This window comes from Streptomyces sp. NPDC002817, from assembly GCF_053592055.1.
On sequence record NZ_JBSFUY010000007.1, the window covers coordinates 228,019 to 284,746 of the forward strand.

Consider the following 56,728-nt stretch of genomic DNA (forward strand, 5'->3'; position numbering starts at 1 on the left):
AAGTTACGCGGCAGTAACGATTGTTGTCATGTGAATGAATTCAGGAGGCGCGGTGGGAGTTGCGGGGAGCCGCGGGTGCCGGCAGTGGTGCCTGTGCGGCCCGGGTCACGTCCGCGATCAGCTCGGCGACGTCCGGACCGTACGCCTGTGAGTTGACCACCTTCAGCAGCAGGACGAACGTGTTGTTGCCGTACTTGCGGGACAGCCGCTCGTGGTTGCGGGCGAGGTAGCGGGTCGCGGCCTGGTTGGTGATCGCGGTCTGGCCGCTGAACAGGAAGACGGGCCGGGTCAGGCCGGGTTGCCCCGCCGTGAGCCGGGCCAGCAGCACGTATTCGGACAGGCCCTTCTCCATGCGGTAGCGCTCGCTGCCGATCTGGAAGGCGAGCCGGTCCGGGCCCGGTTCCGGGTCGGTGTTCACCCGCACCCCGGGCAGCATGGCGTGCATATGGGCCGCCATGCGGCGGTTGGATCCCGGGCCGCCGACACAGAACTCCGTGCGCTCCCCGAAGCCCTGCCGGGCCGTGTCCTGCGTGATCACCTCGGCGTGCGCACCGCAGTCCTTGATGAGCGCGGAGAGCTCCAGGAGCGCGAAGACGTCGTAGCGGTGCACGGCGAGGTCCGGGCTGCCGGCGTCGCGGTTGACGACGAGGAGGGACTCGGAATTGTCCGGCAGCCCGAAGAACGCCTGCTTCCTGCGGAGCTTGCGCTTCCACAGATAGGTGCGGGCCACCCAGCCGAGGGCGGCACTGATGCCGGCCGCGACCACGCCCAGGACGATGTTGCGCACGTCGTCATTCATGGGCGCGCATGCTAGCGGGCCGACATGGCTGGTACGTACCCGTGTTCGAAGTGTGGCGTTCTCATGGCGGGTGCCCTGAATGGGGCTGTCGGGCCCCTGGTGTTGTGGTTACGCTGCGCGGACGGTCCCGGCCTGGAGGTACGCATGCGTCGCCCTGTCGCGCGGAAACTTCTCGTCCTGGCGGTTTCGGCCGCCGTGGTGTCGGTCGGGGCGACAGCTCCGCCAGGGAGCGCCCCGACCTCTTCGACGCCGCGGAAGGTGCCCGTCGCCGTCGGCTACGGCGGTGCCGTCGCGAGCGTCGACCTCGACGCCTCCTCGGCCGGCATCGAGGTCCTGAGGAAGGGCGGCAACGCGGTCGACGCCGCCGTCGCCACGGCCGCCGCGCTCGGCGTCACCGAGCCCTACTCCTCCGGCATCGGAGGCGGCGGCTACTTCGTCTACTACGACGCCAAGTCCCGCAAGGTGCACACCATCGACGGACGGGAGACGGCTCCGCTCACCGCCGGCTCCGACCTGTTCGTCGAGAACGGCAAGGCGCTCGCCTTCGCGGACGCCGTCAGCAGCGGACTGGGCGTCGGTACGCCGGGCACCCCCGCCACCTGGGCGACGGCGCTCGGCAAGTGGGGCAGCAAGAGACTCGGGACGGTCCTGAAGCCCGCCGAGCGGATCGCCCGCGACGGGTTCACCGTCGACGACACCTTCCGCACGCAGACCGCCGCCAACGAGACCCGGTTCCGCTACTTCCCGGACACCACGAAGCTGTTCCTGCCCGGCGGACAGCTCCCGGTCGTCGGCTCCACCTTCAAGAACCCCGATCTCGCCCGCACCTACGAGGAGTTGGGCAGGAAGGGCGTCGACACCCTCTACCGCGGCGGTCTCGGGGACGAGATCGTCGACACCGTGAACCACCCGCCCGTGGACCCGGCCTCCGGCTGGAACGCCCGCCCGGGCGACCTGTCGGAGAAGGACCTCGCGGCCTACCGCGCGAAGCTCCAGGCGCCCACGAAGACCTCGTACCGCGGACTCGGCGTCTATTCCATCGCGCCCTCCTCCTCCGGCGGCACGACCGTCGGTGAAGCCCTCAACATCCTGGAGAACACCGACCTCTCGAAGGCGAGCGAGGTCCAGTACCTGCACCGGTACATCGAGGCCAGCCGCATCGCGTTCGCGGACCGGGGGCGCTGGGTGGGCGACCCGGCCTTCGAGGACGTGCCGACGAAGGAACTGCTGTCGCAGAAGTACGCGGACTCCCGCGCGTGCCTCATCAAGGACGACGCGGTGCTGACGAGCCCGGTCGCGCCGGGCGATCCGCGCCATCCGGCGGCCTGCACCAGTGGGGGGACGGCGGCGCCTACGACGTACGAGGGTGAGAACACCACGCATCTGACGGTGGCCGACAAGTGGGGGAACGTCGTCTCCTACACGCTCACCATCGAGCAGACCGGTGGCAGCGGGATCACGGTGCCGGGGCGTGGGTTCATTCTGAACAACGAGCTGACGGACTTCTCCTTCGTCCCGGCCAACCCGGCCGTGCACGACCCGAATCTGCCGGGCCCGGGCAAGCGGCCGCGGTCCTCGATCTCGCCGACGATCGTGCTCGACCGGCACGACAAGCCTGTCGTGGCGCTCGGTTCGCCCGGCGGGGCGACCATCATCACCACCGTGCTGCAGACGCTGACGCAGTTCGTGGACCGCGGGGTGCCGCTCGTCGACGCGATCGCCGCGCCGCGGGCGAGCCAGCGGAACGCCGCGCAGACGGAGGTGGAGCCCGCGCTCTTCAACGACACCGGTCCCGGCAGCCTCAGGTCCCGGCTCGAGGCCATCGGGCACTCGTTCAGGCTGAACCCCGAGATCGGGGCGGCGACCGGTGTCCAGAGGCTGCCCGACGGGAAGTGGCTCGCGGCGGCCGAGACGGTACGACGGGGCGGCGGCTCGGCGCAGGTGGTGCGCCCGGCGCCGTAGTCACCGCTCAGGGGCGGGCGTCTCGTCCTGCGTACGGAACGCGAGATGCCCGCCCTCCAGGTCCACCGTCACCCGGCCGCCTTCCTTCACACGGCTGTCCAGGAGCAGTCGGGACAGCTCGTTGTCCACCTCCCGCTGGATCGTGCGACGCAGGGGACGGGCGCCGTACTCCGGCTGGTAGCCGCGCTGGGCGAGCCAGTCGACGGCCGTGTCCGTGAAGTCGACCGTGATGCCCTGGGCGTGGAGCATCCGGCGGGTCCGGTCCAGGAGCAGGTTCGTGATCCGGCGCAGCTGCTCCTGCGTCAACTGGCGGAAGACCACGATCTCGTCGATGCGGTTGAGGAACTCCGGGCGGAAGTGCTCGCGCAGCGGCCGCAGGATCTGTTCGCGCCGGGCCTCCTCGTCGGCCTCGGCGCCGCCCGGGCCGAAGCCGATGCCGGCGCCGCGGCGGGTGATGGCCTCGGAACCCAGGTTGCTGGTCATCACCACGACCGTGTTGGTGAAGTCGACCGTGCGGCCCTGGGAGTCGGTGAGGCGGCCGTCGTCGAGGACCTGGAGGAGGATGTTGAAGACGTCCGGGTGCGCCTTCTCGACCTCGTCCAGCAGCAGGAGCGAGTACGGGTGCCGGCGGACGGCCTCGGTGAGTTGCCCGGCCTCCTCGTGGCCGACGTATCCGGGCGGGGCGCCGACCAGACGGCTGACGGTATGGCGTTCCTGGTACTCGCTCATGTCCAGGCGGACCATGCGCTCCTCGCTGCCGAACAGGGCCTCGGCGAGGGCGCGGGCCAGCTCGGTCTTGCCGACACCGGTCGGGCCGAGGAAGAGGAAGCTGCCGATGGGGCGGTCGGGGCTGGCGAGACCGGCGCGGGAGCGCATGACCGCCTCGGCGACCACGCTCACCGCCTCCTCCTGGCCGACCACGCGCTGGTGGAGGTGCTCCTCCAGCCCGAGCAGCCGTTCCTTCTCCTCCTGGGTGAGGCTGGCGACCGGGATGCCCGTCTGCCGCGACACCACCTCGGCGATCGCCTCCGCGGTGACCTCCAGGTTCTGCCCCTCGTCGGCCTCGTCGTGCCCGGTGGCCTCACCGATGCGCTGCTTCAACTGCGTGATGCGGTCGCGCAGTTGCATGGCCTGCTCGTAACTCTCGTCGGCGACCGCCTGGTCCTTGTCCCGGGCCAGCTGCTCGACCTCGCGCTCCAGGGCCCGTACGTCCGTGCCCTTGGTGCGGGCGCGCAGCCGTACCCGGGCGCCGGCCTGGTCGATGAGGTCGATGGCCTTGTCGGGCAGCCGGCGGTCGGCGAGATAGCGGTCGGAGAGCTCCACGGCGGCCACCAGCGCCTCGTCGGCGTAGCGGACCTGGTGGTGGGCCTCGTAGCGGTCGCTCAGTCCGCGCAGGATCTCCAGGGCGTCCGCGACGGACGGCTCCGGTACCAGGATCGGCTGGAAGCGGCGGGCCAGTGCCGCGTCCTTCTCGATCCGCCGGAACTCCTCCAGGGTGGTCGCGCCGACGATGTGCAGCTCGCCGCGGGCCAGGGCGGGCTTGAGGATGTTGCCGGCGTCCATCGAGGCGGCCTCACCGCTACCGCCCGCGCCGACGACGGTGTGCAGTTCGTCGATGAAGACGATCAACTCGTCCGAGTGGGCACGGATCTCGCCCACGATGTTGGTGAGCCGCTCCTCGAAGTCGCCCCGGTAGCGGGTGCCCGCGACCACCCCGGTCAGGTCCAGGGCGACCACACGCCGCCCGACCAGCACGTCCGGCACATCGCTCTCGGAGATCCGCTGGGCGAGCCCCTCCACGATGGCGGTCTTGCCGACGCCCGCGTCGCCGATCAGCACGGGGTTGTTCTTGCCGCGCCGGGAGAGCACCTCGATGGTCTGCTCGATCTCCTCGTCGCGGCCGATCACCGGGTCGATACGGCCCTGCTGGGCCAGCTCGGTGAGGTCACGGCTGTACTTGTCGAGGGTCGGGGTGCCGGTGGTGCGGGGCGCTTCGCTGCGCGGCTGCCCGGGGTCCGGTGCGTTCTCGGGCGGCAGGGGCGAGGGCGCGAAATGGGCGGAGTTGAGGATGTGCCCGGCCGCGGAGTCGGGGTTGGCGGCCAACGCGCTGAGGACGTGCTCGGGTCCGATGTAACCGGTGCCGCGGGCCCGGGCCAGGTCGTGCGCGTCCAGCAGGGCGCGCTTGGCGGCCGGGGTCAGGGAGAGCGAGGTCGGCGGCGGGACCTCGCCCGGCGGGTGCTGCACCGGGCCGGACCGTTCGTCGATCTCCTCGGCGAGCTCGTCGGGATCCGCGCCGGCCCGGCTGAGCAGGCTCCGGGTCGGCTCGGCGGACAGTGCCGCGCGCAGCAGATGCTGGGTGTCCAGGTCCCGGCTGCCGTGCTCGGCGGCGTACTGGGCGGCACCCCGGACCAGTTCACGGGCGGGCTGGCTCAGCAGCCGGCCGATGTTGATCTGCCGGGGTCCGGGTCGGGGTCCGCCGAAGAACCGGGCGAGGAACTCGCCGAAGGGGTCGTAGCCTTCCGATCCATTGAAGCCGCTGGTCATGGCCGTTCCCATCCGGCCTCCCCGCAGGGCCCGGGGACGCCTCGCCGATCGACGTGCCGGGGTCGGGTAACCCGCGTGGGAGCCGGTTACACCTCTGGCCCGTCCTCGCCCGGACGACCCACCTGTGCTGCGGGCCAGGTGTACTCCACCTCGTCCACCACGAGGTCCGGGGCCAGCCGCAGCGGGCGCTCGGCCGTGCGCAGGCCGCCTTGGCGCTCGTAGAACACGATCGCACGATCGTTGCCCCGCAGCACCTCCAGGAAGACGTCCCGCCCCGGGTGCGCGGCGGCCGCCCAGGAGAGGCCGCGGCGCAGCAGGCTCCGGCCGAGACCGGTGCCGACGCGATCCGGGCGGACATGCAGGTTGTCGACGTGGACACGACCGTCCGCCGCGGTGCACAGGTAGATGAAACCGTGCAGCTCACCGTCCTCGTGCGCGACGAGAAGCAGACGGTCGGGGGCGAGCGCGGCCGTCCTGGCCCGCCACTTCTCCCGGTGTTCCTCGGCCACCGGGCCGTGCAGATAGGCGGCGGGCAGGAGCGCGGCGTACGCACTGTGCCAGCTGGCCGTGTGCAGGGCGGCGATACGGTCGGCGTCGGCGGCGGTCCCCGGTGCGATCGGCATGGGGCAGGGTAACTCCCGGTCGTCGCAGGGCTGTACGGGCGGTGAGGCCGTCGACGCGCACGCCGTGGACATGCGGGGCGCGGCAGTCCGGGATGGGTTGACATATCCCATGCCGGGCCTCGGTCGCCTGCGGTTTCACTGTCCGGCGGTGCGACAGCTCTGTCAGTCCTGGTCCCCGGGGCCCAGGCCCGGGAGATCCGGCCCGCGAGGCTCTGGCGCCCGAGGCCCCGGCCCGGGAGGCTCTGGCGCCCGAGGCCCCGGCCCGGGAGACCTGGCCCGGGAGACCTGGCCCGGGAGACCTGGCCCGGGAGACCTGGCCCGGGAGACCTGGCCCCCGAGACCCAGCCCCCGAGACCCAGCCCCCGAGACCTGGACCCCGGAGATCCGGTGCCCCTCAGTCCGCGCGCGCCGTCAGGACCCGCGGGCCCGTCTCCGTGATCGCCACCGTGTGTTCGGCGTGGGCCGCGCGTGAGCCGTCGTTGGTGCGCAGGGTCCAGCCGTCCGCGTCCGCGTGGTAGCCGTCCGTGCCGCCGCCGATCAGCATCGGCTCGATCGCCAGGACCATGCCGTGGCGCAGCTTCATGCCGCGGCCGGGGCGCCCTTCGTTGGGCACCCCCGGGTCCTCGTGCATCCGGCGGCCGATGCCGTGTCCGCCGAAGCCGTCCGGGATGCCGTACCCGCCCTGGCGGCACACCGTGCCGATCGCGTGCGCGATGTCTCCGATGCGGTTGCCGACGACGGCGGCCGCGATACCGGCGGCGAGGGCCCGCTCGGCCGTCTCGATCAGGCGTACGTCGGCCGGGCGCGGTGTGCCGACCGTGAAACTGAGCGCCGAGTCGCCGACCCAGCCGCCCAGTTCGGCACCGAAGTCCATCGAGACGAGGTCGCCGTCGCGCAGCTTGTAGCGGGTAGGGATGCCGTGCACGATCGCGTCGTTCACGGAGGCGCAGAGGACGGCCGGGAAGGCGGTCGGCGCGAAGGAGGGCCGGTAGCCGAGGAAGGGCGAGGACGCGCCCGCCTCCCGCAGCACGTCGTGCGCCACCTCGTCCAGTTCCAGCAGGGAGACGCCCACGTCGGAGGCCTTGCGCACGGCCGTGAGGGCACGCCCCACGACCTGGCCGGCCTCGTACATGGCGTCGATCGATGTGTCCGTCTTCAGCTCCACCATGCCAATTACTATACCGGTATTAGAATGGTGTCATGGTGCGCACCCCACTGACCCAAGAAGAGCGTGAACGCGGCGAGCGGCTCGGCCGGTTTCTGCGCGAGGCCCGCGGTGGCCGCAGCATGGCCGACGTCGCGGCGCGTGCGGGTATCTCCGCGGAGACCCTTCGGAAGATCGAGACCGGCCGGGCGCCGACGCCCGCGTTCTTCACCGTCGCCGCGCTGGCGGGAGTGCTGGGGCTGTCCATGGACGACCTCGTGGTGAGGTGTGTGCTGGTGCCTTTCTGACGGCGGGGCGCACAGTGTCGGACCGCCCGGTCGGGGATCTTTGCGCCCGGTTCGCAAAGCCGCTGTAGCCGCGCCGTAACACAACTGGTGTTTTCTACGGACCGGAGTACTCCGGTCTGGCGGGAGTTGTGCGATGGCAGTGGAACAACTCCCGGGTCGGGTGCGGGAGTTCGCGAACTACCTGAACGGTCTGCTGGCGCGCCTGGATCAGGGCGGCGGCTGGTGCGCGGTGTTCTGGCAGCGCGACCCCGACGGTGTGCGGGCCTGTCTCGAGGGGCGTGAAGTGCCGCCCTGGGACGTGGTGGAGGCACTGCTGCAGGACCTGGCCACCGAGTACGGCCCGGGTGCCGCCACTGCCGAGGCCGAACAGGTCAGGGCCCTGCATGCCGCGGCGCTGTCCGCGTTCGACGCCCGGCCCGGTGGCCGGGACGCCCTCGGCGACCGACTCGACGTCATGCTCCGCGAACAGCGGTACGCCGCCGAACGGCAGACGCAGTTGGGTCGTTCGCTGGCCGCCGCCACCTCCCGGGAACAGGCCGACGCCCTCCGCCTCGACCTCGCCTGGGCCCGCGACGACCACGAACGGGCGACCGTCCGGTGCGCGGAACTCCGTTCCCGGATCCAGCGATTGGACCACCGCTCGGCGGAGGGCCAGGCCCGGGCGATCCGCCGCGGACGCATCGGCGGTGTGTTCCGTATCGAGAGCGAGTACGGCCCGGGCGACGCGGACGAGCAGGGCGGCCGGGTCCCGGACATGCCGCAACAGCGCGACGCGGGTACGGCCGCGGAGGCGGCGGGCCGGCGTGAGGACACGGGGTGGGGTGACGGGTGGGGCGGGCAGGGGTCCGGTTCCGCGGCCGCCACCCACGACGCTCCGGCAGTCGCCGGTGGGCCGGAGTGGGCCGAGACACGGGACACGGGCACGGCCCCCGTCGCCGAACCCACCCCCAAGCAGCGCAAACGCCGTCGTGGCGGCGCCCGCTTCGCCGGGGTCGCCGAGGAGGAGACCGGCCCCGTCGTCGTACCGCCCGCCGCCGAACCCGCTCTGCCCGCGCCCGCCGCCCGCGGCCGCCGTACTCCGCGAGGTGCCCGGTTCGCCGGGGCCGCGGGCGAGCCCGAGGTGCGCCCGGAGCCGCAGGCCGAGCCGGTGGACGCGGGGGCCGGGCAGGAGGTCGTGGAGACGGTCCGGACGCTGGTGCGGTTGCGTGCGGAGGGGCGCAGCGGTGAGGCGCACGCGCTGCTCGTCGAGGCCGCCCATTGGCCCGCCGCCCGCTTCCCGCGGCTCGCCGGTGAACTCCAGCGGGCCGGGCTCGGGCACGACTGGGCGAGCCTGCTGTGGGAGGCCGCCTCGCTGCCCGCGGACCGGCTGGTCGCCGCGGCGGACGCGCTGGTCGGGGCCGGGCGCGGCGGTGACGGGGAGCAGATCCTGCGCCAGGGCGTGGCCCGGCCCGCCGAGGAGATCGGCGCCGCCGTGCTGGGGCTGACCGCCGAGGGCCGCCGCCGCGAGGTGCGCGCGCTGCTCGACGCCTATGTCCGCGTCCGTACCCCTGAGGAAGCGGCCCGCAGCGCCGCCCCCGGCCCGGGCACGCTCGTACCGCTGCTGCTGGAGGCCGCGCGGGGTGTCTCGGAGGAGCGCCACTGGGACCTCGTCCACGCACTGCGGGTCGCCGGCTTCACCGCCTGACCGGCGGGGTCGATCACCCACGAGAGTGTGAAACGTGATCGACTCAGCGGGTTAACGACGATGGTCTTGGCAAGGCTCCCGGGGAGGCTTACTTTCGACCCTCTACGGCCCGCATCTACGGGCGTAGAGGCTCTGAGGTCCCGTCGAAGGAGCAGCTCATGGCCAACGTCGTACGTGCCGCCCTGGTCCAGGCCACCTGGACCGGCGACACCGAGTCCATGGTGGCGAAACACGAGGAGCACGCCCGGGAGGCGGCCCGGCAGGGTGCGAAGATCATCGGGTTCCAGGAGGTCTTCAACGCCCCCTACTTCTGTCAGGTCCAGGAACCCGAGCACTACCGCTGGGCCGAGCCCGTGCCCGACGGACCGACCGTCGTTCGTATGCAGGAGCTCGCCCGCGAGACCGGCATGGTGATCGTCGTACCGGTCTTCGAGGTCGAGCAGTCCGGCTTCTACTACAACACCGCGGCCGTGATCGACGCCGACGGCACCTTCCTGGGCAAGTACCGCAAGCACCACATCCCCCAGGTCAAGGGCTTCTGGGAGAAGTACTACTTCAAGCCGGGCAACGTCGGCTGGCCCGTCTTCGACACCGCCGTGGGCAAGGTCGGCGTCTACATCTGCTACGACCGGCACTTCCCGGAGGGCTGGCGGCAACTCGGCCTCAACGGCGCCCAGTTGGTCTACAACCCGTCGGCCACCCACCGCGGGCTCTCCTCCTACCTCTGGCGCCTGGAACAGCCCGCCGCGGCCGTCGCCAACGAGTACTACATCGCCGCGATTAACCGGGTCGGCGTCGAGGAGTACGGCGACAACGACTTCTACGGCACGTCGTACTTCGTGGACCCGCGCGGTCAGTTCGTGGGCGACACCGCCAGTGACAAGGTGGAGGAGCTTCTCGTCCGGGACCTCGACTTCGACCTCATCGAAGAGGTACGGCAGCAGTGGGCCTTCTACCGGGACCGACGGCCCGACGCCTACGAAGGGCTGGTGCAGCCGTGACCGACAAGGACCTGCTGGGCCGCCACCGGTCCGTCCTGCCCGACTGGCTCGCCCTCTACTACCAGGACCCGCTGGAGATCACCCACGGCGAGGGCCGCCACGTCTGGGACGCCGCGGGCAACAAGTACCTCGACTTCTTCGGCGGCATCCTGACCACGATGACCGCCCACGCGCTGCCCGAAGTCACCAAGGCGGTGAGCGAACAGGCCGGGAGGATCATCCACTCGTCCACGCTCTACCTCAACCGGCCCATGGTGGAACTGGCCGAGAGGATCAGCCGGCTGTCCGGCATCCCGGACGCCCGGGTCTTCTTCACCACCTCCGGCACCGAGGCCAACGACACCGCCCTGATGCTCGCCACCACCTACCGGCGCAGCAACACGATCCTGGCGATGCGCAACAGCTACCACGGCCGCTCCTTCAGCGCGGTCGGCATCACCGGCAACCGCGGCTGGTCCCCGACCTCGCTCTCCCCGCTCCAGACGCTGTACGTCCACGGCGGCGTGCGGACGCGCGGCCCGTACGCCTCCCTCGGCGACGACGAGTTCATCGCGGCCTGCGTCGACGACCTGACCGACCTGCTCGGCCACACCCGCCCGCCCGCCGCCCTGATCGCCGAGCCCATCCAGGGTGTCGGCGGCTTCACCTCACCGCCGGACGGCCTGTACGCCGCCTTCCGCGAGGTGCTCGCCGAGCGCGGCATCCTGTGGATCGCCGACGAGGTGCAGACCGGCTGGGGCCGCACCGGCGACCACTTCTGGGGCTGGCAGGCGCACGCGTCCTCGGGGCCGCCCGACATCCTCACCTTCGCCAAGGGCATCGGCAACGGCATGTCCATCGGCGGGGTCGTGGCCCGCGCCGAGATCATGAACTGCCTGGACGCGAACAGCATCTCCACCTTCGGCGGCACCCAGGTCACCATGGCGGCCGGCCTCGCCAACCTGTCGTACCTCCTGGAACACGACCTCCAGGGCAACGCCCGGCGCGTCGGCGGGCTGCTCATCGAGCGGCTGCGGGCCGTCACCGCGCAGATTCCCGGCGTACGGGAAGTGCGCGGGCGCGGGCTGATGATCGGCATCGAGCTGGTCGAACCCGGCACCGACCGGGCCGCCCCCGATGCGGCGAGCGCCGTCCTGGAGGCGGCCCGCGAGGGCGGGCTGCTGCTCGGCAAGGGCGGCGGCCACAACACCAGCGCGCTGCGGGTCGCACCGCCGCTGTCCCTCACCGTCGCGGAGGCCGAGGAGGGCGCCGCGATCCTCGAGAACGCTCTGAGGAGCATCCAGTAGCAGTACGGGCAGCAGGACAGAGCAAGGGAACGACCGCCATGACCACCGCCTTGGACCACCTGGAACCGGCCCTGTCCGTACGCCAGGTCCTCACCCTGGAACGGGTGCTCGCCGGGGAGCCCGAGGTGGTGGCCGGCGCGGCCCAGCTCGACCGGGCCGTGCGCTGGGTGCATGTCGCCGAGGCACCCGACGTCGGCGTCATGCTCACCGGCGGGGAGATGGTCCTCACCACCGGGGTGCTGCTCGCCGGTGACGAGGGCGCACAGGCCGAGTACATCCAGTCCCTGCACCGCGCGGAGGCCGCCGCGGTCGTCCTGGGCCTGGGGCGGGCGTTCCCGGCCCCGCCGGACGTGATGCGGCGGGCCGCCGAGCGGTGCGGGCTGCCCATGGTCGTCCTCCACCGGCCCTTCCCCTTCGCCGAGTTGACCGAGGAGGTGCAGTCCCGGCTGGTACGGCGGAAGTTCGCCGCCGTCAGCCTCTCCGAGGCCGTACGCACCAGCCTCACCGGACTCATCACCGCCGGCGCCCCGCTGCAACGGCTCCTCGACGACGTCGCCCAGCACAGCGCCTGTCCGGTCGTCGTCACCAACCTCGCCCACCGCGTCCTCGCCACGGCGGGGGAGCGGTCGGCCGTGGACGACGTGCTGCGGGACTGGGAGCGCATCGCCCGCCAGGCCGGCGGCAGCGAGGGCGACGGCTGGATCCGGGCCGAGCTGGGCGGGCGCGGGGAGCGGTGGGGACAGATCCTGTTGTGCGGATACCGCGGGGACACCGCCACCGGGCGGCTGCTCGCCGACCGGGCCGCCGAGGCCCTCGTCCTGCACCGCATGCTCGCCGGGAACTCCGCCCACACCTGGGAGGAGCAGTCCGCGCAGAGCCTGCTGACCGACCTGGTCAGCGGGGTCGTACCGGCCAGACAGCTGCTGCCGCGGGCGCGGGCGGCCGGACTGCCCGTCAACCGGCGGACCTTCGTGCCGCTGGTCGTCAGGGACGGTGATCCGGCCGAACTCGACCGGGTGTTGCGGCTGTTGGGGCTGCCCGGCATCGTCGCCGAGCTCGCCGACGGGGCGACCGCGGTGCTGCTGAGCCTGGCCCGGGACCAGGACGCGTCGGTGCTGACGGCGAACTTCGCGGCCCGGCTGCCGGAGACGGTGGTGGCGGCCGCCGACCCTCGTACGGCCTGGGACGACGTCCCCGCCGGGATGCGCGAGGCCCGGCATGTCGCGGACGCCGTCGCTTCCGGAATCCTCGACCTCCCGGCCGTCGTACGCCTCAAGGACGTTCATCTGCGCGGTCTGATACGGCTGTTGCGCGACGACCCGCAGGTGCAGTCCTTCGCGGAGCGGGAGCTGGACGGGCTGCTCCACGGGGCGGGTGAGGATCTGCTCGCCGTCCTGCGGACGTATCTGGCCACCGGCCGGAACAAGTCCCGCACCGCCCAGCTCCACCACGTCTCGCGCCCCGCGCTGTACCGGCGCCTCGAAGCGATACAGACCCGGCTCGGTGTGGACCTCGACGACTTCGAACAGGCCGCCTCGGTGCACATCGCACTCCTCGCGCACGACGCGCAACAGGGCTGAAACATGCCACGACCTGGGAAAACGGCGGTGAAACATGGGCTCACGACAGGGTGACACCGTGGCACGCCGAACGTCCTCAGACGTGACACCGTGCAACTCAAAGCCTGCTTTCGGACTTTCTAGCCTTCTCGCACACCTAGCGACCGGAGGTCCCGATGAGCAGAGTGATTCGTGCCGCCCTTTTCCAGACCGCGTGGACGGGCGACAAGGAGTCGATGATCCAGGTACACGAGCAGGCGGCTCGCGACGCGGCCGCGCAGGGTGCTCAGGTCCTGTGCTTCCAGGAGCTGTTCTACGGGCCGTACTTCTGCCAGGTCCAGGACAAGGCGTTCTACGAGTACGCCGAGCAGATCCCGGACGGGCCGATCGTCAAGCGATTCCAGGCGCTGGCCAAGGAGTTGGGGATCGTCCTCGTCCTGCCGATGTACGAGGAGGAGCAGCCCGGCGTCCTCTACAACACCGCCGCGGTGATCGACGCGGACGGCTCGTACCTCGGCAAGTACCGCAAGCACCACATCCCCCAGGTGCCCGGATTCTGGGAGAAGTTCTACTTCCGTCCCGGCAACCTGGGCTGGCCGATCTTCGACACCAAGGTCGGGAAGATCGGCGTCTACATCTGCTACGACCGCCACTTCCCGGAGGGCTGGCGGGCGTTGGGCCTCGCGGGCGCCGAGATCGTCTTCAACCCCTCGGCCACCTCACGCGGCCTGTCCGCCTACCTGTGGCAGCTGGAGCAGCCGGCCGCGGCCGTCGCCAACGAGTACTTCGTCGGCGCGATCAACCGGGTCGGTGTCGAGGAGCTCGGCGACAACGACTTCTACGGGACGACCTACTTCGTCGACCCGGAGGCGCAGTTCGTGGGCGAGGTGGCCTCCGACAAGGAGACCGAGCTCGTGGTCCGCGACCTCGACCTCAACAAGCTCCGCGAAGTGCGCGACCGCTGGCAGTTCTTCCGCGACCGCCGTCCCGACGCGTACGCCCCGCTGACCGCCCCGTAACCGTCCTGGACCGCCGTCGGTCCGGAGCACGGGGGCCGGACCGGCGGCATCGATCGACTCGTACGACACCAGGAGAGGGAACATGAGCAGCCGTACCGTCATCCGTGGTGGCCTCGTCGTCACCGCGTCCGACGAGATCCACGCCGACGTCCTGATCGAGGACGGCCGTATCGCCGCCCTCGCCGCCTCCGGCACCCCGGCCGCCGAGGCCTGGAGTGCCGAGCGGACCATCGACGCCACCGGCAAGTACGTCATCCCGGGCGGCGTCGACGCCCACACCCACATGGAGCTGCCGTTCGGCGGCACCTTCGCCTCCGACACCTTCGAGACCGGCACCCGGGCCGCCGCCTGGGGCGGTACGACGACGATCGTCGACTTCGCCGTGCAGAGCGTCGGCCGTTCCCTGCGCGAGGGCCTCGACGCCTGGCACGCCAAGGCGGAGGGCAACTGCGCGATCGACTACGCCTTCCACATGATCGTCTCCGATGTGAACCAGGAGACGCTCAAGGAGATGGATCTGCTGGTGGAGGAGGGCGTCACCTCCTTCAAGCAGTTCATGGCCTACCCCGGCGTCTTCTACAGCGACGACGGTCAGATCCTGCGCGCCATGCAGCGCTCCGCCGAGAACGGCGGACTGATCATGATGCACGCCGAGAACGGCATCGCGATCGACGTGCTGGTGGAGCAGGCGCTGGCCCGCGGTGAGACCGACCCGCGCTACCACGGGGAGGTGCGCAAGGCGCTTCTCGAGGCCGAGGCCACCCACCGCGCCATCAAGCTCGCACAGGTCGCCGGAGCTCCCCTGTACGTCGTGCACGTCTCGGCCATGGAGGCAGTGGCCGAGCTGGCCAGGGCGCGCGACGAGGGGCTGAACGTCTTCGGCGAGACCTGCCCGCAGTACCTGTTCCTGTCGACGGACAACCTCGCCGAGCCCGACTTCGAGGGCTCGAAGTACGTGTGCTCGACGCCGCTCCGTCCCAAGGAGCACCAGGCCAAGCTGTGGCAGGGACTCAGGACCAACGACCTCCAGGTCGTCTCCACCGACCACTGCCCCTTCTGCTTCGTGGGCCAGAAGGAGCTCGGCCGCGGCGACTTCTCGAAGATCCCCAACGGTCTGCCGGGTGTCGAGAACCGTATGGACCTGCTCCACCAGGCCGTCGTCGACGGGCACATCTCGCGCCGCCGCTGGATCGAGATCGCCTGCGCCACCCCGGCCCGCATGTTCGGCATGTACCCGAAGAAGGGCACCATCGCCCCGGGCGCCGACGCCGACGTCGTCATCTACGACCCGCACGCCGAGCAGATCATCTCCGCCGAGACCCACCACATGAACGTCGACTACTCGGCGTACGAGGGCAAGCGCCTCACCGGCCGCGTCGAGACGGTCCTCTCGCGCGGCGAACTCGTCATCACCGAGCGGGAGTACACCGGGCACGCCGGGCACGGTACGTACACCCCGCGCTCCACCTGTCAGTACCTCAACTAGGAGTGGCGCACATGGACTTCGGACTCGTCCTGCAGACCGACCCGCCGGCCTCGAAGGTCGTCAGCCTGATGAAGCGGGCCGAGCGCAACGGCTTCACGTACGGCTGGACCTTCGACTCCGCCGTGCTCTGGCAGGAACCGTTCGTGATCTACAGTCAGATCCTCGCCAACACCTCCAAGCTGACGGTCGGCCCCATGGTCACCAACCCGGGCACCCGCACCTGGGAGGTCACCGCCTCCACGTTCGCCACCCTCAACGACATGTTCGGCAACCGCACGGTCTGCGGCATCGGCCGCGGCGACTCCGCGATGCGCGTCGCGGGCCGTGCCCCGAACACCCTCGCCCGCATCAGCGAGGCCATGAAGGTCATCAAGGCGCTCGGCTCCGGCCAGGAGGCCGATCTCGGGGGCACGGTCATCAAGTTCCCCTGGATCAAGGAGGACGCCCAACTCCCCGTATGGATGGCCGCGTACGGCCCCAAGGCGCTGAAGATGACCGGCGAGGAGGCCGACGGCTTCATCCTCCAGCTCGCCGACCTCTACCTCACCGAGTACATGGTCAAGGCCGTCAAGGACGCGGCCGTCGCCGCCGGGCGCGACCCCTCCGAGGTGAAGATCTGCGTCGCCGCCCCGGCCTACGTCACCGAGGACGACTCGCCCGAGGCCCTCGCGCACGCGCGGGAGCAGTGCCGCTGGTTCGGCGGGATGGTCGGCAACCACGTGGCCGACCTGGTCTCCAAGTACGGCGAGCACTCCGCCGCCGTACCCGACGAACTCACCGACTACATCAAGGCCCGCGAGGGATACGACTACTCCCACCACGGCCGCTCCGACAACCCCGACACCGCCTTCGTGCCCGACGAGATCGTCGACCGGTTCTGCATCATCGGGCCCGTCGAGAAGCACATCGAGAAGCTCAACGCCCTGCGTGAGCTGGGCGTCGACCAGTTCGCCGTCTACGACATGCACGACGCGCAGGAGACCGTCATCGACGCCTACGGCTCGAAGGTGATCCCCGCCGTCAACGCCTGACCCCCGCAGTCCCGTTCCACCCGACCCCCCCACACCTTGTCCCCCCTTTCCGCCGTCCCGGAAAGGGGTGGCGGGACCGGGGCATCTCCTGCCCGCCCCGGTCCCGCCCAAGGCCCCCGCACGGCCTATCCCGTCCCGCTCTTATCGATTGGCCTGCCCATGACCGACACAGTCCCCACGGGGTCGCCGATATCCCAGTCCGCCGGCCCCGACGGCCGGATCGAACTCAGCCCCGGGGCCTACCCCGCCGACAGTCCCTTCGCCAACGAGGACCTGCGTCCCGTACCGGTCTCCGAGCGCAAGTGGACGACGTACAACTTCGCGGCCCTGTGGATCTCCATGGCCCACTGCATCCCCAGCTGGACCCTGGCCTCCGGCCTGGTCGCGCTCGGCATGGACTGGAAGCAGGCCGTCTTCACCATCGCCCTGGCCAACATCATCGTGCTGCTGCCGATGCTGGCCACCGGGCACGCCGGACCCAAGTACGGCATCCCCTTCCCGGTCCTGGCCCGCGCCTCCTTCGGTCTGCGCGGCGCCAACATCCCGGCGTTGATCCGGGCGGCCGTGGCCTGCGGCTGGTTCGGCATCCAGACCTGGATCGGCGGCAGCGGCATCTTCGCGCTGGGCTCCAAGCTCACCGGCGGGCACTGGGAGAACGCGGGGCAGATCGCCGGTAACCCGTGGCCGCTGTGGCTGTGCTTCCTGCTCTTCTGGGCGCTGCAGATCGCCATCATCTACCGCGGCATGGACTTCCTGCGGCACTTCGAGAACTGGGCCGCGCCCTTCGTCATCGTCGGCGCGCTCGTGCTGCTGATCTGGATCGCGGTCAAGGCGGACGGCTTCGGCGCGCTGCTCGACCAGCCGTCCAAGCTGGGCTGGGGCCCGGACTTCTGGCCGGTCTTCTTCCCGTCGCTCATGGGCATGATCGGCTTCTGGGCGACGCTGTCGCTCAACATCCCCGACTTCACGCGCTTCGGCGCCAGCCAGAAGGCACAGACCTGGGGGCAGTCCCTCGGTCTGCCCACGACCATGACGCTCTTCGCGGTCCTCGCGGTGCTGGTCACCTCCGGCTCCGAGGTCGTCTACGGCACGGCGATCTGGGACCCGGTGGAGCTGGCCGCCAAGGCGGACAACGCCTTCGGTCTCCTCTTCGCGCTGATCATCGTCCTCGTCGCGACCATCTCCGTGAACATCGCGGCGAACGTCGTCTCACCGGCGTACGACCTGGCGAACCTGGCACCGAAGCTCATCAACTTCCGTACGGGCGCGCTGATCACGGGTGTCGTCGGCATCCTGATCTTCCCGTGGAAGCTGATCTCGACGCCCGAGTTCTACATCTTCACCTGGCTCGGTGTGGTCGGCGGTCTGCTCGGCACGGTCGCGGGCATCCTCATCGCCGACTACTGGATCGTGCGCAGGACGGTTCTGCACCTGGCGGACCTGTACACGCCCGGCGGGCGCTACTGGTACTCCAACGGCTGGAACTGGCGGGCGATCGCCGCCTTCCTGGTCGGCGGCATCCTCGCGGTCGGCGGGTCGCACTCGGCCGTCGGCGCGGACGGGGTCAAGACGGGGCCGTTCCCGACCGACGGTCTGATCCCGTTCCTCAAGCCGCTGTCCGACTACGGCTGGGCCGTGGGCCTGGGCACCTCGCTGGTGCTGTACGTCGCGCTGATGCTGCCGAAGGGCAGGGAGCAGGAGGGCATCGAGGCCTGATGTCCACGGCTGAGAGGGCGGTCGGTGCTACTGACCGCCCTCCAGTGCTGCCACGGCGTCCTTGGCCGCCTTGATGGCGCCCTTGTTGATCACATCCGTGTCGGGCGCCTTCTTCGACTCGAAGTCGCTGCCGTTGTAGGTGATGATCACCAGCGTGTTGGAGGCCTGGACGATGACCGTGCCCTCGCGGGTCTGCTGCTTGTCCTCGGTGGTGAGGTTCACGACCGAGTAGCCCTGGTCGCCCAGGCCCGGAACGTCCCCTCCGCCGCTCTTCTCCTTGATGCGCTCCTTGTACGAGGTCTGCGCGGCTTCGTCCGAGTCCGTGATCTCGAAGGACACGTCGAGCCAGCGGTAGTCGTACCCCTTGAGCGCGTTCCAGGAGCAGGTGCGGCGGAGCTTCGTGTCCGTCGACGGGATCTCCTTGCCGGCCGTCTTGGCGCCCGGGACCAGGGACTTGATGTTCTTCGTGGAGACGCTGCCGCAGGGCGAGGGGGCCGCGGAGTACGTCTTCGAGGCCGCCGCCGTCGCCGGGGCCGAGGCGGATCGCGTACCGCCGCCCTTCGACGCGGAGTCGCTGTCGGCGGTCGTGGCCGGTCCTGAGGAGAGCGACCAGCCCGCGGCGGCGAGCACGACGACCGGGGACAGACGCGCGGTCAGGGCGAGCGGCAGAGGAAGGGAACGCACAGGCGCACTTTTCCGTGGGGGACGGTGCGGAAGGTGTCCGAACTGCGGACGGGACGCCAGTGTCACACGACTCCCTGTGGGGCGGAAGTGCCAACTCGCTCCGTACATGTGCGGTGACAGCGGCCCGTTGTTGACGCGTCGTGTGTCCTGCTATGTCCGCACGGAGTTGCGGGTGAACGCCGATTCGATCCGGTCCACCGCCAGGAACGCCCCGTACGCGACGAGGTGCACCAGACAGTGGTCGGTGTGTTCGGGGCGCCGCCAGGCGGCCACGTCCTCGTCGGTGATGCGGTACGGCGCGAGGGCGGCCAGCAGCGCGAGGCGGGCCCCGGGCCGCTCGCGCCGGTCGGGGAAGGGGTCGGGGGCGAGGGACGGGTGCGCTCCGTCCCAGTCCAGCAGGACCTCTTCCACGAGGTCCTGGTCGTCGGCGTCGAGCAGGGCGCCCCCCGACATGGCCGCCCGGAGCAGCGCCGCGTAGGCGGGGCCGACGGCCGTGCCGCCCGCCCACGCGGGGGACTCGCCGGGGTCGGGGAGGTCCAGCAGCGCGAGTGCGGCGCCGGGCCGGGCCGGGCGGCGTACGGTCCGGGCCAGCGTGCGGCCCACGAGACTGCGGACCGCGCGGAAGCGCTGGGCGTTGCCCGGCAGCAGGTTCTCGGTCACCAGCGCGGAGACGATCCGGTTGATGAAGTGGAAGGCGAGCGCGGTACCGAGGTAGCCGGGGGCGTCCTCGCCCGGGAACGGATACGGCTCGGGGCCGAGGCCACCCGGTACGCGGGTCAGCTTCCCCCACTCCAGCACGCGCGTGTGCTCCTCGTTCTCGGGTCGCTCCCCGCGCGCGAGGCGTTCGGCCAGGGCGTGGTCGCCGGTGGCGTGCAGCAGCACGGTGTGCGCGTCCACGCAGAACGGGCACCGGTTGGCGAGCGACACCCCGAGCGCCGCCAGCTCCTTGCCGGTGCGGCTGCCGGGTCCCGCGATCAACGACTCGCGCATCAGCGCCCAGGCGGGGGCGAGGAGGTCGGGGGCGGAGGAGAGGACCACGAACGTGACCGGTTCGTCGATGCCGAACTCGCGGGCGAGCTGTTCGTAGACCTCGGCGACGCGACCGGTGGCCGCCTTGGGCGGCTCTGGCTCGGTGTAGCGGAAGGGTGTGGACATGGGAAGCAGCGTGCGCCGGGCGGACGCCCTCGGTCGTCGTACGTCCGAAGGGAGTTGACGCTGCGCCGCAGGGGCGGGACGGGCCCGCGACGTACTACGGCGGGAGTAGTCGCAGAGTTGTCCACAGGGCTGACGCGGGTGTCGGCAGGGCCCTCTAGTGTGCGGACATGGGCGGGCACATGGTCACACACAAGGGGCTGGCCGACGCGGCGATGGCGGTCGTGGTCGGCGCGTTGGCGATGACCACGGTCGCCTTCGACGGCGACATGGGATGGCTGGACTACGCCCTGGTGGCGGTGAGTTCGGCCGCGCTCGGCTTCTACCGGGCGGCCCCACGGGCGGTGCTTGCCGTCTCGACCGCCTTCGGCGCGGCGTACGTCCTGCACGCACAGCCCGGACTGCCGGCCGCCCTGCCCGTCCTGGCCGCCGTGCACACGGCGGCACGGGTGGGGCACCGTGGCTGGGCCCTTCTGGCGAGCGGGCTGTACCTGGCGGCGTACGTGGCGACGGGCCCGGCCACCCGGGACATCGTGGAGAACGCGGCGCTGCTCGCGGGCTGGTTCCTGTTCGCGGCGGTGACCGGCCTGGCCGACCGCAACTGGCAGGCGTATCTGCGCCAGACCGAACAGCGCGCCCTGGAGGCGGAACGCACCCGTGAGGAGGCGGCGCTGCGCCGGGCCGGCGAGGAACGCCTGCGGATCGCCCGTGAGTTGCACGACTCCCTCACCCACAGCATCTCGATCGTCAAGCTCCAGGCGGGCGTCGCGGTGCACCTCGCCCGCAAACGGGGCGAGGAGATACCGCCCGCCCTGCTGGCCATCCAGGAGGCGAGCGGCGAGGCCATGCGGGAACTGCGGTCCACGCTGGAGATCCTGCGCACCGACGAGGTCGTCGGCACGCCCGCACTGCTGGTGGAGCGGGCGCGGGCCGCCGGCCTCGCGGTGGACCTGACGGTGACGGGCGAGGAGTGCGAGCTGGGCGCGACGGTCGAGAAGGCGGTGTACCGCACCGTCCAGGAGGCGCTGACGAACGCGGCCCGCCATGCCGGGCCGGCGAAGGTGCGGGTGCGGCTCGCCTACGGGGAGGGCCAGGTGACGGTGGCCGTGGAGGACGACGGGAACGCCGCCCCGGACCGGCCCTTCGCGCCCGGCATCGGCCTGATCGGCATGCGGGAGCGGGTGACCGCGCTAGGCGGGACCCTGCACGCCGCACCGCGCACGGAGGGCGGCTTCGCGGTGCGGGCCGAGCTGCCGGTGGGGGAGGCCGGATGATCCGGGTGGCGCTCGTCGACGACCAGGCGCTGATGCGGGCCGGTTTCCGGGCCCTGCTGGAGGCCGAGGACGGCATCGAGGTGGTCGGTGAGGCGGCCGACGGGGAACAGGGCCTGGCGCTGGTGCGGGCCGAGGTGCCCGACATCGCGCTGGTCGACGTGCAGATGCCGGTGATGACGGGCATCGAGGCGACACGCCACATCGCCGCGGACCCCGCACTGGCCGGTGTGCGGGTGGTGATCCTCACCAACTACGGCCTCGACAGCTATGTGTTCGAGGCGCTGCGCGCCGGCGCCAGCGGCTTCCTGCTGAAGGACACGGACCCGGCGGACCTGTTGCAGGCGATCGACGTGGTGGCGGGCGGCGAGGCGTTGCTGTCGCCGTCGGTCACCCGCACCCTGATCGGCGAGTTCGTCTCCAGGCCCCCGGACCGTGCCACGGCCCCCGGCCTGGAGTGCCTCACCCCTCGCGAACGCGAGGTGACGGCCCTGGCCGCGCGGGGCCTGACCAACGAGGAGATCGCCGCGCACATGGTCATCAGCCCGTTCACGGCCAAGACGCACGTCAGCCGCGCGATGACGAAACTGGGGGCGCGGGACCGGGCCCAACTGGTCGTGTTCGCCTACGAGTCGGGGCTGGTGCGGGCACGGGAGTGAATTCCCGTCGCGTGGTACGGGCAGCGATCAGCAACCTGGTGCCATGACGGAGACGACACAGCCCCGGCGGCCCGCCGTCCGTGACGAGATCCTCGCCTACTACGCACGCGGCGACGAGGACGCCCGCCTGCGGGACGGAGGGGCTCCCGCCGGACGGCTGGAGTTCTGGCGTACGCAGGACGTGCTGCGCCGGCTGCTGCCCCCGGCACCGGCCCGGGTGCTGGACGTCGGCGGCGGCAGCGGGGTGCACGCGGAGTGGCTGGTCCGGGACGGGTACGAGGTCGACCTCGTCGATCCCGTACCGCTCCACGTGGAGCAGGCGGCACGGATCCCCGGCGTCACCGCGCGCGCCGGTGACGCCCGCGCGCTGCCCGCCGCCGACGCCGCCCACGACGTGGTACTGCTGCTCGGCCCGCTGTACCACCTGCCCGAACGCGCCGACCGGGTCAGGGCGTTGACGGAGGCCTGCCGGGCGGTGCGGCCCGGCGGACCGGTCGTCGCGGCGACCATCAACCGGTTCGCGGGACTGCACGACCTGCTGCGCGAGGAGCGCTACTTCGACCCGGCGCAACGCGCCCGCACCGACGCGGTCGGCGACCACGGGCGGCACGGCACCGAGGGCGGCCTGTTCACCACCGCCTACTTCGCCCGACCCGACGAGGCCCCCGCCGAGTTCACCGACGCCGGGCTCACCGTCGACGGCCAGTACGGCCTGGAGGGCGCCGCCTGGCTGATGGGCGGCGTCGAGGACTGGCTGGACGACCCGGAACGCCGCGCGGTCGTCCTCGCGGCGAGCCGGCGCATCGAGTCGGAACCGACGCTCCTGGGGATCAGCGGACATCTCCTCACGGCGGGCACACGGCCCGCATAGCTTCCTTCGTACGATCATGCGCAGCGCCGCCCCCGCAGTGAGGAGTCCGCCCGTGTTCACCACCCGACCCACCCTCCAGGGCACCTTCGGCATGGTGTCCTCCACCCACTGGCTCGCCTCGCAGTCGGCGATGGCCGTGCTGGAGGACGGCGGCAACGCCTACGACGCTGCCGTGGCCGGGGCGTTCGTGCTGCACGTGGTCGAGCCGCACCTCAACGGGCCCGCCGGTGAGGTGCCGATCCTGCTCGCCCCGGCCGGCGGCGGGGTACGGGTGCTGTGCGGACAGGGCGTCGCCCCGGCCGGAGCGTCCGTCGCGCACTACAAGGAACTCGGGCTGGATCTCGTCCCCGGAACGGGCCCCCTCGCGGCCGCCGTCCCCGGCGCCTTCGACGCCTGGATGCTCCTGCTCCGCGATCACGGGACCAAGCCCCTCGCCGAGGTGCTCCGGTACGCCATCGGGTACGCCGAGGACGGGCACGCGCCCGTGGACAACGTCGGGGCGACCGTCGAGACCGTCCGGGAGCTGTTCGAGACCGAGTGGACCTCGTCGGCGGAGATCTACCTGCCCGGCGGACAGCCTCCCCGGCCGGGCGAGCTGTTCCGCAACCCCGCGCTGGCCGCCACCTGGAAGCGGCTGCTCGCAGAGGTCGACGCGGCGGGCGACCGGGTCGCACAGATCGAGGCGGCGCGGGAGATCTGGCGGACCGGGTTCATCGGCGAGGCGCTCGTACGGCAGGCGCGGCGGCCCACCATGGACACCAGCGGAAGGCGGCACACCGGCACGCTGACGGCCGACGACCTCGCCGGGTGGTCCGCGACGTACGAGACCCCGGCGACGTACGACTGGCAGGGGTGGACACTCTGCAAGGCAGGCCCCTGGAGCCAGGGCCCGGTGCTCCTCCAGCAACTCGCGCTGCTCCCGGCCGAGCTGCCGGCATACGGGTCCGCCGACTACGTCCACCTGCTGATCGAGGGCTGCAAGCTCGCCATGGCCGATCGCGAGGCCTGGTACGGCGACGCGGCCGAGGTGCCGCTCGACGAGCTGCTCACGGACGCGTACAACGCGGGACGGCGGGCCCTGGTCGGCGACAAGGCCTCGTACGAACTGCGGCCCGGCAGCCCCGGCGGGCGCGCGCCCAGGCTGTGCGCGCACGCGCACGTGGTCGCGACGGACGACCCCGGCTTCAGCCCCATGGGGGCGGGGGAGCCCACCGTCGCCAAGGGCCCGGCCTCCCCGGTGCCCGGCGAACCCGACGTGGCCGCCGACGGCACCACCCGCGGCGACACCTGCCACCTCGACGTCGTCGACCGCTGGGGCAACATGGTCGCCGCCACCCCCAGCGGCGGCTGGCTCCAGTCCAACCCCGTCGTGCCCGAACTGGGCTTCCCGCTCGGTACCCGGCTCCAGATGACCTGGCTGGAGGAGGGCCTGCCGAACTCGCTGACGCCGGGCCGCCGCCCCCGGACCACCCTCACGCCCTCGATCGCGCTGCGCGACGGTGTGCCCGTCATGGCCTTCGGCACGCCCGGCGGGGACCAGCAGGACCAGTGGCAGCTGCACTTCTTCCTCGCGGTCGCGCTGCGCCCGGCGGTGCGCGGAGGCCTCGACCTGCAGGGCGCGATCGACGCGCCCAACTGGCACAACGACAGCTTCCCGGGGTCCTTCTACCCGCGCGGCATGCGGCCCGGCAGCGTGACGGTCGAGGCCCGGATGGGCACCGAGACCGTGGAGGAGCTGCGGCGGCGCGGGCATGACGTCACCGTGAGCGATCCCTGGTCGGAAGGGCGGCTGTGCGCGGTCGCCCGGGACCCGGAGACGGGAATCCTGTCGGCGGCGGCGAATCCGCGGGGGATGCAGGGGTACGCGGTGGGCCGCTGAGCCCACGCCACGCCCACTCCCGGCCGTTGATCCCATATCCCGGTATTCAGCGTGATTCCACCCACAGTCCACCCATCGGGTGGGGATTGTCAGTGGGGCGTGCTCTTATGGAGTCATGATCGAAGACACGGAAACCATCGACGAGTTTCTCGCCCGCCACTCGGCCGACGTGGAGGAGGCCCTCCGCAAGGCCGCCGCGGCCGAGATCATGCCCCGCTTCCGTCAGCTCGCCGCGCACGAGGTCGACCAGAAGAGCGGGCCGCACGACCTGGTGACGGACGCCGACCGGCTGGCCGAGCAGCACCTCACCGAGGCGCTCGGCGCCCTCCTGCCCGGCTCCGTCGTGGTCGGGGAGGAGGCGGTGCACGCCAACCCGGCCTCGTACGAGGCGATACGGGGCGACGCCCCGGTCTGGATCGTCGACCCGGTCGACGGGACACGGCAGTTCGTGCGCGGGGAGGACGGCTTCAGCACCCTGGTCGCGCTCGCCCAGGGCGGCGTGCTGCGCGCCTCGTGGATCTACGCACCGGCTCGTGACCAACTCGCCACCGCCGTACGGGGCCAGGGCGCGTTCCTCGACGGCGAGCGGCTGTTCGCTGGACCGCCGGAGCCCGGCCGGGACCTCGAAGTGGCCACCTCCCACCCGGACTACACGACGGACGAGCAGAAGCGCGCCCTGCTGGGGCTGTGGACGGACGGCATCGCTCCCCGCGCCTGCGGTTCCGCAGGGCTGGAGTATCTCGCCATCGCCCGTGGCCGGTTGGACGCCACCGCCTTCTCCTGGGAGGCGGCCTGGGACCACGCGGCGGGCCTGCTCCTCGTCGAGGAGGCGGGCGGCGCCCATCTGACCGTCACCGGTGAGCCGTTCCGCATCACCGGCGGCAACACCCTGCCGTTCACCACGGCACGGGACGCGGCGACGGCACGGCGGATCGTGGGGCTGCTGGCGGGCGGGGTCTGAGGCACGGCTCGGCGGACGGGTGCGCGCGGGTCGCGAGGTGCGCCACCGAAGGTGACCGTCCGGACACCGCCCGCGCTCGAGTCCCCCGCGACCCGGGGCCGACGGTGCCCCGTCCTATCCTGATCCAGTGGCCATCGGCTGACGAAGGGGTCCGAAGGTGCCGTCGATGCTTGATGCATGCGTGGTGGGTGCGGGACCGAACGGGCTGACCGCTGCCGTGGAGCTGGCCCGCCGCGGCTTCTCCGTGGCCCTCTTCGAGGCGCGCGACACCGTCGGCGGGGGAGCCCGCACCGAGGAACTCACGCTGCCGGGCTTCCGGCACGACCCGTGCGCCGCGGCACACCCCCTGGGCATCAACTCGCCCGCGTTCCGCGCCCTTCCGCTGGAGCGGTACGGCCTGGAGTGGCTGCACCCCGACCTCCCCATGGCCCACCCCTTCACCGACGGCACCGCCGCCGTGCTGTCCCGTTCGGTCGCCGAGACGGCCGCCTCGTTCGGGCCGCGCGACGCGGGGGCTTACCGCAGGCTGGTCGAGCCGTTCCTGCCCCGATGGGACACCCTGGTCCGGGACTTCATGTCGCTGCCGCTGACCGCGCTGCCCCGCGACCCGGTGACCCTCGCCCGCTTCGGCCTCGTCGGACTGCCCCCGTCGACCTGGCTGCTGCGCCGCTTCCGCGACGAGCGCGCCAAGGCGTTGTTCGCCGGTCTCGTCGCGCACGTCATGGCGCCCCTCTCCGGCTTCGCCACCGGCGCCATCGGCCTGGTCTTCGCGCTCGCCGCGCACGCGCGCGGCTGGCCCGTCGCCCGCGGCGGCTCCCAGTCCATCTCCGACGCGCTCGCGGCCTACCTGAAGGACCTCGGCGGCGCCATCCACACCGACTACGAGGTCAAACGCCTCGACGACCTGCCGCCCGCCCGCGCCTACATCTTCGACACCTCGCCCACCGCGCTGGCCCGTATCGCCGGCTTCGGCCGCTACTACGACAACTACCGGTACGGCCCGGGCGTCTTCAAGGTCGACTACGCCCTCGACGGCCCGGTGCCCTGGACCGCGCCGGAGCCCCGCACCGCCGGCACCGTGCAGATCGGCGCGAGCACCGCCGAGATCAGCACCGCCCTGCGCGCGGCGTCCCGGGAGGACAGGGCCCCCGACAAACCGTTCCTGATCACCGTGCAGCCGAGCGTGGTGGACCCCACCCGGGCCCCCGAGGGCAAGCAGGTCTTCTGGGCCTACGGCCATGTCCCCAGCGGCTGGACCGGGGACCTCACCGACGCCATCGAGCGCCAACTGGAGCGTTTCGCCCCGGGGTTCCGCGACCTGGTCCTGGCCCGCGCCACCGCCGGCCCGCCCGAACTGGCCGCCCGCAACGCCAACTACGTCGGCGGCGACATCGGCTCCGGCGCGGTCACCGGACTGCAGATCCTGCTGCGCCCCAAGCTGTCCCTGTCCCCGTACGCCACCCCGCACCCGGCCGTGTTCATCTGCTCGTCCGCCACCCCGCCGGGCCCGGGCGTGCACGGCATGTCCGGGCACAACGCGGCGAAGGCGGTATGGAGGAGGCTGCGGCAGACATGACCACCATCACGCTCGTCCAGGGCGACATCACCGGCGAGAGCGCCGACGCCATCGTCAACGCGGCGAACTCCTCGCTGCTCGGCGGCGGAGGGGTCGACGGCGCCATCCACCGCCGCGGCGGCCCGGCGATCCTGGAGGACTGCCGCAAGCTCCGTGCCTCCCGGTACGGCAAGGGCCTGGCGACAGGCCGCGCCGTGGCGACCACGGCGGGCGATCTGCCCGCCCGCTGGGTGATCCACACCGTGGGGCCCGTGTTCAGCCGCTCCGAGGACCGCTCCGACCTGCTGGCCTCCTGCTACCGCGAATCCCTGCGCGTCGCCGACGAACTCGGCGCCCGCACCGTCGCGTTCCCCGCCGTCTCCACCGGCGTCTACCGCTGGCCGATGCAGGACGCGGCCCGCATCGCCGTCGAGACGGTACGGGCCGCGAAGACCGAGGTCGAGGAGATCAGGTTCGTCCTGTTCGACGAGGGCGCGTACGGGGTGTTCGCCGCCGCGGTCGGCTGACGCGGGCGACCGTACGCGGCCGGGCCGCCCGGGGATTCCGGGCGGCCCGGCAGGCGAAGCCGTCACTACGCCACGGGCAGCGCCGGCACCTCCGGCAGGCCGCCGCCGAGGAGCCCGGTGACCAGGCCCAGCACCGGGGACAGCAGGCCGGTGACCGCGCTCAGCACTCCACCGAGGTCGAGCGAGGTCAACGCGCTGATCAGACCCTGGACCGCGGACGTGAGCGAGGACAGCAGGTCACCCACCGGATCGGCCGCCACGGACCGGTCGGCGGGGCGGTCCAGGCTCTTCAGGCGCTCCTGGACGGTCAGGTTCCAGGCCCGCAGCTCCTCCGCGTACGCGGCCGCCGCCTCCGGGGCGAGCCGGGTGCCGTTCACCTCTCCGACGTCCGCGACCGTGTCGAGGAGGGGCGCCAGTGCGCCGTCGTGGTCTAGGAGCGTGTCCGTCTCGGCGCCGGAGTGCGGGGCGGCCTCGCTGATGCTCAGGCCCGGCACTTCTCGGCCCGCGTCGCCGACGGCGGCGGCGGTGCCGGCCGGTCCGAAGATCAGCGCGGCACAGATCAGGGGCGGCACGAGGAGACCGCGGGAGACTAGGGCGCGCATGGAGTTCCTTTCGACGCGCTGAAAGCAGCTGCTCTTGCGCCCACGGTGGGAACCGTCCCGACACCCCGCAACCGATCACAGGGCCCGCACCGGCTGGAGCATGGCACCGCGGTGGCGCTGACCAGGGTCTTTACCGCGGAACGCGGCTCCTTACGGGTGTCAGCCCCACGTTCCGCCGTCAGAGGGTGCGGCTCGGCCGTACACCGGCACGAACACCGCGAGCGGCAGCGGCGACAACACCCGGCCCGGCGACCGGGGCGTGTCCGGGTGCACCTCGGCCGCGGCCGCCCGATCATGGAACCCACTGCCCTGGCGAACGGGAGGTTCCTGTGGGGTCGGACTTCCCCCTCCCACGGACCCTGCTGTCCGAGGACGTCGAGACGCTGCTGGCGGGCGCGACCGCGGAGCTGGGGCGTGAATACCGCGTGCTGCGGGAGATCGTGGAGGGCGGGGCGGCGGCCGTGGCGGTCCTCGACACCCTGCTGCGCTATGTGTACGTCAACCCCCACATGGCCCGGATCGTCGGCGTACCGGCCGAGGAACAGCTGGGACGGACCCTCGCCGAGGTCATACCGGGGGTGGAGAGACCGGAGGAGGTGCCGCGGGCGGTGCTGCGGGACGGGCGGCCGCGAGACGTTCTCATCGCCGGGGACATGGGTGCCGGGACCTCCCGTGAGCCGCGGGAATGGCACAGCACGTACCACCGGCTCCAGAACGAGCGCGGCGAGATCGTCGGACTCGTGGCCATCGGCGTGGAGGTCACCGAGCCGCGCCGCTACCTCAACGAGCTGGAACGGGCCCACGGCCGGATGGCCATGCTGCACGCGGCCACCCTGCGGATCGGCACCACGCTGGACCTGGAGACCACCTGCCAGGAACTCGTCGACTTCGTCGTCCGCGACCTCGCGGACGGCGCCTCGGTCGAGCTGGTCGTGGAGAACGAACCGGTGAGCTCCCCGCGGGCCGCCTCGGCCGGGGTGATGCGGATGCGGCGGGCCGCCGTGAGCGCCCGGCCGGAGCTCGCGGTGCGGCTCGGTGGACTGGCGGGCCCGGACGACGTGAACGATCACGGGCCGACGTCCCCCATGCGCCGCTGTCTGGAACGCGGGCGGCCGTTCGTGACGACCATGCCGACCCGGGTCCGGCCCAGAGGGCCCTACGCGGAGCGGCTGGAGCGCTACCGCGCCGCCGGGATCCACTCCACGCTGGTCGTGCCCCTGCGGACCGACTCCCGCAGCGTGGGCGTCCTCGCCATGGTCCGGGCGGGCTCCTCACCCGCCTTCACCGTCGAGGACGCCGTGGTGGCACAGGAACTCGCGGGGCGCGCCTCCCACGCCATGGAACGCGCCCAGCGCTACAGCCGCGAGCACACCATGGCCCTGGAGCTCCAGCGGGCCCTGCTCAGCGAGCCGACCCTGCCGCACCCGGACCTGGAGACCGCCTCCCGCTATCTCCCGGCCGACGACAGCGCGGTCGTGGGCGGCGACTGGTACGACTCGCTGGCGCTTCCGCACGGCCGCAACCTGCTGGTCATCGGCGATGTCATGGGCCACGGCGTCGAGGCCGCCGTCGCGATGAGCCACTACCGCTCCATGCTGCGCGCCCTCGCCTCCTCCGGAATGCCCCTGCACGAGATGCTCGCCGCCGCCGACCGCATGGTCGCCGGGTCCGGCTTCGACCGCGTCGCCACCTGCCTGCTGGCGTTGGGCGACCCGGCCACGGACACGGTCAGCTACGCCAACGCCGGCCACCTGCCACCGCTGCGGATCCTGCCCGACGGCCGCGTGGAACTGGTCCCGCTGCCCGCCGGCCCACCCCTGGGCACCGGCATGGGCGTCTACGAGACGGTCACCCGCCCGAGCGTCCCGGGCGGGGTGCTGCTCCTCTACACCGACGGCCTCGTGGAACGCCGGGGCGAGGACATCGACGTCTCCCTGCACCGGCTGACGGAACTGCGCCTGCAGCCCGGCGGAGGCCTGGACGAGATCCTCGACGGGATCCTGGCGCACGCCGCGACGGGATCGGCGCGCGACGACATCGCCTTGCTGGCGGCTCGGACGCGAGGGGCGTGAGCGGGCCGCTCACAGGGTGCCCGTGCCGGCTCGGGGCCGTCAGCAGCGTCCGGCGACCGCCCGTCGCCGTACCCCCACCGCCACGGTCACCGCCGGCCCACACGCCGGCAGCAGCGCCGGCGTCCCGTACCTGTGGGCCGGCGTCGCCGCCGCGACCAGCAACGGCCCGCCCGCGTCACCCAGTTCACACCCCAGCTCGGCCCCGCTCATGGTCTGCCCCAGCCGTCCCGCGGGGCCGCGAAGCCCAGCGGGGTGATCAGGCCCGTGCCCGCGGTCGTACGGGCTGTCCCGGGCCGCCCGTCGGCTCGTGGTGCAGAATCCCCCTGCCGCTCGGCTTCGCAGGTCACGAGGGCTCGACCGTGCTGGTCGGGCTGAACGGGCTGCGGCTGCTGCACGAATCCGCTCGGCGATCCGGGACACCGCAGGAAGCGTGAGGTTGATGTCGGATTCCCGCCAGCCCATGCCCGGTGACTGCCCCATGCTGGACGTATGCAGAAGGGGATGCACACCGACACCGAGGGCTGCGTGCGCGCGGTCCAGTCCAAGGACGCCCGGTTCGACGGGTGGTTCTTCACGGCGGTCCTGACGACCCGGATCTACTGCCGGCCCAGTTGTCCGGTGGTGCCGCCCAAGCCGGAGAACATGACGTTCTATCCGAGCGCGGCCGCCTGTCAGCAGGCCGGCTTCCGGGCCTGCAAGCGCTGCCGCCCGGACACCAGCCCCGGCTCCCCCGAGTGGAACCAGCGCGCGGACCTGGTGGCCCGGGCGATGCGGCTGATCGCCGACGGCATCGTCGACCGCGAGGGCGTGCCCGGACTCGCCTCCCGGCTCGGCTACAGCACCCGGCAGATCGAGCGCCAGCTCCTCGCCGAGCTCGGCGCGGGCCCGCTCGCCCTAGCCAGGGCCCAACGCGCCCAGACGGCAAGGCTGTTGATCGAGACGACCCCGCTGCCGATGGCGGAGATCGCCTTCGCCGCCGGGTTCTCCTCCATCCGCACCTTCAACGACACCGTGCGCGAGGTCTTCGCCCTCTCCCCGAGCGAACTGCGCACCCGGGCGCCGAAGAAGGGCAACCCCGCGAGCACCCCGGGCGCCCTCACCCTGCGTCTGCCGTTCCGCGCCCCCCTCAACCCCGACAACCTCTTCGGCCACCTCGCGGCGACCGCCGTACCGGGGGTGGAGGAGTGGCGGGACGGCGCGTACCGGCGCACGCTCCGGCTGCCGTACGGCCACGGCATCGTGACGCTCACCCCGAACCCCGACCACATCGCCTGCCGCCTCACCCTCAGCGATCTGCGCGACCTGACCGTCGCCATCAGCCGCTGCCGGCGCATGCTCGACCTGGACGCCGATCCGGTCGCGATCGACGACCAGTTGCGCACGGACCCGGTGCTGGCGCCGCTGGTCGACAAGGCTCCGGGGCGGCGGGTGCCGCGGACGGTGGACGAGGCGGAGTTCGCCGTACGGGCGGTCCTCGGGCAGCAGGTGTCCACGGCGGCGGCCCGCACCCACGCGGCCCGTCTGGTGACCGCGCACGGCGAGCCGCTGGAGGACCCCGGCGGCGGCCTGACCCACCTCTTCCCGTCCCCGGAGGCGCTCGCCGCCCTCGACCCGGAGTCACTGGCGATGCCCCGCACCCGCCGGGCGACCTTCACCACCCTGGTCGCCCAACTGGCGGACGGCTCACTCAACTTGGGTGTGGAGGGCGACTGGACGGAGACCCGCGCCCGCCTCCTCGCCCTGCCCGGCTTCGGCCCCTGGACGGTCGACGTCATCGCGATGCGCGCCCTCGGCGACCCCGACGCCTTCCTCCCCACCGACCTCGGCATCCGCAAGGCCGCCCAGGAGCTGGGCCTCCCGTCGACCCCGGCCGCGCTGACCGCGCGGGCGGCGGCCTGGCGGCCCTGGCGGGCGTACGCGGTCCAGTACCTGTGGGCGACCGACGGTCACCCGATCAACTTCCTCCCGGTATAAGGACGTTCCGTGAGTTCCGTGAGTTCAGTGAAACAGCACACCACGATCGACAGCCCGTACGGCCCGCTGACCCTCGTCGCGACGGACGGCACCCTCAGCGGCCTCTACATGACCGACCAGCGCCACCGCCCGCCCCAGGAGAACTTCGGCGAACGCGACGACCGCCCCTTCGGCGAGCCGGCCGACCAGCTGGCGGCCTATTTCGCCGGGGAGTTGAAGGAGTTCACCCTCGAACTCCACCTGGACGGCACCCCGTTCCAGCGCGGCGTCTGGCAGCAGCTGCTCCGCATCCCCCACGGCGAGACCCGCACCTACGGCGACCTCGCCGACGCCCTCGGCAACCCCGGCGCCTCCCGCGCGGTCGGCCTCGCCAACGGCAAGAACCCGATCGGCATCATCGTCCCCTGCCACCGCGTCGTCGGCGCCGACGGCAGCCTGACCGGCTACGGCGGCGGACTGGAACGCAAGCAGCGACTGCTGGACTTCGAGCGGGGAGCGGCACTGTTCTGAGGCCGGCGGCCCGTCACGCGCTCAGGAGGGCACCGCGTCACATCGGCCGAGGAGCGCCCTCCTCCCGAAGCCGCCGCAGCAGCTTCGGCAGTGCCGTCCCGATCGGCTCCCGCACCACCTCGTCGGCGCGTTCGTCGTACGGCGTCGGCTCGGCGTTGACGATGATCAGCCGCGCCCCGTGGTCGGCGGCGACACCGGCGAGCCCGGCGGCGGGCTGGACCTGGAGGGTGCTGCCGACGGCGATGAACACCTGGCACGCCTTGGTGATCGAGGCCGCCTCGCCGAGCACCACCGGGTCGAGCCGTTCACCGAACATCACGGTCGCCGACTTGAGGATCCCGCCGCATTCCCGGCACGCCGGATCCTCCTCGCCGGCCTCGACCCGGGCGAGGGCGTCCTCCATGGGCCCCCGCGCATGACACTTCGTACACACGAAACTCCGTGCGGAGCCGTGCAGTTCGAGCACCTTGCGGGCCGGCATCCCGGCGAGCTGGTGCAGCCCGTCCACGTTCTGCGTGATGACCCGCACCGGCACCCCGGAGCGCTCCAGCTCGGCCACGGCGATGTGCGCGGCGTTCGGCTCGGCCTTGAGCGTCCGGTTCTCGCGCCGCATCAGCCACGAGCGGCGCCGGATCTCCGGATCGTCCATGTAGTACCCGTACGTCACGAGCTTCTCGGCCTCGGGGTCCTTCCGCCACAGCCCGTTGGGACCGCGGTAGTCGGGGATCCCGGAGTCGGTGGAGATGCCTGCGCCACTGAGAAGGGCGACGAGGGGCCTGTTCATACGGCGAGGATAGGACCGTCGCCCGTCGACGGCGAAGGGATATCGGCCGGGGGAGGGGCTGAACCGGGCGTCAGCGTCGCGGCTGGTCGGCGGTTGTCCTACCGCGCTTCTTCGGTGTCTCCACCTCCTCTCTCCACCGGGCCATCGCCTCGCATGTCCTGATGTGGTCTTTGATACGGCGGTCCGCCTTGATGTCCTTGGGGAGTTTCGTGTCGTCGTATATCTGGGCGTGCAGAAGCTGCTGGACCGTCAGCCCTTCGGCCGCTCTGAGGTCCGCTCCTCTGAGATCGACATGGACGAGGTGCGCCGCATGAAGGCGCGCGCCTCTGAGATCGGCCGTTGTGAACACCGCGTCCGAGAGGTCCACCGACGTGAGGTCCGCCTGCATGAGCTGAGCACGCGTGAAGTCGGCCCCTCTGAGGTAGACGCTGCGGAGGTCGGCCCTGCGGAAGTCCGCTCCGGTGAGCTGGGCGCCCGAGAGGTCCACTCGTGTCGGGCGCATGTCCCTGCCGTCCACTCCGGCGAGATCCACCCCTCTGAGGTCGGCCCATCTCAGTTCCATCGATCTGAGATCCACTCCATGGAGCCGGGCGTCCTTGAAATCCGCCTTCTTGAGCTGGGCACCCGTCAGATCCGCCCCCGTGAGGTCGGCCCCTCTGAGCTGTGCCCCTCTGAGATCCGCCCCCGTGAGATCCACGCGCTGGAGGTTCGCGTGCTCCAGGTCGGTGTTGTGCCAGTCGATGCGCCGCAGGTCGGCCATCGGCGTTCCGTCGAGGTCCGGGCGGCGGCCGAGAACCGTCAGGGCGGCCTGGACGTCGACGGACAGCGGGATGGCGGGATTGTCCCGGCTGGGGGGATCCGGCGGATCGTCGAACTGCGCGTTGCCGTCCGCCCTCGACCGGGATTCCGTCGGCGCACCGTGCTCCCGCTGGCCCGGTGCGGGCGTACGGATGAACGCCGCGAGTACCTCGATGATGGTGGCCTGGTCCTTCTCGCTGTCCTTCATGATGCGTTCGAGGCTGTAGATGCCGCCCAGCCGTTCGTGAAGGTTCTCGGAACCGAGGAGTTTGATGGCCTCCACATAGCGGTCGGTGACCTGTTCCTCCCGGCTCAGTTCGTGGTTCTTGTGGGTGTACCAGAGACCGAGCCCCGCGATCGCGCCGGCGGCGATGGCGATGAGGGCGGTACGGAGACCGGTGATGATGATGCCGGCGGAGGAGACCAGGTCGCCGTCGTCGTCACGGACGTGACGGCCCTCGAGCAGCCACGGGCCCCAGAGAAGAGCCCATACGAAGAAGGTGACCGCGGCCAGGCCTCCCCACACCCACTTCCGTTTGGTCCCAGGCGTCATGGGTGCATGATGTCCGCTCCCGGGGCCCGGGAAGCGTGTGGGTCGGCCGTCGTCCTCGTCGTACGGCCGCACCCGTCTCCAAAAGAATCTTGGACGGTGATGTAGAGAACCCGTGACCCGCTCCGTCCCAGGGATGAACGCGGCCACAATGGGCCGCACCAGTACCGAGGAGAACCACCATGGCCAAGTACCTGCTGCTGAAGCACTACCGGGGAGCCCCGGCCGCGGTGAACGACGTCCCCATGGACCAGTGGACGCCGGAGGAGATCTCGGCGCACGTGCAGTACATGCGGGACTTCGCGGACCGGCTGGAGAAGAGCGGCGAGTTCGTCGACGGGCAGGCGCTCGCCCCCGAGGGCGCGTGGGTCCGCTACGACGGTGAGGGCCGCCCGCCGGTCACCGACGGTCCCTTCGCCGAGACCAAGGACGTCATCGCCGGCTGGATGGTGATCGACGTCGACACCTACGAGCGCGCCGTCGAGCTGGCCGGGGAACTGTCCGCCGCTCCCGGGGCGGGCGGGAAGCCGATCCACGAGTGGCTCGAACTGCGCCCGTTCCTGTCCGCGCCCTCCACCACCGCGGACTGTCATTGATGGACGAGGCCCTGCTGAGGAGCCTCACGCCGAGCGTGCTCACCGTCCTCGTCCGCCGCGGAGCAGACTTCGCGGCGGCCGAGGACGCCGTGCAGGACGCGCTCGTCGAGGCGGTCCGCGTCTGGCCGGCCGACCCTCCGCGGGACGCGAAGGGCTGGCTGGTCACCGTGGCCTGGCGCAAGTTCCTCGACGCCACCCGCGCGGACACCGCCCGGCGCCGGCGTGAGGACCGTCTCGACGAGGAGCCGGTGCCCGGACCCGCGCCCGCGGTGGACGACACGCTCCAGCTCTACTTCCTGTGCGCCCATCCCTCGCTGACACCGTCGTCCGCTGTCGCCCTCACCCTGCGCGCCGTCGGCGGCCTCACCACCCGGCAGATCGCCCAGGCGTACCTGGTGCCCGAGGCGACCATGGCGCAGCGCATCAGCCGAGCCAAGCGCACCGTCTCCGGCGTACGGTTCGACCGGCCCGGTGACGTCGCCACCGTGCTGCGCGTCCTCTACCTGGTCTTCAACGAGGGCTACTCCGGCGACGTCGACCTCGCCGCCGAGGCCGTCCGGCTCACCCGGCAGCTCGCGGCCGTCATCGACCACCCCGAGGTGGCGGGGCTGCTCGCCCTCATGCTGCTCCACCACGCCCGCCGTGCCGCCCGGACCGCGCCCGACGGCAGCCTGGTGACCCTCGCCGAGCAGGACCGCGGCCGCTGGGACACCGGGGCGATCGCCGAGGGCGTCGAGATCCTCCAGAGCGCCCTGGCCCGCGACCGGCTGGGCGAGTTCCAGGCCCAGGCCGCCATCGCGGCACTCCACGCGGACGCGCCCACCGCCGGGGAGACCGACTGGGTACAGATCGTCGAGTGGTACGACGAACTCGCCCGACTGACCGACAGCCCCGTCGTCCGGCTCAACCGCGCGGTCGCCGTCGGCGAGGCCGACGGTCCGCGCGCGGGCCTCGCGGCCCTCGCGGCGCTGGAGGACTCCGTGCCCCGCCACACCGCGGTGGCGGCGTACCTCCACGAGCGCGACGGCGACCCGACGACCGCGGCACGGCTGTACGCCGAGGCCGCCCGCAAGGCCACCGACCTCGCCGAACGCGACCACCTGACCCGGCAGGCCGCCCGCCTCAACACCCGTCTGCGGCACTGACGGGCCGCGCTCCCACGCGGCGTCAGACGACCCGGTGCCCGTTCTCCAGCTCGGCCGTCCCCGCGCCGCCCGCGAGCACGTCCAGCGCGGCCAGCACCCGGCGGCCCAAGGCACCCGGCAGATACTCGGCCAGCTCCTCGCGCGGTACGAGCCGCCAGGACAGCAGCTCCTCCTCCTGCAGCCGGATCGCCTTGAAGTCGTCCTCGCCGAGCACCCCGCCGTCGTAGAGGTACGCCACCAGCGGCGGCCGTGCCGCCGTCCCGTGCACCCAGTCCACCGCGAGCAGCCGGCCGAGCTCCCGCTCGAGGCCGATCTCCTCCGCGGTCTCCCGGCGCGCACCCTGGCGCGGGGTCTCGCCGTCGTCGGACTCGACGGTGCCGCCCGGAAGCGCCCAGCCGTCACGGTAGTTGGGCTCGACGAGCAGCACCCGGCCCGCCGCGTCCCGGAAGAGGGCGGCGGCACCGGCGAGGACACGGGGGAGACCCGCGATGTACGTGGCGAAGTCAGCAGCGGTCATCCACGAAGGGTAACCACGCTCTCCCGGAGCGGGGAGAGCGCGCCGAGAGGCTCCCGCAGGCCCGCGAGGACGGCCGCGCGCCTCCCGCGCGCCGCGGAGGCGGTGTCACTCGGTGTCCACCAACCGCAGTGTGCGCTCCGCCAGTTCACTGATCCGGACCCTGTCGAACCCGAACACCGCGCTGCGCACCGTGTCCTCCAGCGGCTCCTTCCACTGCGGCGGAATCGCCTCGGCGCCGCTCAGCACCCCGGCCACCGACCCGGCGGTCGCCCCGTTGGAGTCGGTGTCCAGGCCGCCGCGGACCGTCAGCGTGACGGTGCGGGTGAAGTCGCCGTCGCCGTACAGGAGCCCGGCGGTGAGCACCGCCGCGTTCGGGACGGTGTGGATCCAGCCCATCCCGGAGGTCTCCTCGGCCATCGTGCCGAGGGTGTCCTCCCAGGTCATCCGGGTGTCGTGGAGGGCGATCACCCGGCGCACGGTCCGGGCCAGCCGGCTGCTCCCCGGGATCACGGTCAGCGCCTGGTCCAGGGCCTGGCGCACGGTCGGCGCGGTGAACGCCGCCGAGACCAGCGCGGCCGCCCACATCGCGCCGTACACACCGTTGCCGGTGTGCGACAGCACCGCGTCCCGACGGGCCAGCGAGGCCGCGCGGCGCGGGACGCCGGGGCAGGTCCAGCCGTAGATGTCGGCGCGGATCAGGGCGCCGATCCACTCCTGGTAGGGGTTGTCGTACGTCGCCGTCAGCGGCGGTTTCAGCCCGTTGGCGAGGTTGCGGTAGGCGGCCCGTTCCGCCGTGAACGTCTGCAGATACGGCAGCCTGAGCAGCCACAGGTCCCCGACCTGCTCGGTGCTGAAGGCGAAGCCGTGCGTCTCCAGCAGGTCCAGGCCGAGGATGGCGTAGTCCACGTCGTCGTCACGGCAGCTGCCGTGGATCCGGCCGCGCACGCACCGGCGCCACTCCGGGCGCAGCTCGAAGCCGTCGCTCTCGCTGGGCGGCTCGGGCAGATAGTCGGTCAGCGGCAGGGCGGCGGCCTGCCTCAGATAGCGGTCGATACGGTCCCGCGTCCACAGGTCGCCCTGCTCGACCGGCTTGCCGAGCATGTTGCCGGCGATCCGGCCCAGCCAGCCCCCGAGGACGCGGTCGGCGAGCTCTGGTGCGGTACCCACAGGGGTCATAGGACCGGTCTACCCGATTCCGGGTACTCGCACAGCGGGGTCGTAGCGGCTTCTCAAGGTCCGGGCGGGGCATGACGGCGGGGGGCACCTCCGGTTAAGGTCGCAGCGGCGCGACTGGCCTGACATGCGTGAGGCCCGGAGAGCAAGGGGATGCAAGGTGGCGAACGCTGCAGGCAACGGTGCCCAGAGGGTGCTCATCGCCGCGGACAAGTTCAAAGGATCGCTGACGGCCGTGCAGGTCGCGGAGCGGGTGACGGCCGGGCTTCGCCGGGCCGCGCCGGGCGTCGAGGTCGAGGCGCTGCCCGTGGCCGACGGCGGTGACGGGACCGTGGACGCGGCGGTCGCGGCCGGCTTCGAGCGGCACGAGATCAAGGCCGCCGGGCCCCTCGGTCAGGAGGTCACGGCCGCCTTCGCGCTGCGCGGCGACACGGCCGTGGTGGAGATGGCCGAGGCCAGCGGCCTCCAGCGCCTCCCCAAGGGCGTCTTCGCGCCGCTCACGTCCTCCACGTACGGCTCCGGCGAGCTGCTGCGGGCCGCGCTCGACGCGGGCGCCCGCACGATCGTCTTCGGCGTCGGCGGCAGCGCCACCACGGACGGCGGCGCCGGCATGCTGACCGCGCTCGGTGCCCGGTTCCTCGACAAGGACGGCGAGCCGGTCGCCCCGGGCGGCGGCGGTCTCGCCGACCTCGCCACGGCCGACCTGTCGGACCTGGACCCGCGCCTGACCGACGTCGAGCTGGTCCTCGCCAGCGACGTCGACAACCCGCTGACCGGCCCGAAGGGCGCGCCCGCGGTCTACGGCCCGCAGAAGGGGGCCTCCCCGGACGACGTGGAGGCCCTCGACGAGGCCCTCGCGCACTACGCGCGCGTCCTGGAGAACACCCTCGGCGCCAAGGCCGCCGGGCACGCGGCCTCCCCGGGCGCCGGCGCCGCGGGCGGCATCGGCTACGGCGCGCTGCTGGTCGGCGCCCGGTTCCGCCCCGGCATCGAGGTCATGCTCGACGTCCTCGGCTTCGCCCCCGCGCTGGCGAAGGCCACCCTGGTCATCACCGGCGAGGGCTCCCTCGACGAGCAGACCCTCCACGGCAAGGCCCCCGCGGGTGTCGCCGCCGCGGCCCGCGCCGCGGACAAGGAGGTCGTCGCGGTCTGCGGCCGCCTGGCCCTGCCACCGGAGGCGCTCGGCAGGGCGGGCATCCGGCGGGCGTACCCGCTCACCGAGGTCGAGCCGGACGTGGCGAAGTGCATCGCGGACGCCGGGCCGATCCTGGAGCGGGTGGCGGAGCAGATCGGCCGGGACTTCCTGACCTGAGCGGCTCCGGTCTGCGCCCGTCGGCGGGGCCGCACCGAGCCCCGCCGGTCACCGGCGCGCCCCCGACAGCCGGTACGCGTCCAGCGCCAACGTCATCTCGATCAGATCCCGGGGCCGGGCCAGCGACCGGGACGTCAGCTGTTCCAGTCGTCGTAGACGGTTGAAGACCGTGTTGCGATGGCAGTACAGCCGCCCCGCGGCCCGCCCCGCGGAGCCCTCGCACGTCAGCCACACATCGAGGGTCTCCAGGAGCACGGCCCGGTCGGCGGGCTCCAGCGCCAGCAGCTCGCCGAACACGTCCGACACCAGCCGGTCGGCCAGCTCCGGCTGGCTCACCACCAGCGCCGTCGGCATCCGCTGATCCAGCCGGACGACCTCGGTCGCGTCCGGCGGACAGGTCCGAAGTGCCAGTTCCGCGAGCCGCCGGGCCCGCCCCAGCTCGGCCAGCCCCGGCACCACCGGACTGATCCCGCCCGGCCCCGAGCACCGCCCGTCGAGCGCCCGGGCCACCCCGTCCAGGCCCTGGCCCGGGGTGAGCGCGACGACCCCGACCTCGCAGTCCGCCCGCATCCGCCAGATGAACCGGAACCCGGCCCCCTGCAACGGCCGCACCCCTCCGTCCCGTCGCTCGGTCCGCAGCACCACCACCGCGTACGGCCCGTGCTCCGGCAGATCCAGCCCCGCCGCCGCCCGCGCCGCGAGCCCCGGCGACGCCTGCCCCTCCAGGAGCGCGTCGAGCAACGCCTGCAACTGTTCGTCGGTCCGCCGCCGCAGCTCCGCCTCCGTCGCCCGGTACGCCTCCGACGCCGCCTGGGCCTGCGCGTCCACCGCCGACCACACCATCGTCGTCGACCGCATCAGCGCCGCCAGCCGCTCCGGCTCCCGCCCGGCCGCGCCCTCCACCAGCGCGTCCCACACCAGATAGCCGGCGTTGCGATAGGCGTGCACCAGCAGATCCAGCGGCAGCCCCTGCTGGGCCCGGCGCCGACCCGCGTCCTCCGCGTACTCCAGGTCCCGGCGCGGTGAGTCCCGGGGCGCGGAGATCGTCTCGATGCCGACCCGGAACGCCTCCTCCGCCTCCCTCCACTGCGCGTCGTGCGGGAGCACCAGCCCGTACACGGGGGAGTGCTCGGTGAGTTGCCGTAGGTGCTCGTCGACGAGCTCGGGCACCCGTTCCAGCAGAGCCGTGCAGGACTCCGCGAGCAGCTTCCAGTCATGACCGGTGCGCGGCCGTCGCCCTCCCATGACCGCAGGATGACACCGGGACGCGGCCGCGCACAGGCCCCTGACACGCGGTGTTGTGCACGCGCACAACGCCCCGCCCGGCCCGCTGGGCACCCGCAGCGATTCCGCCGCGGCCCGTGGACGGACGCCCTCGGCGGTGCTGGGGTGAGCGCCACACCGAGTGAGGACAGGGGGGAAGTCCATGGGGGGTTCCGGTCTCGTGGTACGGGATCTGTCGGTCGGATACGGGCCCGTGCGCGCCCTGCGCCGGGTGTCCCTGGAGGTGCCTGAGGGAACCGTGGCGACCGTCCTCGGCTCCAACGGCGCCGGCAAGTCGACGCTGCTGCGCGCGATCAGCCGCACGCTGTCCTTCCACGGCGGCGCGGTCACCGAGGGCGGTGTGACCCTGGGCGACCGACGACTCGACCAGCTCTCCCCGGACCGCGTGGTCGCCGCCGGCGTCTCCCAGGTACCGGAAGGACGGCGGGTGTTCGCCCGGATGACGGTCGCCGACAACCTGCGCGCGGGCGCCCTCGGCGGCAGCCGCGCGGGCCGCCCGAAAGCCCTCGCCCGCGTCCACGAACTGTTCCCCGTCCTCGCGGAGCGCGCACAGCAACGCGCGGGCCTGCTCTCCGGCGGCGAACAGCAGATGCTCGCCGTAGCCCGGGCCCTGATGGCCGGCCCTAAGGTCCTCCTCCTCGACGAGCCCTCCCTCGGACTCGCCCCGCTCATGGCCCGGCGGATCGCCGACACCGTCCGCGAGATCAACGAACAGGGCACCTCGGTCCTCCTCGTCGAACAGAACGCCGCCCTCGCCCTACGGCTCGCCACGCGCGCGTACGTCCTCGAGGTCGGCGAGGTGACCCTGTCCGGCCCGGCCGCCGAACTGGCCGCCTCCGACGAGGTCCGCCGCCGCTACCTGGGTGTCGTCGACGAGGACGCGGCGGCGGACGGCGAGACGACGGGCGGGCGCACCCTCGGCCGGTGGAAGGGGTGACCGCCGTGGACGCGCTCGAAGTGCGCGACCTCACGGTCCGGTTCGCCGGGCTCACCGCCCTCGACGAGGTGAGCTTCACCGTCCGGCCCGGCACCGTGCACGCCCTCATCGGCCCCAACGGCGCCGGAAAGTCCACCTGCTTCAACGTCCTGTCCGGCGTCTACCGGGCCACCGCGGGCAGTGTCCGCTTCGGCGACCACGAGCTCACCGGCATGCCGGCGCACCGCATCGCCGGCCTCGGTGTCGCCCGTATCTTCCAGAACCTCGCCCTGCCGCCCCTCGCCTCGGTCGAGGACAGCCTGCTCCTCGGCAGACACCGGCTGACCCGAACCGGCTTCCTGGCGGCGGGACTCCGGCTGCCCTCGGCCGCCCGAGAGGAACGGATGCACCGTGAACGCGTCCGCGAGATCGCCGAGTTCGTCGGCATCGCGGACTGTCTGGACCGCCCGGCGGGCTCCCTGCCGTACGGGCAGCAGAAGCTCGCCGAACTCGCCCGCGCGCTCTGCATGGAGCCGCGCCTGCTGCTTCTCGACGAGCCCGTCGCCGGGATGACCGCCGGTGAGCGGCGCCGGACAGCAGCCGTGATCGCGGGAGTCCGCGACGGGCTCGGCATCTCGATCGTGCTGGTGGAACACGACATGGGGGTGGTGATGCGGCTCGCGGACGCCGTGACCGTACTCGACTTCGGGCGCCGGATCGCCGACGGCGCCCCCGCCGACGTACAGAACGATCCGGCCGTCGTACGGGCGTACCTGGGGGACGCGTCATGAGCACCTTCGCCGAGATCCTCCTCAACGGCGTCTCGTTGGGCTCCGTGTACGCGCTCATCGCGCTCGGCTTCGTGGTGATCTTCCGGGCCACCGAGGTCGTCAACTTCGCCCACGCCTCGCTGCTGCTCGCGGGCGGTTATGTCACCGCGACCCTCCACGACGACATCGGCTTCTGGCCCGCGTTGCTCGTCGGGATCGCGGGCGCGGCCGTGGTCGGCGCGGCGGTGGAGTTCCTGGTGATGCGGCGCTACCGGGGCTCCGACCACAGCGTCCTCGCCATCGTCACCATCGGGGTCGACATCCTGCTCACCACCGAACTGACCCGCCGTATGGGCACCGACGTGCTGCCGCTCGGGGACCCGTGGGGCGATGCCGTGCTCAAGATCGGGCCGATCTCTCTCGCCCACACGCGGATCGCCGCGTTCGTGGCGGCGGCGCTGCTCATCACCACGTTCCTGCTGGTCTTCCGGTACACCTCGTGGGGCGTGGCCATGCGGGCGGCCGCGGAGAGCGCGGAGACGGCGGCCCTGATGGGCGTACGGCTGGGGCGGGTGTCACTGGGAGCGTGGGCGGTGGCCGGGGGACTCGCCGCGGTGGCCGCGCTGTTCCTCACCGTCTTCCCGACGCCGGGGCTGGAACGGGCCACCTCGCTGGCCGCGCTCAAGGCCTTCCCGGCCGCGATCCTCGGCGGGCTGGACTCCACGACGGGCGCGCTGGTGGGCGGGTTGCTGGTCGGCATCACGGAGTCGCTGGCGACGGGCTACCAGAGCGACCTGACCTTCCTGGGGCGTGGGCTCGGAGACCTGGCGCCGTACCTCGTGATGGTCGCGATCCTGCTCATCCGCCCGGCCGGGCTGTTCGGGACGAAGGAGCTGGCCCGTGTCTGAGGTTCTCGGCCGCGACGAGGCCCTCGAGGCACCGCCCGGCACCCGCCGCCGCCCCGCCCGGCTCACGAGCCCCCGTTTCTACGTCCGGGCCGCCGGGGCGGTCCTCCTTCTCGCCCTGCCCTTCTACCTCGACCGCTTCTGGCTCCAGGCCGGGCTCTTCGCCATGGCCGCGGCCATCGGCGCGATCGGCATCAACCTCCTCACCGGTGCCACCGGGCAGCTCTCCATGGGCCACGCCTTCTTCCTCGCCGTCGGCGCCTACGGCTACTGCGTGTTCGCGGCCGACGGAGGCGACGGACTGACCGGGCTCGGCCTGCCGACGTGGCTGGCGGCCGTGCTCGCGGTGCTGGTCGCGGGGGTGGCGGGCGGGCTGTTCAGCCCCATCTCCGGGCGGCTCAGCGGTGCCTACCTCGGTATCGCCACGCTCGCGCTCGTCTTCATCGGACAGCACGTGATGTTCAACGCCCATGATCTGACCGGCGGGGCGAACGGTCGTGACGTACCGCCTCTGAACCTCTTCGGTCTCACCTTCGACGACCGCGAACTCCTCGTGGCCGCCGTGCCGTTCGGGTCGGCGGAGAAACTCTGGTACGCCGGTCTGGCAGTCCTCCTGGCCGGCGCGCTGTTCGCCCGTGGCGTCCTGCGCGGCCGTCCGGGCCGGGCCATGAACGCCATCCGCGACCACCGCATCGCCGCCGGAGTGATCGGCGTACCCGTGGCCCGGCACCGGGCCGCCGTCTTCGTGCTGTCGTCGATGTACGCGGGTCTGGCGGGCGTGCTGCTCGCCCTGGTCTTCCAGCGGACCGTGCCCGACTACTTCGGCATCACGCTGTCCCTCGAATACCTCGCCATGATCGTCATCGGCGGGCTCGGTTCGGTCTCCGGCGCGGTCGCGGGGGCCGTCTTCGTCTCCCTGCTCCCGCAGCTGCTGACCCGCTACAGCGATGCCCTGCCCCTGGTCTCCGCCCCCGGCACGGGCGGGATCGCACCGGGCGAGGCATCCCGGTACCTCTACGGCGCCGCCGTCGTGCTGGTGGTGCTGTTCCTGCCCGGTGGCCTGGTCAGGGTGGCCGCCCGGCGTCGCGTCACAACTCATCCAGGGGAGGAACGATGAACAGGACGTACGCGGCCAGGGCCGCCGCGGGCGCGCTCGCCGCACTGCTCGTACTGGCGGGATGCAGCTCCAAGGCCAAGAACGCCGAAAACGGGGACGGTGACAAACAGTCGGCGGGCGGGGTGAAGACCGGCGACGGCATCTCCGGCAAGACGATCACACTCGGTGCCCTCACCGACATGACCGGCGTCTACGCCACCCTCGGCAAGAGCGTCACCCAGGCCCAGCAGCTGTATGTGAAGCAGCTGAACGCCGACGGCGGTGTCTGCGGCTACAAGGTCCGGCTGACGGTCCGCGACCACGGCTACGACCCGCAGAAGGCCGTCTCCGGCTACACCGAGCTGGAGCCGAAGGTGCTGGGCTTCGCGCAGTTCATCGGCTCCCCGTTCGTCGCCGCGGTCAAGCAGCGCATCGACGGCCAGGACAAGGGGCTCGTGCTGCCGCAGGCGTGGTCGTCGGCACTGCTCGGCAGCCCGTACATCCGGGTCATCGGCTCCACCTACGACATCGAGACGATCAACGCCGTCGACTTCCTGCTCCAGGAGAAGGGCGTCAAGAAGGGCGACAAGATCGGCCACGTGTACTTCGAGGGCGACTACGGCGAGAGCGCCCTGGTCGGCTCCAAGCACATCGCGCAGGAGAAGGGGCTGACCGTCGTCGAACAGAAGATCAAGCCCACCGACAACGACATGACCGCCCAGGTCGCCGCTCTCAAGCAGGCCGGCGTCAAGGCGATCGTCATCAGCGCGGGCCCGCGCCAGGCGGCCTCGCTCGTCGGCGTCGCGGCGGCCGGCGGCTTCGACGTGCCGATCATCGGCAACAACTCCGCCTTCGCGCCCCAGCTCCTGGCCACCCAGGCGGGACCGGCCCTGATGAAGAACTACTACGTGGCCTCGCCCTCGCTCCCGATCGGCGCGGACACCCCGGAGGCGAAGAAGCTCGTCGCCGACTATCAGGCGGCCTACCCGAAGGACGCCCTCGACAACGGCATCGTCGCCGGCTGGACCGCGGTGTCGGCCTTCGGCGAGGCACTGAAGAAGGCCTGCGAGAGCAAGGACCTCACCAGGGAGGGCGTCGACAGGGCCCTGCTGGCCATCGACTCCTTCGACCTAGGCTTCGGCCCCACCCAGAACTTCACCGACCCCAAGTCCCCGTCCTCCCGGCAGAGCGTGATCCTGCAGCCGGACAAGAGCGTGACGGGCGGCATGAAGGTCGTACGGGAGGCGGAGGCGTCCGAGGTCGCGGAGGCGTACACACCGGGAGCCTGAGCCGGCACAGCGAAGAGGGCCCGAACCGGATATCGGTTCGGGCCCTCTCGAAGGTCTGCCACCAGGTGCCTACGGCAGCTGCGTCGCTCGTGCCTCACGCCGGTTGTCACGGAAGTTGTGCACGCGGCGGGCCGTGGCGAACAGCGGGATCACCGCGCCCATGACCAGCTGGAGGGCACAGCCCGTCTGAAGGAGCAGCTGTCCGCCCGGCGCGTCGAACGCCCAGGCCGCCAGCAGACCCATGGCCGACACGATCCAGGCGAGCATCGCCACCGCGAGGATGCCCCGCGGCTTCGGGTACTCCACCCGGCTCACCATCAGCCACGCCGTCCCCAGGATCGCCATCAGCGTCGCCTCGAAGGGCAGCTCGAGGAGCACGATCGAGACCACGGTCAGTGCCCCGAACGGTGACGGCATGCCCTGGAAGGTGCCGTCCTTCACCGTCACACAGGAGAACCGCGCAAGTCTGAGCACCACCGCCAGGAGCACCACGATCGCCCCCACCGCCGCCACCCGCTGGGAGGCGTCGGCGGCGACCATGCCGTAGACGAGGACGAAGTACGCCGGCGCCAGGCCGAAGCTGACCAGGTCGGAGAGGTTGTCCAGCTCCGCGCCCATCGGCGAGGAGCGCAGCTTGCGCGCCACCAGGCCGTCGAACAGGTCGAACACCGCCGCACAGAGCATCAGGATGACAGCGGTGGCCGCGCTGTTGCGGGCCATGCCGGACTCCTGGCTGTCCGTGAGGTGCGGGATCAGGATGCCGGTGGTGGTGAAGTACACCGCCATGAAGCCGCACGTGGCGTTGCCCAGCGTGAGGGTGTCCGCTATTGAGAGGCGGAGAGAAAGAGGCATCTCCTCCTCGTCCTCGACCTCTTCGGCCTCGGGCACCCAGCCCGCCTGTGTCTCAGGATCAATCACGGTCAATGCGAGTCACCCCAGCCACGGTCTTCTGACCGACCTCCACCGCGACGTCCACGCCCTCCGGCAGGTAGATGTCGACGCGCGAGCCGAAGCGGATCAGACCGATGCGGTCGCCCTGCTCGACCTTCGTGCCCTGCGGAACGTAGGGAACGATGCGGCGGGCCACCGCGCCGGCGATCTGGATCATCTCGATGTCACCGAGTTCGGTGTCGAAGTGCCAGACTACGCGCTCGTTGTTCTCGCTCTCCTTGTTGAACGCCGGAACGAACCCACCCGGGATGTGCTCGACCGACGTCACCGTGCCGGAGAGAGGCGCGCGGTTGACGTGGACGTTGAGCGGGCTCATGAAGATCGCGACGCGGGTGCGTCCGTCCTTCCACGGCATGATGCTCTGCACCACACCGTCGGCGGGCGAGATGACCCGGCCCTGGGTGATCTCGCGCTCGGGGTCGCGGAAGAACCACAGCATGCCCGCCGCGAGCGCGGTGGCGGGCACGGCGACGGCCTTGGCGGCGCCGGACTTGCGCGCGCGCACCAGGCTGAGGGCTGCGGTGGCGACGGTCGGGAGAAGCCACGGCGATGCTCCGCGCGCGAGGCGTACGCCGCCGACCTGGCTGTCGCGTGGTGCAGAGGTTTGGCTGTGGGGCATGGATGACCTTCGTAGCGGATGGCGCCGCGCTGTAACGGGGGACGGCGGCTTTCCCGGGATCGTACCGGTCGTGGGCCACAACTGGGCAAGCCAGGAAGCCGAGTCGGCGGCTGAAGAGCGTTGACGGGGTGTGATCTTCTTCTCCAAGAAAACACCCCGTATCCGGACAATCAGCCCTGGAATCGATACTCTTCGAGCAGCCTGCGACCGATGATCATTTTCTGGATCTCGGCGGTACCTTCACCGATCAGCAGCATCGGAGCCTCACGGTAGAGGCGCTCGATCTCGTACTCCTTGGAGAAGCCGTAGCCGCCGTGGATCCGGAAGGCGTCTTCCACGACCTCCTTGCAGTACTCGGAGGCGAGGTACTTCGCCATCCCAGCCTCAAGGTCGTTTCGCTCCCCGGAGTCCTTTTTGCGTGCTGCGTTGACCATCATCGCATGCGCGGCCTCGACCTTGGTAGCCATCTCGGCGAGCTTGAACTGGATCGCCTGGTGCTGGGCGATCGGCTTGCCGAAAGTGTGACGCTGCTGGGCATACGAGACGCCCAGTTCGAAGGCACGCTGAGCGACGCCGCAACCACGTGCCGCCACGTTGACGCGGCCGACTTCGACGCCGTCCATCATTTGGTAAAAACCTCGGCCGGTGACCCCGCCGAGCACACGATCGGCCGGAATGCGCAGGCCATCCATGATCAGCTCGGTGGTGTCGACACCCTTGTAGCCCATCTTGTCGATCTTCCCCGGGATGGTGAGGCCGGGGCGGACCTCTCCGAAGCCGGGCTCCTTCTCGACGAGGAAGGTCGTCATCGACTTGTGGGGCTTGGCGGCCGCCTCTTCGGGAGTGAGTCCTTCGTCACTTCGGACGAGAACGGCGACCAGACTTGACGTCCCACCGTTCGTCAGCCACATTTTCTGGCCGTTCAGGACGTACTCCTCGCCGTCCTTCACCGCCTTCGACGTGATCGCCGACACGTCCGAGCCCAGGCCCGGCTCCGACATCGAGAACGCGCCGCGGATGTCGCCGGCCGCCATGCGCGGCAGGAAGTGGTCCTTCTGCTCCTGCGTGCCGTGCTGCTTGAGCATGTACGCCACGATGAAGTGGGTGTTGATGATGCCGGACACCGACATCCAGCCGCGGGCGATCTCCTCGACGCACAGCGCGTACGTCAGGAGCGACTCGCCCAGACCGCCGTACTCCTCCGGGATCATCAGGCCGAACAGGCCCAACTCCTTGAGGCCGTCGACGATCTGCTGCGGGTACTCGTCGCGGTGCTCCAGTTCGGTGGCGACCGGGAGGATCTCCTTGTCCACGAAGTCGCGGACGGTGGAGAGGATTTCCTGCTGGATGTCGGTCAGACCGGCGGTCTGGGCGAGACGGGCCATGACTACTTCTCCGAGTTCTTTTCCGCAGGTGCGGTGAGCTCCGGGCGGCCGGGCTGCTCGCCGCCGCGCTCCTTGATGTAGGTCTCGGTGGGCACCATGACCTTGCGGCGGAACACGCAGACCAGCGTGCCGTCCTGCTTGTAGCCCTTGGTCTCGACGTAGACGATGCCGCGGTCGTTCTTCGACTTCGACGGCCACTTGTCGAGCACGGTCGTCTCGCCGTAGACGGTGTCGCCGTGGAAGGTCGGCGCCACGTGCTTCAGCGACTCGATCTCCAGGTTGGCGATCGCCTTGCCGGAGACGTCCGGCACGGACATGCCGAGCAGCAGCGAGTAGATGTAGTTCCCGACCACGACGTTCTTGCCGAAGTCGGTCGTCTTCTCGGCGTAGTTGACGTCCATGTGGAGCGGGTGGTGGTTCATGGTGAGAAGACAGAAGAGGTGGTCGTCGTACTCCGTGACCGTCTTCCCGGGCCAGTGCTTGTAGACCGCCCCGACCTCGAACTCCTCGTAGGTGCGCCCGAACTGCATGGCCTCAGGCCTCCGGAATCTCGAACTTGCTGGTGCGCTGCATGCCGGCGGCGCGTCCCTTGCCGGAGATGACCAGGGCCATCTTGCGGCTGGCCTCGTCGATCATCTCGTCGCCGATCATCGCGGAGCCCTTCTTGCCGCCCGCCTCGGACGTGTAGTAGTCGTACGCGTCCAGGATCAGCTCGGCGTGGTCGAAGTCCTCCTGGGACGGCGAGAAGATCTCGTTGGACGCCTCGACCTGGCCCGGGTGCAGCACCCACTTGCCGTCGAAGCCGAGGGCCGCGGCGCGCTGGGCGACCTCGCGGTAGCCGTCGACGTTGCGGATCTGGAGGTAGGGGCCGTCGATCGCCTGGAGGTTGTTGGCGCGGGCCGCCATCAGGATCTTCATCAGGATGTAGTGGTAGGCGTCCGCCGGGTAGCCGGGCGGCTGCTCGCCCACGACCAGCGACTTCATGTTGATGGACGCCATGAAGTCGGCCGGGCCGAAGATGATCGTCTCGACGCGCTGGGAGGCCGTCGCGATCTCGTTGACGTTGTTGAGGCCCTGCGCGTTCTCGATCTGCGCCTCGATGCCGATCTTGCCGACCTCGAAGCCCATCGTCTTCTCGATCTGCGTCAGCAGCAGGTCGAGGGCGACGACCTGCTGGGCGGTCTGCACCTTCGGCAGCATGATGCAGTCGAGGTTCTGCCCGGCGCCCTCGACGACGGTCACGACGTCGCGGTACGTCCACTCGGTCGTCCAGTCGTTGACGCGGACCACGCGCGTCTTGCCGGTCCAGTCACCTTCGTTGAGGAACTTGACGATGGTGTGCCGCGCCTCGGGCTTGGCGAGCGGGGCGCACGCGTCCTCCAGGTCGAGGAAGACCTGGTCCGCCGGGAGGCCCTGCGCCTTCTCCAGGAAGCGGGGGTTGCTTCCCGGCACCGCGAGACACGAGCGGCGGGGACGCAGACGGTTGACGGTCATGCGGGGACCTCCAGGGGGTCGAGCTTGTTCGCTTTGCGGATCTCGTCGACGATGCGGCCGATGATCCCGGTGATGTCGAAGTCCTTCGGGGTGAACACCGCGGCCACTCCGGCTGCCCTGAGCTGTTCGGCGTCCCCGTTCGGGATGATGCCACCGGCGATCACCGGGATGTCTGTGGCACCGGCCACATGCAGCCGCTCGAGCACGTCCGGCACCAGCTGGGCGTGCGAGCCGGACAGGATGGACAGACCCACCGCGTGCACGTCCTCGGCGAGGGCCGCGTCCACGATCTGCTCAGGCGTCAGACGGATGCCCTGGTAGACCACCTCGAACCCGGCGTCGCGGGCCCGCACGGCGATTTGCTCGGCACCGTTGGAGTGCCCGTCCAGGCCCGGCTTGCCGACGAGGAAGCGGAGCTTGCCGACGCCCATGTCCTTGGCCGTCAGGTCGACCTTGCGGCGCACGTCCGCCATGGCCGAGCCCTCCTCCGCCGGCACCGCGACCGGCGCCGACGAGACCCCGGTCGGCGCCCGGAACTCACCGAACACCTCGCGCAGCGCCCCGGACCACTCGCCGGTCGTGACACCGGCGCGGGCGCACTCCAGGGTGGCCTCCATGAGGTTGCCGGTGCCCTTGGCGGCCTCCTTCAGCTTCTCCAGCGCCTTGCACGGGCGCGGGTGGTTGAAGGGCGGCTGGTAGCGGGTGTCGCGCCAGTGCTGGAGGCCGGCGATCACGCGGGCCTCGACCGCCGGGTCGACCGTCTGGATCGCGGTGTCCAGGTCGGCCGTCAGCGGGTTGGGCTCGGTCGTCTCGAAGATGTTGACGCCGATGATCTTCTCCTGGCCGGACTCGATCCGCGCCCGGCGCTCGGCGTGCGAGGAGACGAGCTGCGACTTGAGGTAGCCGGACTCGACGGCGGCCATCGCGCCGCCCATCTCCTGGATCCGGTCGATCTCCGCGAGGGAGTCCTCGACGAGCGTCGCGACCTTCGCCTCGATCACCTTCGAGCCCTCGAAGATGTCCGCGTACTCCAGCAGGTCGCTCTCGTACGCGAGCACCTGCTGCATGCGCAGCGACCACTGCTGGTCCCACGGCCGCGGAAGACCGAGGGCCTCGTTCCAGGCGGGCAGCTGCACGGCACGCGCGCGTGCGTCCTTGGAGAGGGTCACGGCCAGCATCTCCAGCACGATCCGCTGGACGTTGTTCTCCGGCTGCGCCTCGGTCAGACCGAGGGAGTTGACCTGGACGCCGTAGCGGAAACGACGCTGCTTGGCGTTCTCGATGCCGTAGCGCTCACGGGTGACCTTGTCCCAGATGCGGCCGAAGGCGCGCATCTTGCACATCTCCTCGATGAAGCGGACGCCCGCGTTCACGAAGAAGGAGATACGGGCGACGACATCACCGAACTTCTCCGCCGGCACCTGACCGGAGTCCCGGACGGCGTCCAGGACCGCGATCGCCGTCGACATCGCGTACGCGATCTCCTGGACGGGGGTGGCTCCCGCTTCCTGGAGGTGGTAGCTGCAGATGTTGATCGGGTTCCACTTGGGGATGTGGTTGACCGTGTAGCAGATCATGTCCGTCGTCAGGCGGAGCGAGGGCACCGGCGGGAACACGTGCGTGCCCCGGGACAGGTACTCCTTGACGATGTCGTTCTGGGTCGTGCCCTGGAGCTTGGTGATGTCCGCACCCTGCTCCTCGGCGACGACCTGGTAGAGCGCCAGCAGCCACATGGCGGTGGCGTTGATCGTCATCGAGGTGTTCATCTGCTCCAGGGGGATGTCCTGGAACAGCCGGCGCATGTCACCGAGGTGCGCGATCGGCACGCCGACCCGGCCGACCTCGCCACGGGCGAGGATGTGGTCGGAGTCGTAACCGGTCTGCGTCGGCAGGTCGAACGCCACCGACAGGCCGGTCTGGCCCTTGGCGAGGTTGCGCCGGTACAGCTCGTTGGACGCCTCGGCCGTGGAGTGGCCGGCGTACGTGCGCATGAGCCACGGCCGGTCCTTCTCCCGCTTGCCTTCGGCGGGCTGACGCTCAGTCATCTATGACCCCGGGTGTCTCAGATGTTGCGGAAGCGGTTGATGGCGTCGAGGTGCTTGGCGCGCATCTCCTCGTCGCGCACGCCCAGACCCTCCTCGGGGGACAGGCACAGCACGCCGACCTTGCCCTGGTGGAGGTTGCGGTGCACGTCGTGGGCGGCCTGGCCGGTCTCCTCCAGGGAGTACACCCGGGAGAGGGTCGGGTGGATCTTGCCCTTCGCGATGAGCCGGTTGGCCTCCCAGGCCTCGCGGTAGTTGGCGAAGTGCGAGCCGATGATCCGCTTCAGCGACATCCACAGGTAGCGGTTGTCGTACTCGTGCATGTAGCCCGAGGTCGAGGCGCAGGTGGTGATGGTGCCGCCCTTGCGGGTGACGAAGACGCTCGCGCCGAAGGTCTCGCGGCCCGGGTGCTCGAAGACGATGTCGATGTCCTCGCCGCCGGTCAGCTCGCGGATGCGCTTGCCGAAGCGCTTCCACTCCTTCGGGTCCTGGGTCTGCTCGTCCTTCCAGAACTTGTAGCCCTCGGCGTTGCGGTCGATGATCGCCTCGGCGCCCATCGAGCGGCAGATGTCCGCCTTCTGGTCGCTGGAGACGACACAGATCGGGTTGGCGCCGCCGGCCAGGGCGAACTGGGTGGCGTAGGAGCCGAGTCCGCCGCTGGCGCCCCAGATCAGGACGTTGTCGCCCTGCTTCATGCCGGCGCCGTTGCGGGAGACCAGCTGGCGGTAGGCGGTGGAGTTCACCAGGCCCGGTGCGGCGGCCTCCTCCCAGCTGAGGTGGTCCGGCTTGGGCATCAGCTGGTTCGACTTGACCAGGGCGATCTCGGCGAGGCCGCCGAAGTTGGTCTCGAAGCCCCAGATGCGCTGCTCGGGGTCGAGCATGGTGTCGTTGTGGCCGTCGGAGGACTCCATCTCGACGGACAGACAGTGCGCGACGACCTCGTCACCGGGCTTCCAGGCGTTCACGCCGGGGCCGGTGCGCAGGACGACGCCCGCGAGGTCGGAGCCGATGATGTGGTACGGCAGGTCGTGCCGCTTGGCCAGGTCGTTGGTGCGGCCGTAGCGCTCCAGGAACCCGAAGGTCGACAGCGGCTCGAAGATCGAGGTCCACACGGAGTTGTAGTTGACGCTCGACGCCATCACGGCGACCAGGGCCTCGCCCGGGCCGAGCTCCGGCACCGGGACGTCGTCCAGGTGGATCGACTTGCGCGGGTCCTTGTCGCGCGTCTGAAGACCCGCGAACATCTCCGTCTCGTCCTTGTGCACGGTGATCGCGCGGTACGACTCGGGGAGCGGCAGAGCGGCGAAGTCGGCCGGAGTCGAGTCCGGCGACTGGATCGCGTCCAGGATGTCCTTCACGGTCACGGTGTTGCCTCCGGCGATACGCGTCCTGAGGGAGGGACGCTGAGGGTTACGTCGGTGCTGCTGAGGGTTTTTTTGAAGTGCCGTCGGTTCGGCGAGGTGGTGCTTCGGCAGCGCTTTGTGGCGCGGGAGGGTGCCTGTGACGCAGGCGTCCGGGCGGGCAAGCCGATGACTTGTTGGGACAGCCGACGTACGAAAGGTCTCTGCACGCCGGCCGCCCGGACAACATCAACGTATGACACCGCGTGTCACGCCGCAAGGCACTGAGTGCCAGGAACTGCTCTCAGGTGAAATCTTTACGTAACAAATGAGCGATGATCGATCGAACGCGGCTTGAATTCCCCTGGAAATCGGGTGGAGGCACACGAAAACGGCCACCCCGAGGGGTGGCCGTCATCACAGCGATGCGGTAGTGCTCAGCGCTCCTTGAGCGCCTCCTCGATGGTCCTCATGACCTGGTCGAGCGGGGCGTCGGTGCGGGCGACCGTGACCAGGACCTCGCCGTGGGTCGAGACCGTCGCGGCGGCCGGCTTCGGGGTGGTGGCGCGCCCGGCCCCGATGCCGGACCCGAACGTCTTGCGCACGATCGCGAAGGCGTGGTCCAGCTGTGACTCCACGTCGCCCTGTCCGCCGGCCCTGAGCCAGCGCCGCAGCACGTGGTTGTGGGCCGTGACGACCGCGGACGCGGCGACCTCCGCCAGCAGCGGATCGTCGTTGGCGTCGTCGTCGTGCGCGTGTTCGTCGAAGTGGCCGAGGAGGTAGCGGGTGAACAGCCGCTCGTAGCGGGCCACCGACGCGATCTCCGCCTCGCGCAGGGTGGGCACCTCGCGCGTGAGCTTGTAGCGGGCGACCGAGATCTCCGGCCGGGCCGCGTACATCCGCATGACTTCCTTGATGCCGTTGCACACCGTGTCGAGCGGGTGCTCGTGCGGGGGAGCGGCGTTGAGGACGGCCTCGGCGCGGATCAACGTGTCGTCGTGGTCGGGGAAGATCGCCTCTTCCTTGGAGCGGAAGTGGCGGAAGAAGGTGCGGCGGGCGACCCCGGCCGCCGCCGCGATCTCGTCGACGGTGGTCGCCTCGTACCCCTTGGTCGAGAACAGCTCCATCGCCGCGGCCGCCAGTTCTCGGCGCATCTTGAGCCGCTGGGCGGCAGCACGGCTGCCTGCGGCACTTTCCGGCGCGTCGGGCGTAGCTGGCGTACGTGAGGACTTGGCGGGCTGGGGCATGACCCGAACGTACTGCATGTGCGCAGGTTGGCGCTCACGTCCCGGGTGCCCCCCGCCCGGTGCGGGCAGGGGGGTTCCGTGGGGGTCGAGCAGTCCGCCCCAGTCCTCGGCGTCCTTGAACCAGTCGCCGGACGGCTCAGCGGCGGGCATATTCGCGGAAGCCCCGGCCGGTCTTGCGGCCGAGGCAGCCCGCGGCCACCAGGTGCTCCAGGAGCGGGGCCGGAGCGAGGCCCGGGTCCCGGAACTCGCGGTGCAGGACCTTCTCGATGGCGAGCGAGACATCGAGCCCGACGACGTCCAGGAGTTCGAAGGGACCCATCGGGTAGCCGCCGCCCAGCTTCATCGCGGCGTCGATGTCGTCGAGCGACGCGTAGTGCTCCTGGACCATCTTGATGGCGTTGTTGAGGTACGGGAAAAGCAGCGCGTTCACGATGAAGCCGGCTCGGTCGCCGCAGTCGACCGCGTGCTTCCTGATCTTCACGCAGACCTCGCGGACCGTGGCGTGGACGTCGTCGGCGGTGAGCACCGTGCGGACGACCTCGACCAGCTTCATCGCCGGCGCCGGGTTGAAGAAGTGCATGCCGATCACGTCCTGGGGACGCGAGGTGGCACGGGCGCAGGCGACGACCGGCAGCGACGAGGTGGTCGTGGCCAGGACCGCGCCCGGCTTGCAGACCTTGTCCAGCGCCGCGAAGAGCTGCTGCTTGACCTCCAGGTCCTCGGCGACGGCCTCGACGGCCAGATCGACGTCGGCGAAGGCGTCGTAGGAGCCCGCCGCCGTGATCCGGTCCAGGGTCTGCGCGGCGGCCTCGGCGGTCATCCGCCCCTTGTCGACGGAGCGCGAGAGGGACTTGCCGATCCGGGCCTTGGCGGTCTCGGCCTTCTCCTCGCTGCGGGCGGCGAGGACGACCTCGTAGCCGGCCTTGGCGAAGACCTCGGCGATGCCGGACGCCATGGTGCCGGAGCCCGCGACGCCGACGGAACGGACCGGACGGCCGGGGGCCCCGGCATCCCCGGTGGCCGGCGTCAGGGTGTCCGCCACGACCGTCGCGCTGCCCGGGGCCTCGTACGAGTAGAAGCCACGGCCCGACTTACGGCCCGTCAGACCCGCCTCGCTGAGCTGCTTGAGGATCGGTGCGGGGGCGTGCAGCCGGTCCTGGGACTCGGAGTACATGGCCTCGAGGACGGTGCGCGCGGTGTCGATGCCGATCAGGTCGAGCAGGGCGAGCGGACCCATGGGCAGCCCGCAGCCGAGCCGCATCGCGGCGTCGATGTCCTCGCGGGAGGCGTACTTCGCCTCGTACATCGCGGCGGCCTGGTTGAGGTAGCCGAACAGCAGCCCGTCGGCGACGAATCCGGGCCGGTCGCCGACCGCGACGGGCTCCTTGCCGAGGACGAACGCGAGATCGGTGACCGCGCTGACGGCGGCCGGCGCGGTCAGCACCGAGGAGACGACCTCGACCAGCTTCATCGCCGGCGCCGGGTTGAAGAAGTGGAGTCCGAGCACACGCTCGGGACGGGCCGAGTCGGCGGCGAGCCGGGTGACGGACAGGGCGTTGGTGCCGGTCGCCAGGATCGTCTCGGGGCGCACGATCCCGTCGAGTTCACGGAAGATCTGGTGCTTGATCTCGTACGA

At 71.3% G+C, this 56,728-nt stretch carries 50 protein-coding genes (1 of these 50 cut by a window edge); 28 read left to right on the plus strand and 22 right to left on the minus strand.

Annotated elements, in window-relative coordinates; translation table 11 throughout:
- Positions 1-40: 40 nt before the first annotated feature.
- Positions 41-799 carry a hypothetical protein gene (locus tag ACWD3I_RS16415; RefSeq protein ID WP_451084107.1) on the minus strand — a complete coding sequence of 253 codons (759 nt, stop codon included), beginning with the start codon at positions 797-799 and terminating at the stop codon, positions 41-43.
- A gap of 144 nt (positions 800-943) precedes the next feature.
- On the opposite strand from ACWD3I_RS16415, the gene ggt reads away from it, so the two are divergent.
- The gene (ggt, locus tag ACWD3I_RS16420; protein ID WP_365410359.1) at positions 944-2,761 is read left to right on the plus strand and encodes a gamma-glutamyltransferase; all 1,818 of its coding nucleotides are present in this window, start codon (positions 944-946) and stop codon (positions 2,759-2,761) included.
- Here ggt and ACWD3I_RS16425 read toward each other — a convergent pair whose 3' ends face one another.
- From ACWD3I_RS16425 to map, 3 genes are all read right to left on the minus strand, one after another.
- Entirely contained in the window at positions 2,762-5,305 is a 2,544-nt protein-coding gene (locus ACWD3I_RS16425) for an ATP-dependent Clp protease ATP-binding subunit (protein WP_365410418.1), read from the minus strand.
- A gap of 86 nt (positions 5,306-5,391) precedes the next feature.
- Positions 5,392-5,928 carry a GNAT family N-acetyltransferase gene (locus ACWD3I_RS16430; RefSeq protein ID WP_365410362.1) on the minus strand — a complete coding sequence of 179 codons (537 nt, stop codon included), beginning with the start codon at positions 5,926-5,928 and terminating at the stop codon, positions 5,392-5,394.
- 394 nt (positions 5,929-6,322) lie between these two features.
- Positions 6,323-7,096: a type I methionyl aminopeptidase gene (gene map / locus ACWD3I_RS16435; RefSeq protein ID WP_365410365.1), complete on the minus strand. Its 774-nt coding sequence runs from the start codon at positions 7,094-7,096 to the stop codon at positions 6,323-6,325.
- Between the two features lie 32 nt (positions 7,097-7,128).
- On the opposite strand from map, the gene ACWD3I_RS16440 reads away from it, so the two are divergent.
- From ACWD3I_RS16440 to ACWD3I_RS16480, 9 genes are all read left to right on the plus strand, one after another.
- The gene (locus tag ACWD3I_RS16440; protein ID WP_365410368.1) at positions 7,129-7,380 is read left to right on the plus strand and encodes a helix-turn-helix domain-containing protein; all 252 of its coding nucleotides are present in this window, start codon (positions 7,129-7,131) and stop codon (positions 7,378-7,380) included.
- A 133-nt stretch (positions 7,381-7,513) separates the two neighbouring features.
- Positions 7,514-9,064: a hypothetical protein gene (locus ACWD3I_RS16445; protein WP_365410371.1), complete on the plus strand. Its 1,551-nt coding sequence runs from the start codon at positions 7,514-7,516 to the stop codon at positions 9,062-9,064.
- 158 nt (positions 9,065-9,222) lie between these two features.
- Positions 9,223-10,065, plus strand: coding sequence for a nitrilase-related carbon-nitrogen hydrolase (locus ACWD3I_RS16450; RefSeq protein ID WP_365410374.1), 843 nt, complete (start codon positions 9,223-9,225; stop codon positions 10,063-10,065).
- Positions 10,062-11,351 (plus strand): aspartate aminotransferase family protein, encoded by a 1,290-nt coding sequence (locus tag ACWD3I_RS16455; RefSeq protein ID WP_365410377.1) that lies wholly within the window; start codon positions 10,062-10,064, stop codon positions 11,349-11,351. The genes ACWD3I_RS16450 and ACWD3I_RS16455 overlap by 4 nt, the downstream gene beginning before the upstream one ends.
- A 38-nt stretch (positions 11,352-11,389) precedes the next feature.
- Complete coding sequence (locus ACWD3I_RS16460; protein WP_365410380.1) at positions 11,390-12,931, plus strand: PucR family transcriptional regulator; 1,542 nt, start codon at positions 11,390-11,392, stop codon at positions 12,929-12,931.
- A 155-nt stretch (positions 12,932-13,086) separates the two neighbouring features.
- A complete protein-coding gene (locus ACWD3I_RS16465; protein ID WP_266886166.1) occupies positions 13,087-13,929 on the plus strand; it encodes a nitrilase-related carbon-nitrogen hydrolase in 843 nt (280 codons plus the stop codon).
- 82 nt (positions 13,930-14,011) lie between these two features.
- On the plus strand, positions 14,012-15,415 hold the full coding sequence (gene hydA / locus ACWD3I_RS16470) for a dihydropyrimidinase (protein ID WP_365410383.1): 1,404 nt from the start codon (positions 14,012-14,014) through the stop codon (positions 15,413-15,415).
- 11 nt (positions 15,416-15,426) lie between these two features.
- Entirely contained in the window at positions 15,427-16,446 is a 1,020-nt protein-coding gene (locus ACWD3I_RS16475) for a TIGR03842 family LLM class F420-dependent oxidoreductase (RefSeq protein ID WP_365410386.1), read from the plus strand.
- Positions 16,447-16,605: 159 nt separating this feature from the next.
- Positions 16,606-18,162 (plus strand): NCS1 family nucleobase:cation symporter-1, encoded by a 1,557-nt coding sequence (locus ACWD3I_RS16480; RefSeq protein ID WP_365410389.1) that lies wholly within the window; start codon positions 16,606-16,608, stop codon positions 18,160-18,162.
- Between the two features lie 27 nt (positions 18,163-18,189).
- On the opposite strand, the gene ACWD3I_RS16485 is transcribed toward ACWD3I_RS16480, so the two are convergent.
- Together ACWD3I_RS16485 and ACWD3I_RS16490 are read right to left on the minus strand one after the other, a co-directional pair.
- Positions 18,190-18,846, minus strand: coding sequence for a hypothetical protein (locus tag ACWD3I_RS16485; RefSeq protein ID WP_365410392.1), 657 nt, complete (start codon positions 18,844-18,846; stop codon positions 18,190-18,192).
- A gap of 150 nt (positions 18,847-18,996) precedes the next feature.
- On the minus strand, positions 18,997-20,001 hold the full coding sequence (locus ACWD3I_RS16490) for a carboxymuconolactone decarboxylase family protein (RefSeq protein ID WP_365410394.1): 1,005 nt from the start codon (positions 19,999-20,001) through the stop codon (positions 18,997-18,999).
- A gap of 167 nt (positions 20,002-20,168) precedes the next feature.
- Here ACWD3I_RS16490 and ACWD3I_RS16495 point away from each other — a divergent pair, with 167 nt between their 5' ends.
- From ACWD3I_RS16495 to ACWD3I_RS16525, 7 genes are all read left to right on the plus strand, one after another.
- A complete protein-coding gene (locus tag ACWD3I_RS16495; protein WP_365410397.1) occupies positions 20,169-21,272 on the plus strand; it encodes a sensor histidine kinase in 1,104 nt (367 codons plus the stop codon).
- Positions 21,269-21,928, plus strand: a complete 660-nt coding sequence (locus ACWD3I_RS16500) for a response regulator transcription factor (protein WP_365410400.1) — start codon at positions 21,269-21,271, stop codon at positions 21,926-21,928. The genes ACWD3I_RS16495 and ACWD3I_RS16500 overlap by 4 nt, the downstream gene beginning before the upstream one ends.
- Positions 21,929-21,971: 43 nt before the next feature.
- Positions 21,972-22,799 carry a class I SAM-dependent methyltransferase gene (locus tag ACWD3I_RS16505; RefSeq protein WP_365410403.1) on the plus strand — a complete coding sequence of 276 codons (828 nt, stop codon included), beginning with the start codon at positions 21,972-21,974 and terminating at the stop codon, positions 22,797-22,799.
- Positions 22,800-22,851: 52 nt separating this feature from the next.
- On the plus strand, positions 22,852-24,678 hold the full coding sequence (locus ACWD3I_RS16510; RefSeq protein WP_365410406.1) for a gamma-glutamyltransferase family protein: 1,827 nt from the start codon (positions 22,852-22,854) through the stop codon (positions 24,676-24,678).
- Positions 24,679-24,793: 115 nt separating this feature from the next.
- Positions 24,794-25,639 (plus strand): inositol monophosphatase family protein, encoded by an 846-nt coding sequence (locus tag ACWD3I_RS16515; RefSeq protein ID WP_365410409.1) that lies wholly within the window; start codon positions 24,794-24,796, stop codon positions 25,637-25,639.
- Between the two features lie 166 nt (positions 25,640-25,805).
- Complete coding sequence (locus tag ACWD3I_RS16520) at positions 25,806-27,215, plus strand: phytoene desaturase family protein (RefSeq protein WP_365410412.1); 1,410 nt, start codon at positions 25,806-25,808, stop codon at positions 27,213-27,215.
- Complete coding sequence (locus ACWD3I_RS16525) at positions 27,212-27,721, plus strand: O-acetyl-ADP-ribose deacetylase (protein ID WP_365410415.1); 510 nt, start codon at positions 27,212-27,214, stop codon at positions 27,719-27,721. The genes ACWD3I_RS16520 and ACWD3I_RS16525 overlap by 4 nt, the downstream gene beginning before the upstream one ends.
- 65 nt (positions 27,722-27,786) lie before the next feature.
- Here the strand turns inward: ACWD3I_RS16525 and ACWD3I_RS16530 are convergent, their stop codons facing one another.
- Entirely contained in the window at positions 27,787-28,323 is a 537-nt protein-coding gene (locus ACWD3I_RS16530) for a hypothetical protein (RefSeq protein WP_365411328.1), read from the minus strand.
- A gap of 329 nt (positions 28,324-28,652) precedes the next feature.
- Between ACWD3I_RS16530 and ACWD3I_RS16535 the strand changes: the two genes are divergently transcribed.
- On the plus strand, positions 28,653-30,395 hold the full coding sequence (locus tag ACWD3I_RS16535) for a SpoIIE family protein phosphatase (protein WP_365411331.1): 1,743 nt from the start codon (positions 28,653-28,655) through the stop codon (positions 30,393-30,395).
- A gap of 39 nt (positions 30,396-30,434) precedes the next feature.
- On the opposite strand, the gene ACWD3I_RS16540 is transcribed toward ACWD3I_RS16535, so the two are convergent.
- Entirely contained in the window at positions 30,435-30,605 is a 171-nt protein-coding gene (locus ACWD3I_RS16540) for a hypothetical protein (protein WP_451084108.1), read from the minus strand.
- Between the two features lie 279 nt (positions 30,606-30,884).
- On the opposite strand from ACWD3I_RS16540, the gene ACWD3I_RS16545 reads away from it, so the two are divergent.
- Both ACWD3I_RS16545 and ACWD3I_RS16550 read left to right on the plus strand, forming a co-directional pair.
- The gene (locus ACWD3I_RS16545) at positions 30,885-32,369 is read left to right on the plus strand and encodes an AlkA N-terminal domain-containing protein (RefSeq protein WP_365411334.1); all 1,485 of its coding nucleotides are present in this window, start codon (positions 30,885-30,887) and stop codon (positions 32,367-32,369) included.
- Between the two features lie 27 nt (positions 32,370-32,396).
- Positions 32,397-32,879, plus strand: a complete 483-nt coding sequence (locus ACWD3I_RS16550; RefSeq protein WP_365411381.1) for a methylated-DNA--[protein]-cysteine S-methyltransferase — start codon at positions 32,397-32,399, stop codon at positions 32,877-32,879.
- 37 nt (positions 32,880-32,916) lie between these two features.
- Here the strand turns inward: ACWD3I_RS16550 and ACWD3I_RS16555 are convergent, their stop codons facing one another.
- Together ACWD3I_RS16555 and ACWD3I_RS16560 are read right to left on the minus strand one after the other, a co-directional pair.
- Complete coding sequence (locus tag ACWD3I_RS16555) at positions 32,917-33,663, minus strand: SIR2 family NAD-dependent protein deacylase (protein ID WP_365411337.1); 747 nt, start codon at positions 33,661-33,663, stop codon at positions 32,917-32,919.
- A gap of 70 nt (positions 33,664-33,733) precedes the next feature.
- The gene (locus ACWD3I_RS16560) at positions 33,734-35,014 is read right to left on the minus strand and encodes a pentapeptide repeat-containing protein (protein ID WP_365411340.1); all 1,281 of its coding nucleotides are present in this window, start codon (positions 35,012-35,014) and stop codon (positions 33,734-33,736) included.
- A 179-nt stretch (positions 35,015-35,193) separates the two neighbouring features.
- Between ACWD3I_RS16560 and ACWD3I_RS16565 the strand changes: the two genes are divergently transcribed.
- The gene (locus tag ACWD3I_RS16565; protein ID WP_365411343.1) at positions 35,194-35,607 is read left to right on the plus strand and encodes a YciI family protein; all 414 of its coding nucleotides are present in this window, start codon (positions 35,194-35,196) and stop codon (positions 35,605-35,607) included.
- Positions 35,607-36,752 (plus strand): RNA polymerase sigma factor, encoded by a 1,146-nt coding sequence (locus ACWD3I_RS16570; RefSeq protein ID WP_365411346.1) that lies wholly within the window; start codon positions 35,607-35,609, stop codon positions 36,750-36,752. The genes ACWD3I_RS16565 and ACWD3I_RS16570 overlap by 1 nt, the downstream gene beginning before the upstream one ends.
- A 22-nt stretch (positions 36,753-36,774) precedes the next feature.
- Here the strand turns inward: ACWD3I_RS16570 and ACWD3I_RS16575 are convergent, their stop codons facing one another.
- Together ACWD3I_RS16575 and ACWD3I_RS16580 are read right to left on the minus strand one after the other, a co-directional pair.
- Positions 36,775-37,269, minus strand: coding sequence for an NUDIX hydrolase (locus ACWD3I_RS16575; RefSeq protein ID WP_365411349.1), 495 nt, complete (start codon positions 37,267-37,269; stop codon positions 36,775-36,777).
- A 105-nt stretch (positions 37,270-37,374) separates the two neighbouring features.
- A complete protein-coding gene (locus ACWD3I_RS16580; RefSeq protein WP_365411352.1) occupies positions 37,375-38,445 on the minus strand; it encodes an ADP-ribosylglycohydrolase family protein in 1,071 nt (356 codons plus the stop codon).
- Between the two features lie 190 nt (positions 38,446-38,635).
- On the opposite strand from ACWD3I_RS16580, the gene ACWD3I_RS16585 reads away from it, so the two are divergent.
- The gene (locus tag ACWD3I_RS16585; RefSeq protein WP_365411384.1) at positions 38,636-39,754 is read left to right on the plus strand and encodes a glycerate kinase; all 1,119 of its coding nucleotides are present in this window, start codon (positions 38,636-38,638) and stop codon (positions 39,752-39,754) included.
- A 48-nt stretch (positions 39,755-39,802) separates the two neighbouring features.
- Here the strand turns inward: ACWD3I_RS16585 and ACWD3I_RS16590 are convergent, their stop codons facing one another.
- Positions 39,803-40,999, minus strand: a complete 1,197-nt coding sequence (locus ACWD3I_RS16590; protein WP_365411355.1) for a PucR family transcriptional regulator — start codon at positions 40,997-40,999, stop codon at positions 39,803-39,805.
- A 181-nt stretch (positions 41,000-41,180) separates the two neighbouring features.
- Between ACWD3I_RS16590 and ACWD3I_RS16595 the strand changes: the two genes are divergently transcribed.
- From ACWD3I_RS16595 to ACWD3I_RS16615, 5 genes are read left to right on the plus strand one after another with little or no spacing between them, the layout of a single operon-like run.
- Positions 41,181-41,975, plus strand: coding sequence for an ABC transporter ATP-binding protein (locus ACWD3I_RS16595; RefSeq protein WP_365411359.1), 795 nt, complete (start codon positions 41,181-41,183; stop codon positions 41,973-41,975).
- The gene (locus ACWD3I_RS16600) at positions 41,963-42,745 is read left to right on the plus strand and encodes an ABC transporter ATP-binding protein (RefSeq protein ID WP_365411362.1); all 783 of its coding nucleotides are present in this window, start codon (positions 41,963-41,965) and stop codon (positions 42,743-42,745) included. Before ACWD3I_RS16595 ends, ACWD3I_RS16600 begins: the two co-directional genes overlap by 13 nt.
- The gene (locus ACWD3I_RS16605; protein WP_365411365.1) at positions 42,742-43,632 is read left to right on the plus strand and encodes a branched-chain amino acid ABC transporter permease; all 891 of its coding nucleotides are present in this window, start codon (positions 42,742-42,744) and stop codon (positions 43,630-43,632) included. Before ACWD3I_RS16600 ends, ACWD3I_RS16605 begins: the two co-directional genes overlap by 4 nt.
- Positions 43,625-44,746, plus strand: a complete 1,122-nt coding sequence (locus ACWD3I_RS16610) for a branched-chain amino acid ABC transporter permease (protein WP_365411368.1) — start codon at positions 43,625-43,627, stop codon at positions 44,744-44,746. The genes ACWD3I_RS16605 and ACWD3I_RS16610 overlap by 8 nt, the downstream gene beginning before the upstream one ends.
- Positions 44,743-46,014 carry an ABC transporter substrate-binding protein gene (locus tag ACWD3I_RS16615; RefSeq protein ID WP_365411371.1) on the plus strand — a complete coding sequence of 424 codons (1,272 nt, stop codon included), beginning with the start codon at positions 44,743-44,745 and terminating at the stop codon, positions 46,012-46,014. Before ACWD3I_RS16610 ends, ACWD3I_RS16615 begins: the two co-directional genes overlap by 4 nt.
- A gap of 69 nt (positions 46,015-46,083) precedes the next feature.
- Here ACWD3I_RS16615 and pssA read toward each other — a convergent pair whose 3' ends face one another.
- The 9 genes from pssA to ACWD3I_RS16660 all read right to left on the minus strand — a co-directional run.
- Positions 46,084-46,902, minus strand: coding sequence for a CDP-diacylglycerol--serine O-phosphatidyltransferase (gene pssA / locus ACWD3I_RS16620; RefSeq protein ID WP_365411387.1), 819 nt, complete (start codon positions 46,900-46,902; stop codon positions 46,084-46,086).
- 22 nt (positions 46,903-46,924) lie between these two features.
- Positions 46,925-47,584: a phosphatidylserine decarboxylase gene (locus tag ACWD3I_RS16625; RefSeq protein ID WP_365411390.1), complete on the minus strand. Its 660-nt coding sequence runs from the start codon at positions 47,582-47,584 to the stop codon at positions 46,925-46,927.
- A gap of 170 nt (positions 47,585-47,754) precedes the next feature.
- Complete coding sequence (locus tag ACWD3I_RS16630) at positions 47,755-48,969, minus strand: acyl-CoA dehydrogenase family protein (protein ID WP_361541251.1); 1,215 nt, start codon at positions 48,967-48,969, stop codon at positions 47,755-47,757.
- A gap of 2 nt (positions 48,970-48,971) precedes the next feature.
- The gene (locus ACWD3I_RS16635; protein WP_365411375.1) at positions 48,972-49,499 is read right to left on the minus strand and encodes a MaoC family dehydratase; all 528 of its coding nucleotides are present in this window, start codon (positions 49,497-49,499) and stop codon (positions 48,972-48,974) included.
- Positions 49,500-49,503: 4 nt separating this feature from the next.
- The gene (locus tag ACWD3I_RS16640; protein ID WP_266886119.1) at positions 49,504-50,463 is read right to left on the minus strand and encodes an HpcH/HpaI aldolase/citrate lyase family protein; all 960 of its coding nucleotides are present in this window, start codon (positions 50,461-50,463) and stop codon (positions 49,504-49,506) included.
- Positions 50,460-52,508: a protein meaA gene (locus ACWD3I_RS16645; protein ID WP_365410075.1), complete on the minus strand. Its 2,049-nt coding sequence runs from the start codon at positions 52,506-52,508 to the stop codon at positions 50,460-50,462. The genes ACWD3I_RS16640 and ACWD3I_RS16645 overlap by 4 nt, the downstream gene beginning before the upstream one ends.
- Positions 52,509-52,525: 17 nt before the next feature.
- Entirely contained in the window at positions 52,526-53,863 is a 1,338-nt protein-coding gene (gene ccrA / locus ACWD3I_RS16650; protein ID WP_365410136.1) for a crotonyl-CoA carboxylase/reductase, read from the minus strand.
- Positions 53,864-54,282: 419 nt separating this feature from the next.
- Positions 54,283-55,092: a TetR family transcriptional regulator gene (locus ACWD3I_RS16655; protein ID WP_451084109.1), complete on the minus strand. Its 810-nt coding sequence runs from the start codon at positions 55,090-55,092 to the stop codon at positions 54,283-54,285.
- Positions 55,093-55,228: 136 nt separating this feature from the next.
- A protein-coding gene (locus ACWD3I_RS16660; protein WP_365410081.1) for a 3-hydroxyacyl-CoA dehydrogenase family protein crosses the window boundary here: on the minus strand, positions 55,229-56,728 show its 3' portion. The gene runs 306 nt beyond the window's last position; 1,500 of the gene's 1,806 nt are visible here — the last part of the coding sequence; its start codon lies off the right edge, out of view; the stop codon is at positions 55,229-55,231.

Excerpts from the sequence above, each read along its gene's own strand:
- ACWD3I_RS16575 (WP_365411349.1), bottom strand. The coding sequence starts at position 37,269 with ATGACCGCTGCTGACTTCGCCACGTACATCGCGGGTCTCCCCCGTGTC.
- ACWD3I_RS16615 (WP_365411371.1), top strand. The coding sequence starts at position 44,743 with ATGAACAGGACGTACGCGGCCAGGGCCGCCGCGGGCGCGCTCGCCGCA.
- ACWD3I_RS16500 (WP_365410400.1), top strand. The coding sequence starts at position 21,269 with ATGATCCGGGTGGCGCTCGTCGACGACCAGGCGCTGATGCGGGCCGGT.
- ACWD3I_RS16635 (WP_365411375.1), bottom strand. The coding sequence starts at position 49,499 with ATGCAGTTCGGGCGCACCTACGAGGAGTTCGAGGTCGGGGCGGTCTAC.
- ACWD3I_RS16580 (WP_365411352.1), bottom strand. The coding sequence starts at position 38,445 with ATGACCCCTGTGGGTACCGCACCAGAGCTCGCCGACCGCGTCCTCGGG.
- ACWD3I_RS16645 (WP_365410075.1), bottom strand. The coding sequence starts at position 52,508 with ATGACTGAGCGTCAGCCCGCCGAAGGCAAGCGGGAGAAGGACCGGCCG.
- ACWD3I_RS16595 (WP_365411359.1), top strand. The coding sequence starts at position 41,181 with ATGGGGGGTTCCGGTCTCGTGGTACGGGATCTGTCGGTCGGATACGGG.
- ACWD3I_RS16565 (WP_365411343.1), top strand. The coding sequence starts at position 35,194 with ATGGCCAAGTACCTGCTGCTGAAGCACTACCGGGGAGCCCCGGCCGCG.
- ACWD3I_RS16530 (WP_365411328.1), bottom strand. The coding sequence starts at position 28,323 with ATGCGCGCCCTAGTCTCCCGCGGTCTCCTCGTGCCGCCCCTGATCTGT.
- ACWD3I_RS16445 (WP_365410371.1), top strand. The coding sequence starts at position 7,514 with ATGGCAGTGGAACAACTCCCGGGTCGGGTGCGGGAGTTCGCGAACTAC.
- ACWD3I_RS16465 (WP_266886166.1), top strand. The coding sequence starts at position 13,087 with ATGAGCAGAGTGATTCGTGCCGCCCTTTTCCAGACCGCGTGGACGGGC.
- ACWD3I_RS16640 (WP_266886119.1), bottom strand. The coding sequence starts at position 50,463 with ATGACCGTCAACCGTCTGCGTCCCCGCCGCTCGTGTCTCGCGGTGCCG.
- ACWD3I_RS16545 (WP_365411334.1), top strand. The coding sequence starts at position 30,885 with ATGCAGAAGGGGATGCACACCGACACCGAGGGCTGCGTGCGCGCGGTC.
- ACWD3I_RS16460 (WP_365410380.1), top strand. The coding sequence starts at position 11,390 with ATGACCACCGCCTTGGACCACCTGGAACCGGCCCTGTCCGTACGCCAG.
- ACWD3I_RS16440 (WP_365410368.1), top strand. The coding sequence starts at position 7,129 with ATGGTGCGCACCCCACTGACCCAAGAAGAGCGTGAACGCGGCGAGCGG.
- ACWD3I_RS16505 (WP_365410403.1), top strand. The coding sequence starts at position 21,972 with ATGACGGAGACGACACAGCCCCGGCGGCCCGCCGTCCGTGACGAGATC.
- ACWD3I_RS16515 (WP_365410409.1), top strand. The coding sequence starts at position 24,794 with ATGATCGAAGACACGGAAACCATCGACGAGTTTCTCGCCCGCCACTCG.
- ggt (WP_365410359.1), top strand. The coding sequence starts at position 944 with ATGCGTCGCCCTGTCGCGCGGAAACTTCTCGTCCTGGCGGTTTCGGCC.
- ACWD3I_RS16630 (WP_361541251.1), bottom strand. The coding sequence starts at position 48,969 with ATGGCCCGTCTCGCCCAGACCGCCGGTCTGACCGACATCCAGCAGGAA.
- ACWD3I_RS16525 (WP_365410415.1), top strand. The coding sequence starts at position 27,212 with ATGACCACCATCACGCTCGTCCAGGGCGACATCACCGGCGAGAGCGCC.
- ACWD3I_RS16425 (WP_365410418.1), bottom strand. The coding sequence starts at position 5,305 with ATGACCAGCGGCTTCAATGGATCGGAAGGCTACGACCCCTTCGGCGAG.
- ACWD3I_RS16415 (WP_451084107.1), bottom strand. The coding sequence starts at position 799 with ATGAATGACGACGTGCGCAACATCGTCCTGGGCGTGGTCGCGGCCGGC.
- ACWD3I_RS16590 (WP_365411355.1), bottom strand. The coding sequence starts at position 40,999 with ATGGGAGGGCGACGGCCGCGCACCGGTCATGACTGGAAGCTGCTCGCG.
- ACWD3I_RS16520 (WP_365410412.1), top strand. The coding sequence starts at position 25,806 with ATGCTTGATGCATGCGTGGTGGGTGCGGGACCGAACGGGCTGACCGCT.
- hydA (WP_365410383.1), top strand. The coding sequence starts at position 14,012 with ATGAGCAGCCGTACCGTCATCCGTGGTGGCCTCGTCGTCACCGCGTCC.
- ACWD3I_RS16490 (WP_365410394.1), bottom strand. The coding sequence starts at position 20,001 with ATGTCCACACCCTTCCGCTACACCGAGCCAGAGCCGCCCAAGGCGGCC.
- ACWD3I_RS16555 (WP_365411337.1), bottom strand. The coding sequence starts at position 33,663 with ATGAACAGGCCCCTCGTCGCCCTTCTCAGTGGCGCAGGCATCTCCACC.
- ACWD3I_RS16495 (WP_365410397.1), top strand. The coding sequence starts at position 20,169 with ATGGGCGGGCACATGGTCACACACAAGGGGCTGGCCGACGCGGCGATG.
- ACWD3I_RS16570 (WP_365411346.1), top strand. The coding sequence starts at position 35,607 with ATGGACGAGGCCCTGCTGAGGAGCCTCACGCCGAGCGTGCTCACCGTC.
- ACWD3I_RS16480 (WP_365410389.1), top strand. The coding sequence starts at position 16,606 with ATGACCGACACAGTCCCCACGGGGTCGCCGATATCCCAGTCCGCCGGC.
- ACWD3I_RS16475 (WP_365410386.1), top strand. The coding sequence starts at position 15,427 with ATGGACTTCGGACTCGTCCTGCAGACCGACCCGCCGGCCTCGAAGGTC.
- ACWD3I_RS16605 (WP_365411365.1), top strand. The coding sequence starts at position 42,742 with ATGAGCACCTTCGCCGAGATCCTCCTCAACGGCGTCTCGTTGGGCTCC.
- ACWD3I_RS16560 (WP_365411340.1), bottom strand. The coding sequence starts at position 35,014 with ATGACGCCTGGGACCAAACGGAAGTGGGTGTGGGGAGGCCTGGCCGCG.
- ACWD3I_RS16625 (WP_365411390.1), bottom strand. The coding sequence starts at position 47,584 with ATGCCCCACAGCCAAACCTCTGCACCACGCGACAGCCAGGTCGGCGGC.
- ACWD3I_RS16430 (WP_365410362.1), bottom strand. The coding sequence starts at position 5,928 with ATGCCGATCGCACCGGGGACCGCCGCCGACGCCGACCGTATCGCCGCC.
- ACWD3I_RS16450 (WP_365410374.1), top strand. The coding sequence starts at position 9,223 with ATGGCCAACGTCGTACGTGCCGCCCTGGTCCAGGCCACCTGGACCGGC.
- ACWD3I_RS16655 (WP_451084109.1), bottom strand. The coding sequence starts at position 55,092 with ATGCCCCAGCCCGCCAAGTCCTCACGTACGCCAGCTACGCCCGACGCG.
- ACWD3I_RS16540 (WP_451084108.1), bottom strand. The coding sequence starts at position 30,605 with ATGAGCGGGGCCGAGCTGGGGTGTGAACTGGGTGACGCGGGCGGGCCG.
- map (WP_365410365.1), bottom strand. The coding sequence starts at position 7,096 with ATGGTGGAGCTGAAGACGGACACATCGATCGACGCCATGTACGAGGCC.